At 70.6% G+C, this 57,671-nt stretch carries 51 protein-coding genes and 1 tRNA gene (1 of these 52 running past the window's edge); 28 read left to right on the forward strand and 24 right to left on the reverse strand.

Features of this window, described 5'->3' with window-relative positions:
• The first annotated feature begins 322 nt into the window (after positions 1-322).
• Positions 323-610, forward strand: coding sequence for a hypothetical protein (locus CEP50_RS10410; RefSeq protein WP_106113749.1), 288 nt, complete (start codon positions 323-325; stop codon positions 608-610).
• Positions 611-761: 151 nt separating this feature from the next.
• Positions 762-1,154 carry a hypothetical protein gene (locus CEP50_RS10415; protein ID WP_106113750.1) on the forward strand — a complete coding sequence of 131 codons (393 nt, stop codon included), beginning with the start codon at positions 762-764 and terminating at the stop codon, positions 1,152-1,154.
• Between the two features lie 108 nt (positions 1,155-1,262).
• Here CEP50_RS10415 and CEP50_RS10420 read toward each other — a convergent pair whose 3' ends face one another.
• On the reverse strand, positions 1,263-1,850 hold the full coding sequence (locus tag CEP50_RS10420; protein ID WP_106113751.1) for a nitroreductase family protein: 588 nt from the start codon (positions 1,848-1,850) through the stop codon (positions 1,263-1,265).
• A gap of 91 nt (positions 1,851-1,941) precedes the next feature.
• Positions 1,942-3,183 carry a hypothetical protein gene (locus CEP50_RS10425; RefSeq protein ID WP_258175142.1) on the reverse strand — a complete coding sequence of 414 codons (1,242 nt, stop codon included), beginning with the start codon at positions 3,181-3,183 and terminating at the stop codon, positions 1,942-1,944.
• A 278-nt stretch (positions 3,184-3,461) separates the two neighbouring features.
• On the opposite strand from CEP50_RS10425, the gene CEP50_RS10430 reads away from it, so the two are divergent.
• From CEP50_RS10430 to CEP50_RS10460, 7 genes are all read left to right on the forward strand, one after another.
• The gene (locus CEP50_RS10430; RefSeq protein ID WP_106113794.1) at positions 3,462-4,727 is read left to right on the forward strand and encodes an aspartate kinase; all 1,266 of its coding nucleotides are present in this window, start codon (positions 3,462-3,464) and stop codon (positions 4,725-4,727) included.
• Between the two features lies 1 nt (position 4,728).
• Positions 4,729-5,829, forward strand: a complete 1,101-nt coding sequence (locus tag CEP50_RS10435; protein ID WP_106113753.1) for an aspartate-semialdehyde dehydrogenase — start codon at positions 4,729-4,731, stop codon at positions 5,827-5,829.
• Positions 5,830-5,920: 91 nt separating this feature from the next.
• Positions 5,921-7,414 carry a gluconokinase gene (locus CEP50_RS10440; protein ID WP_106113754.1) on the forward strand — a complete coding sequence of 498 codons (1,494 nt, stop codon included), beginning with the start codon at positions 5,921-5,923 and terminating at the stop codon, positions 7,412-7,414.
• A gap of 216 nt (positions 7,415-7,630) precedes the next feature.
• A complete protein-coding gene (locus CEP50_RS10445; RefSeq protein WP_181188323.1) occupies positions 7,631-9,043 on the forward strand; it encodes a GntP family permease in 1,413 nt (470 codons plus the stop codon).
• A 115-nt stretch (positions 9,044-9,158) separates the two neighbouring features.
• Entirely contained in the window at positions 9,159-9,614 is a 456-nt protein-coding gene (locus tag CEP50_RS10450; RefSeq protein WP_106113755.1) for a Fur family transcriptional regulator, read from the forward strand.
• Positions 9,615-9,651: 37 nt separating this feature from the next.
• Positions 9,652-11,097 carry a catalase gene (locus CEP50_RS10455; RefSeq protein WP_106113756.1) on the forward strand — a complete coding sequence of 482 codons (1,446 nt, stop codon included), beginning with the start codon at positions 9,652-9,654 and terminating at the stop codon, positions 11,095-11,097.
• A gap of 166 nt (positions 11,098-11,263) precedes the next feature.
• Positions 11,264-12,580, forward strand: coding sequence for a glycosyltransferase family 87 protein (locus CEP50_RS10460; protein WP_106113757.1), 1,317 nt, complete (start codon positions 11,264-11,266; stop codon positions 12,578-12,580).
• Positions 12,581-12,602: 22 nt separating this feature from the next.
• Here the strand turns inward: CEP50_RS10460 and CEP50_RS10465 are convergent, their stop codons facing one another.
• From CEP50_RS10465 to CEP50_RS10475, 3 genes are all read right to left on the reverse strand, one after another.
• Complete coding sequence (locus tag CEP50_RS10465; protein WP_106113758.1) at positions 12,603-14,093, reverse strand: dynamin family protein; 1,491 nt, start codon at positions 14,091-14,093, stop codon at positions 12,603-12,605.
• Positions 14,090-15,901, reverse strand: coding sequence for a dynamin family protein (locus CEP50_RS10470; protein WP_106113796.1), 1,812 nt, complete (start codon positions 15,899-15,901; stop codon positions 14,090-14,092). The genes CEP50_RS10465 and CEP50_RS10470 overlap by 4 nt, the downstream gene beginning before the upstream one ends.
• Before the next feature lie 310 nt (positions 15,902-16,211).
• Positions 16,212-17,171 (reverse strand): hypothetical protein, encoded by a 960-nt coding sequence (locus CEP50_RS10475; protein ID WP_106113759.1) that lies wholly within the window; start codon positions 17,169-17,171, stop codon positions 16,212-16,214.
• A 302-nt stretch (positions 17,172-17,473) separates the two neighbouring features.
• Between CEP50_RS10475 and CEP50_RS10480 the strand changes: the two genes are divergently transcribed.
• Both CEP50_RS10480 and CEP50_RS10485 read left to right on the forward strand, forming a co-directional pair.
• Positions 17,474-18,955: an Hsp70 family protein gene (locus tag CEP50_RS10480; protein WP_219905426.1), complete on the forward strand. Its 1,482-nt coding sequence runs from the start codon at positions 17,474-17,476 to the stop codon at positions 18,953-18,955.
• A 66-nt stretch (positions 18,956-19,021) separates the two neighbouring features.
• Positions 19,022-21,592 (forward strand): helix-turn-helix transcriptional regulator, encoded by a 2,571-nt coding sequence (locus tag CEP50_RS10485; protein ID WP_258175143.1) that lies wholly within the window; start codon positions 19,022-19,024, stop codon positions 21,590-21,592.
• A gap of 56 nt (positions 21,593-21,648) precedes the next feature.
• On the opposite strand, the gene CEP50_RS10490 is transcribed toward CEP50_RS10485, so the two are convergent.
• Positions 21,649-22,728, reverse strand: a complete 1,080-nt coding sequence (locus CEP50_RS10490) for an alpha/beta hydrolase (RefSeq protein ID WP_181188325.1) — start codon at positions 22,726-22,728, stop codon at positions 21,649-21,651.
• Positions 22,729-23,113: 385 nt separating this feature from the next.
• Between CEP50_RS10490 and CEP50_RS10495 the strand changes: the two genes are divergently transcribed.
• Positions 23,114-23,668 (forward strand): NADPH-dependent FMN reductase, encoded by a 555-nt coding sequence (locus CEP50_RS10495; RefSeq protein WP_106113800.1) that lies wholly within the window; start codon positions 23,114-23,116, stop codon positions 23,666-23,668.
• 135 nt (positions 23,669-23,803) lie between these two features.
• On the forward strand, positions 23,804-24,289 hold the full coding sequence (locus CEP50_RS10500; protein WP_106113760.1) for a Dps family protein: 486 nt from the start codon (positions 23,804-23,806) through the stop codon (positions 24,287-24,289).
• A gap of 117 nt (positions 24,290-24,406) precedes the next feature.
• Here CEP50_RS10500 and CEP50_RS10505 read toward each other — a convergent pair whose 3' ends face one another.
• From CEP50_RS10505 to CEP50_RS10515, 3 genes are all read right to left on the reverse strand, one after another.
• Positions 24,407-25,471, reverse strand: a complete 1,065-nt coding sequence (locus tag CEP50_RS10505) for an NADH:flavin oxidoreductase/NADH oxidase (protein WP_106113761.1) — start codon at positions 25,469-25,471, stop codon at positions 24,407-24,409.
• 178 nt (positions 25,472-25,649) lie between these two features.
• Positions 25,650-26,591, reverse strand: a complete 942-nt coding sequence (locus CEP50_RS10510) for a nucleoside hydrolase (RefSeq protein WP_106113762.1) — start codon at positions 26,589-26,591, stop codon at positions 25,650-25,652.
• Between the two features lie 55 nt (positions 26,592-26,646).
• On the reverse strand, positions 26,647-27,408 hold the full coding sequence (locus CEP50_RS10515; protein WP_106113763.1) for an oxidoreductase: 762 nt from the start codon (positions 27,406-27,408) through the stop codon (positions 26,647-26,649).
• A 249-nt stretch (positions 27,409-27,657) separates the two neighbouring features.
• Between CEP50_RS10515 and acs the strand changes: the two genes are divergently transcribed.
• The 3 genes from acs to CEP50_RS10530 all read left to right on the forward strand — a co-directional run bounded on the left by acs (position 27,658) and on the right by CEP50_RS10530 (position 31,915).
• Positions 27,658-29,631 (forward strand): acetate--CoA ligase, encoded by a 1,974-nt coding sequence (gene acs, locus CEP50_RS10520; RefSeq protein WP_106113764.1) that lies wholly within the window; start codon positions 27,658-27,660, stop codon positions 29,629-29,631.
• Between the two features lie 340 nt (positions 29,632-29,971).
• Complete coding sequence (gene nhaA, locus CEP50_RS10525; protein WP_106113765.1) at positions 29,972-31,222, forward strand: Na+/H+ antiporter NhaA; 1,251 nt, start codon at positions 29,972-29,974, stop codon at positions 31,220-31,222.
• Positions 31,223-31,411: 189 nt separating this feature from the next.
• Entirely contained in the window at positions 31,412-31,915 is a 504-nt protein-coding gene (locus tag CEP50_RS10530; RefSeq protein WP_106113766.1) for a phage holin family protein, read from the forward strand.
• Between the two features lie 10 nt (positions 31,916-31,925).
• Here the strand turns inward: CEP50_RS10530 and CEP50_RS10535 are convergent, their stop codons facing one another.
• The 4 genes from CEP50_RS10535 to nth form a co-directional block, all read right to left on the reverse strand.
• Entirely contained in the window at positions 31,926-33,113 is a 1,188-nt protein-coding gene (locus CEP50_RS10535; RefSeq protein WP_106113767.1) for a MarP family serine protease, read from the reverse strand.
• A 169-nt stretch (positions 33,114-33,282) separates the two neighbouring features.
• A complete protein-coding gene (locus CEP50_RS10540; protein WP_106113768.1) occupies positions 33,283-33,990 on the reverse strand; it encodes an NUDIX hydrolase in 708 nt (235 codons plus the stop codon).
• Positions 33,987-34,640, reverse strand: a complete 654-nt coding sequence (locus CEP50_RS10545) for a TlpA family protein disulfide reductase (RefSeq protein ID WP_106113769.1) — start codon at positions 34,638-34,640, stop codon at positions 33,987-33,989. The genes CEP50_RS10540 and CEP50_RS10545 overlap by 4 nt, the downstream gene beginning before the upstream one ends.
• Positions 34,637-35,470: an endonuclease III gene (nth, locus tag CEP50_RS10550; protein ID WP_106113770.1), complete on the reverse strand. Its 834-nt coding sequence runs from the start codon at positions 35,468-35,470 to the stop codon at positions 34,637-34,639. Before nth ends, CEP50_RS10545 begins: the two co-directional genes overlap by 4 nt.
• A gap of 209 nt (positions 35,471-35,679) precedes the next feature.
• Here nth and CEP50_RS10555 point away from each other — a divergent pair, with 209 nt between their 5' ends.
• The 3 genes from CEP50_RS10555 to CEP50_RS10565 all read left to right on the forward strand — a co-directional run bounded on the left by CEP50_RS10555 (position 35,680) and on the right by CEP50_RS10565 (position 38,785).
• Positions 35,680-35,934 carry a hypothetical protein gene (locus tag CEP50_RS10555; protein WP_019855884.1) on the forward strand — a complete coding sequence of 85 codons (255 nt, stop codon included), beginning with the start codon at positions 35,680-35,682 and terminating at the stop codon, positions 35,932-35,934.
• Positions 35,935-36,030: 96 nt separating this feature from the next.
• The gene (locus CEP50_RS10560) at positions 36,031-36,705 is read left to right on the forward strand and encodes a Crp/Fnr family transcriptional regulator (protein ID WP_019855883.1); all 675 of its coding nucleotides are present in this window, start codon (positions 36,031-36,033) and stop codon (positions 36,703-36,705) included.
• An 820-nt stretch (positions 36,706-37,525) separates the two neighbouring features.
• Positions 37,526-38,785 carry an MFS transporter gene (locus CEP50_RS10565; RefSeq protein WP_106113771.1) on the forward strand — a complete coding sequence of 420 codons (1,260 nt, stop codon included), beginning with the start codon at positions 37,526-37,528 and terminating at the stop codon, positions 38,783-38,785.
• 97 nt (positions 38,786-38,882) lie between these two features.
• Here the strand turns inward: CEP50_RS10565 and CEP50_RS10570 are convergent, their stop codons facing one another.
• The 7 genes from CEP50_RS10570 to CEP50_RS10600 form a co-directional block, all read right to left on the reverse strand.
• A complete protein-coding gene (locus CEP50_RS10570; protein ID WP_258175144.1) occupies positions 38,883-39,359 on the reverse strand; it encodes an Hsp20/alpha crystallin family protein in 477 nt (158 codons plus the stop codon).
• Between the two features lie 81 nt (positions 39,360-39,440).
• Positions 39,441-40,280, reverse strand: coding sequence for an MBL fold metallo-hydrolase (locus tag CEP50_RS10575; protein WP_106113772.1), 840 nt, complete (start codon positions 40,278-40,280; stop codon positions 39,441-39,443).
• 54 nt (positions 40,281-40,334) lie between these two features.
• Positions 40,335-41,153 (reverse strand): NUDIX hydrolase, encoded by an 819-nt coding sequence (locus tag CEP50_RS10580; protein WP_106113773.1) that lies wholly within the window; start codon positions 41,151-41,153, stop codon positions 40,335-40,337.
• Between the two features lie 60 nt (positions 41,154-41,213).
• The gene (locus CEP50_RS10585; protein ID WP_219905427.1) at positions 41,214-42,584 is read right to left on the reverse strand and encodes a hypothetical protein; all 1,371 of its coding nucleotides are present in this window, start codon (positions 42,582-42,584) and stop codon (positions 41,214-41,216) included.
• Positions 42,585-42,627: 43 nt separating this feature from the next.
• A complete protein-coding gene (locus tag CEP50_RS10590) occupies positions 42,628-43,239 on the reverse strand; it encodes a hypothetical protein (RefSeq protein WP_106113774.1) in 612 nt (203 codons plus the stop codon).
• A 207-nt stretch (positions 43,240-43,446) separates the two neighbouring features.
• Positions 43,447-43,914 (reverse strand): RidA family protein, encoded by a 468-nt coding sequence (locus CEP50_RS10595; RefSeq protein WP_106113775.1) that lies wholly within the window; start codon positions 43,912-43,914, stop codon positions 43,447-43,449.
• 148 nt (positions 43,915-44,062) lie between these two features.
• Positions 44,063-44,218, reverse strand: coding sequence for a DUF4177 domain-containing protein (locus tag CEP50_RS10600; RefSeq protein WP_019855875.1), 156 nt, complete (start codon positions 44,216-44,218; stop codon positions 44,063-44,065).
• A 155-nt stretch (positions 44,219-44,373) separates the two neighbouring features.
• On the opposite strand from CEP50_RS10600, the gene CEP50_RS10605 reads away from it, so the two are divergent.
• Positions 44,374-45,378: an ArsA-related P-loop ATPase gene (locus CEP50_RS10605; RefSeq protein ID WP_106113776.1), complete on the forward strand. Its 1,005-nt coding sequence runs from the start codon at positions 44,374-44,376 to the stop codon at positions 45,376-45,378.
• Positions 45,375-46,508, forward strand: coding sequence for an ArsA family ATPase (locus CEP50_RS10610; RefSeq protein ID WP_106113777.1), 1,134 nt, complete (start codon positions 45,375-45,377; stop codon positions 46,506-46,508). Before CEP50_RS10605 ends, CEP50_RS10610 begins: the two co-directional genes overlap by 4 nt.
• 266 nt (positions 46,509-46,774) lie before the next feature.
• Here the strand turns inward: CEP50_RS10610 and CEP50_RS10615 are convergent, their stop codons facing one another.
• Positions 46,775-47,074, reverse strand: a complete 300-nt coding sequence (locus CEP50_RS10615; protein ID WP_106113778.1) for a WhiB family transcriptional regulator — start codon at positions 47,072-47,074, stop codon at positions 46,775-46,777.
• Between the two features lie 243 nt (positions 47,075-47,317).
• Here CEP50_RS10615 and CEP50_RS10620 point away from each other — a divergent pair, with 243 nt between their 5' ends.
• Complete coding sequence (locus tag CEP50_RS10620; protein WP_258175145.1) at positions 47,318-49,702, forward strand: penicillin-binding protein; 2,385 nt, start codon at positions 47,318-47,320, stop codon at positions 49,700-49,702.
• Between the two features lie 52 nt (positions 49,703-49,754).
• Entirely contained in the window at positions 49,755-50,540 is a 786-nt protein-coding gene (locus CEP50_RS10625; protein ID WP_258175146.1) for a siderophore-interacting protein, read from the forward strand.
• A gap of 49 nt (positions 50,541-50,589) precedes the next feature.
• Here the strand turns inward: CEP50_RS10625 and CEP50_RS10630 are convergent, their stop codons facing one another.
• A complete protein-coding gene (locus tag CEP50_RS10630) occupies positions 50,590-51,060 on the reverse strand; it encodes a GatB/YqeY domain-containing protein (RefSeq protein ID WP_106113781.1) in 471 nt (156 codons plus the stop codon).
• 104 nt (positions 51,061-51,164) lie between these two features.
• Here CEP50_RS10630 and CEP50_RS10635 point away from each other — a divergent pair, with 104 nt between their 5' ends.
• Positions 51,165-52,127: a metallophosphoesterase gene (locus CEP50_RS10635; protein WP_106113782.1), complete on the forward strand. Its 963-nt coding sequence runs from the start codon at positions 51,165-51,167 to the stop codon at positions 52,125-52,127.
• Positions 52,128-52,184: 57 nt separating this feature from the next.
• A tRNA-Pro gene (locus CEP50_RS10640) sits at positions 52,185-52,258 on the forward strand.
• A gap of 66 nt (positions 52,259-52,324) precedes the next feature.
• On the opposite strand, the gene CEP50_RS10645 is transcribed toward CEP50_RS10640, so the two are convergent.
• Entirely contained in the window at positions 52,325-53,323 is a 999-nt protein-coding gene (locus CEP50_RS10645) for a glycoside hydrolase family 25 protein (protein WP_181188326.1), read from the reverse strand.
• A 292-nt stretch (positions 53,324-53,615) separates the two neighbouring features.
• Between CEP50_RS10645 and CEP50_RS10650 the strand changes: the two genes are divergently transcribed.
• The 3 genes from CEP50_RS10650 (at position 53,616) to CEP50_RS10660 (ending at position 57,222) form a co-directional block, all read left to right on the forward strand.
• Entirely contained in the window at positions 53,616-55,454 is a 1,839-nt protein-coding gene (locus CEP50_RS10650; RefSeq protein ID WP_106113803.1) for a S9 family peptidase, read from the forward strand.
• Positions 55,455-55,541: 87 nt separating this feature from the next.
• Complete coding sequence (locus tag CEP50_RS10655) at positions 55,542-56,450, forward strand: LysR family transcriptional regulator (protein ID WP_106113784.1); 909 nt, start codon at positions 55,542-55,544, stop codon at positions 56,448-56,450.
• Positions 56,451-56,655: 205 nt separating this feature from the next.
• Positions 56,656-57,222 carry a cysteine dioxygenase family protein gene (locus CEP50_RS10660; RefSeq protein WP_258175147.1) on the forward strand — a complete coding sequence of 189 codons (567 nt, stop codon included), beginning with the start codon at positions 56,656-56,658 and terminating at the stop codon, positions 57,220-57,222.
• Positions 57,223-57,250: 28 nt separating this feature from the next.
• Here CEP50_RS10660 and murQ read toward each other — a convergent pair whose 3' ends face one another.
• A protein-coding gene (murQ, locus tag CEP50_RS10665; RefSeq protein ID WP_106113805.1) for an N-acetylmuramic acid 6-phosphate etherase crosses the window boundary here: on the reverse strand, positions 57,251-57,671 show its 3' portion. It continues 497 nt past the right edge of the window; only the last 421 of its 918 coding nucleotides appear in the window; its start codon lies off the right edge, out of view — the gene reads right to left on this strand; the stop codon is at positions 57,251-57,253.

Here is a 57,671-nt window from a genome sequence, read left to right on the forward strand (position 1 = left end):
GGGGTGCGCAGCCTGCTCCTGACGTCCTCGTGACGGCCGGTCGTCTCCGTGGTGGGATGCTGCTCGTTCATGGTCCGGCTCGCTCCTGCTCGTGCGCGGTTGCTTTCGACTGATCGACCGGCACGTTCGACCTCCGCGACGAGGGGCCGGTCTAACTGACCCCGTCGCGGCGTCGAAGCAGGAGGCGGAAAGTCACGGCGCCAGCCTAACCGCACCCCGTGTCCGACACGCAACCGGCTGTTCCGAATGCTGGAACCTGCCTGTGGGGATTCGGTGGGTGGAGTGATCGTCCTCGCCCCGGTTCTGCGGCAGGCTGGAGGGCATGGCGTCGAACAAGACCAACTCCGGATCGGCCGTGGCCACCCTCTTCCAGGGGGTGGGGTTCCTGCTGGCCGTGCTGCTGGTGGCCCACACGGTGTTCGTGCTCTTCGACTTCCAGCCGGAGGGGCGGTTGGCGCAGTCGGTGCGGCAGGCGGCGGAACCGTTGGCGTTGTTCTTCCCCGGTCTGGTCGACGCGCCCACACCGGAGTTGCAGATCCTGCTGGACTACGGGCTGGCCGCGCTGTTCTGGATGCTGCTCGGGGGGTTGTTGGCCCGTATCTTCGGGTGAGCCCCCGCAAGGACCCGCTCGGCCGCTCGTGCGCCGGGTTCGGGTTCCGTGTGAGCCCCATCGTCCACGCTGCCGACCCGGCGTTCCGGGAGTGCGTTCGAACCCGGCTACCTGCTGGTAATCGTGGGGTGTGTCGTGGCACACTTCCGGCATGTCCGACGAGGTGGCGGGTTCGGCGCGTACGGGACGGGCCGGACGTTCCGGGGGACACCGCCTGCGTGGCGGGTTCGAGTTCGCCGTGTTCCGCGCGCGGCTGTTCGGGACACTGGCCACGATCGTGCGGTGGGTGTGCACAGTGGCCGCCGCGTTGCTGGCCGTGCACGTGCTGTTGACGGTGGCCGGAGCCAACCCGGCCAACGCCCTGGTCCGGTTCGTCGCCGACTGGGCCGAGACCCTGGCGTTCGGTTTCCGGGATCTCTTCGTCAAACCACGGGCGCCGAAGTTGCAGGTGTTGCTCAACCACGGCTCGGCCGCCGTGTGCTGGCTGCTGGTCTCCGCGGTGGCCGGTCGCCTGCTGCGCCTGTTCGGGGGTCGCGCCGGATGAGCGCTCCCCGCCGCGCCCGGCGTGCTCGGCGGGAAGTCGTCCGAGCGGAGGTCCGCCCCCGCTGACCCGGCGGGGCCACGGGGACGGTTCCTTCGGTCCTCGTCGGACTCAGAAGGCGGAGCTGTTCCAGCCCTCGCCGAACACGAGTTCCTCCAGGGCCACGCGTTGCCGCGGGGCGTTCTCCTTCTCCCGCAGACGCTCGGGCAGCTCGTCGCCGTCCCCCTGGGCTCCGACGGCGATCACCACCAGCGGTTCGTAGTCTGCGGGGATGCCGAAGGCCTGTCGGGCCGCGTCCCGGTCGAAACCGGCCATCTGGTGGGCGACCAGCCCTTCGGCCACTGCCTGCAGGACGAGGTTCTCCACGGCCAGCCCCAGGCCGTACTCCCCGTAGGGGAAGGGCTCGCCCTCCTCGTCGAGTTTCCGGGCCACGCCGAGCACGAGGGCTCCGGCGTTGCCCGCCCAACCGTGGTTGCCCCGGGAGAGCGTGGCGTGCAGCTTGTCGAAGGTGGTCTCGCCGCGGCGGCCCGCCACGAAACGCGCGGGTTGGGTGTTGCCCCAGGAGGGGGCCCAGCGCGCGGCTTCGAACAGTGCCGTGAACTGCTTGTCGGTCACCGCCGGGTCGGGGCTCAGTGCTCGCGGGCTCCAGCGTTCGGCGAGCAGGGGGTGCAGCGGTACGGAGGAGTCAGCCGGTTTCACAGTTCCTCCAGGGTCGTCGCATCGTGGGGACTTCGGTCGTCCTCGCTGTCCGACTGAACCTTCCGGCGTGGGTGGTCGTCGGCAGTGCGCCTCAGATCGCGTACGGCCACACGGCCAGCGCGTAGGCGCTGAACCACGAGCCGAAACAGACGAACAGCGTGGTCGAGACTATCGCCGTGAGCCCGCCCCGTCGGGCGAGACCGAGCGCGGGCGGAAGCAGCAGCGGGAAGGCGGGCAGCATCAGGCGCACCTTGGAGAACATCAGTCCGTCCGAACCGAGGGCGAGGGCCAGCACCAGGGCCGCGAACATCACGAGCGGCCACGGCAGCCTCCCGTGCAGACACAGCACCAACAGCACCACGGCGCACAGCACCAGCCAGGCCGTCAGGGTCACGAAGGTGTCCTTGTCGGTGGTCAGCGTTTCGAGCACGAACCGCGCCGTGCTGACTCCCCCGTCGAAGGAGGAGGACCAGCCGCGCTGCTGGATCTCGAAGTAACCGTCCGGTTGGCCGGTGCGGACGGCCACCCACCCGAGGTAGGCGAGGGTGCCGAGGGGGGCGAGCAGGCAGGCCGCCCAGGGGCCTCGTCCGGATCGTCCCCGCGCGAGCGCCACCACGGCGGCCGTGACCACCACGGCGATCAGCACCACCCCGGTGGGGCGGATCAGCCCGGCGGCCAGGCAGCACAGCCCCGCCCGCGACCAGCGGTTCTCCAGCACACCGACCAGTGCCCACACGGACAGGGCGCAGAACAGCGCCTCGGTGTAGGGCATGACCAGCACGACCGACATCGGCGCCGCCGAGAACAGCACCACCAGCACCAGACCGACGCGTCGTGATCCGGTGACCAGTCGGGCCAGCCGGACCAACCCGTAGGCGCAGACCAGACCGGCGGCCAGGTTCACCAGCAGGGCTGCCCGCGGCGGGTCCAGCCCCGGCAGTAGCGCCACCGCACGGATCGCCAGCGGGAGGCCGGGGAAGAAGGCCATCGCCGTCCCCTGGTGGTGGTGGCCGTGTCCGTCCAACATCGTGGGAGAGACGCCGTCGTAGCCGTTGGCGGCGATCTGGAGGTACCAGTCGGAGTCCCACGAGAACAGGACGGGCGGAAACTGCTTGCCCTGGCTCGCGCAGAGGGCCGCCAACACCAGAATTCCCAGCATGTGGACGGTGAGATACAGCACCGCGGGAACCGGGTCGAGTCCGCGACGCCGGACGGTCGCCGTCGCCTCCCGCCGTCGGGGAAGGTGGGGTCCCACCAGGGCTGTCCGCTGGTCACCGGGGGTTTCTCCGGAAGTGGACGGCGTGGGGCCGAGCGTTTCTCCCGTCGCGGACAACCGTGGACCCTTCCCTCGTCGGTGGTGAACGGCCGTGCCTGACACGCGGAAACCAGGCTAGCCACGGCAAACGGGTGTCCCCTCCGGTGGTGTTCGTTCGGTAGGCTGGGCTGACAGCGGAGCGGCCCGGCGGAAGTGCTCGGTCGCCCGGCCGCGGAGTTCGTCGGCGCGTTCGTCGTTCGCGGGGTGTGTCGGGCCGGCGGCTTCCGTCATCCCGGTGTCAGTGTGGGGCGTCCCGCACGCGGGAGATCCGCGCGGCGCGAGGAGGTTTGTTCCAGGTGGCGCTCGTCGTCCAGAAATACGGTGGTTCCTCGCTCGAGAGTGCCGATCGAATCAAACGGGTCGCCGAGCGCATCGTCGAGACCCGGAAGGCGGGCAACGACGTCGTGGTGGTGTGCTCGGCCATGGGCGACACCACCGACGAGCTGCTGGACATGGCCAGGCAGGTCAATCCGGACCCGCCCGAGCGCGAACTCGACATGCTGCTGACGGCGGGCGAGCGGATATCCAACGCGCTCGTGGCGATGGCGATCGAGTCCCTCGGCGAGCAGGCCAGGTCGTTCTCCGGTTCCCAGGCCGGGGTGATCACCACCTCGGCGCACCAGAACGCGCGGATCATGGACGTGACTCCGGGCAGGGTCCGCGAGGCCCTGGACGAGGGGTGCGTGGTGATGGTCGCCGGGTTCCAGGGGGTCAGCCAGGACAGCAAGGACGTCACGACCCTCGGGCGCGGCGGTTCGGACACCACGGCCGTGGCGGTGGCAGCCGCGATGAACGCGGACGTCTGCGAGATCTACACCGACGTCGACGGGGTGTACACGGCGGACCCGCGCATCGCCACCGACGCCCGGCACCTCGACCGCATCACCTACGAGGAGATGCTCGAACTGGCCGCCACCGGGGCCAAGGTGCTGCACCTGCGCGCCGTGGAGTACGCGCGTCGGTACGCGGTGCCCCTGCACGTCCGTTCTTCGTACTCATCCAACCCTGGCACGATCGTGTCCGGCTCAGTGGAGGACCTTTCCGTGGAACAGGCCATGATTACCGGCGTGGCGCACGACCGGTCGGAAGCCAAGGTCACCGTGCGCGGCGTTCCGGACAGCAGAGGGGTGGCCGGCAGGATCTTCCGTGCCGTCGCCGATGCCGAGATCGACATCGACATGGTGCTGCAGAACGTCTCCGGGGTCGCCTCCGGGCGCACCGACCTGACGTTCACCGTGGCCAAGAGCAACGGCGCCAAGGCGGTGGCCGAGCTGGAGAAGGTCCGGGGCGAGGTCGGCTTCGAGGAGGTCGTCTACGACGACGACGTGGGCAAGGTGTCCCTGGTGGGCGCGGGAATGCGGTCGCACCCGGGAGTGACCGCCGTGTTCTGCGAGGCCCTGTCCGAGGCCGGGGTGAACATCGAGATCATCAACACCTCCGAGATCCGGATCTCGGTTCTGGTGCGGGAGGCCCAGCTGGAGGACGCGGTCGCGGCGCTGCATTCCGCGTTCGAACTCGGCGGGGAGGAAGAGGCCGTGGTCTACGCGGGGAGTGGTCGCTGACATGGGTGCGGGACAGTCGGACGGTCGGCCCACCGTCGCCGTCGTCGGAGCCACCGGCGCGGTGGGGTCGGTCATGATCGAGATCATGAACGCGCGGGAGTCCGTGCCGTGGGGCGAGATCAGGCTCATCGCCTCCCCACGCTCGGCGGGCCGCACGATCACGGTGCGCGGGGTCGAGCACACGGTTCGGGCGCTGTCGCCGGAGGCCTTCGACGACGTCGACATCGCCATGTTCGACGTGCCGGACGAGCTCTCCGCCGAGTGGGCCCCGGTGGCGGTCGAACGGGGCGCCACGGTGGTGGACAACTCCGGGGCGTTCCGGATGGACCCACAGGTTCCGCTGGTGGTGCCCGAGGTCAACGGCAGCCGGGTCACCCGGCGTCCGAAGGGGATCATCGCCAATCCCAACTGCACCACGTTGTCCATGATGGCCGCGCTCGGCCGGCTCCACGAGGAGTTCGGCCTGCGCGAGCTGGTGGTCTCCTCCTACCAGGCCGCCTCGGGCTCCGGCCAGGAGGGCGTCGACAGGCTGCGCGCCGAGATCGAGGCTGTCGCGGGCAAGCAGGTCGGGGACCGGGCCGGGGACGTGGCCGAGGCGCTGGCCGCCGCCGGACTGCCCGAGCAGTCCCCGTTCAGGGCCCCGCTGGCGTTGAACGCCGTGCCGTGGTGCGGCTCCCGCAAGGAGGACGGCTGGACCTCCGAGGAGCTGAAGGTGCGCAACGAGTCGCGCAAGATCCTGGATCTGCCGGAGCTGAAGGTCTCGGCCACCTGCGTGCGCGTTCCCGTGGTGACCACACACGCCCTGGCGGTGCACGCGACGTTCGGGCGCGAGGTCAGCGTGGAGCAGGCGCGCCGTTCCTTCGAGCAGGCCCCGTCGATCGTGCTGCGGGACGACCCGGACGCCCCGGAGGGACCGGACTTCCCGACCCCGGCCGACGTGGTCGGTGCCGAGCCCACCTATGTGGGGAGACTCCGACAGGCGATGGACTTCCCCAACACCCTGGACTTCTTCGTCTGCGGGGACAACCTGCGCAAGGGCGCCGCGCTGAACACCTACGAGATCGCCGAGACCCTGGTCAGCCACTCCTCCGTGGGTGAGTAGTCCCCTCCGCGCACCGCCCGTTCCTCCTCCGAGGGGTGGCGTGCGTCTCGTCCACCGGGAGGAGTTCCCGTGGGCTGGATAGGTTGGGGACATGAGCGTATCCGCAACCCAGGAGGTCCTGCTCGGGCTCGATATCGGATCGACGGCCACCAAGGTGGTGGCCGCCGACCGGCACGGGACGGTGCTGCACCTGGTCGAACGCGAGAACGGGATGCGCACCACGGAGCCGGGGGAGGCCGTCCAGGACGCCGAGGCGGTACGTGAGGCCGCGCTGGCCGCGCTGGCCGAGTGCGCGGACCGCGTGCGGCGGTCCGGTTGTTCCGTGCGGGCGTTGTCGTTCAGCACCGCCATGCACTCGCTGGTCGGACTGGACGAGCGGGGCGTTCCGGTCACGCCAGCCTTCCACCTCTCCGACAGCCGCTGCGCCGAGGTGGCGCGGAAACTGCGCGGGGACCGCCAGGGCGCGGCGGCCTTGCACCGGGCGACCGGAACGCCGGTGCATCCGCAGTCGGTGATGGTCAAGCTCGCCTGGCTGGGCGAGCAGCGTCCCGAGCTCGCCTCCGGGGTGGTCCGATGGTGTGCCCTGAAGGACGTGGTGTTCACGGCGTTGACCGGCGAGTTCGTCACGGACCAGTCGTTGGCCTCGGGCAGCGGTCTGCAACGCATGTCCACCTTGGACTGGGATGAGGAGGCCCTGGCGGTCGCCGGGGTGAGCCGGGATCGGCTGCCCACGGTCAGGGCGCCCACCGACACGCTGCCGTTGACGCCGGAGGCCGCCCGGAGGACGGGGCTGCCGGCGGGACTGCCGGTGGTGCTCGGTGCCGGGGACGGCCCGCTGGGCAACCTCGGGGTCGGCGCGGTGAGCACCGGGGTGGCCGGACTCTCCCTCGGCACCAGCGGTGCGTTGCGTGTGATGCGGGAGCAGCCCGGGGTGGACGAGCGTTGCCGCACCTTCTGCTACTACCTGGCCGAAGGACTGTGGGTCTCCGGCGGAGCGGTGAGCAACGGCGCCGTCGTCGGGCAGTGGGCGGCCGAGACCTTCGGCGTGGAGCTGGGGGAGCTGATGGACGAGGCGCTGCGGGTGCCCACGGGGGCTCGGGGACTGGTCGCGTTGCCCTACCTGATGGGGGAACGCGCTCCCTGGTGGGAGCCCGGGCTGACCGGTTCGCTGGTCGGGTTGCGTCGGGTGCACGGCCGGGCCGAGATAACCCGGGCGCTGGTGGAGGGGGTGGCCCAGCAGCTCGCTCTGGTGCGGGACGCCGTGGTCGACACCGGCGCGGAGGTGCGCGCGGTGCGGGCCACGGGTGGTGGTTTCCGCAGCCGGGTGTGGGCCGAGGTCATCGCCGCCGCCCTCGGGAAGGAACTGGAACTGGCGGAGAACAGCGGAGGTTCGGCCCTGGGAGCGGTGTTCCTCGGTTGGCGGGCCCTGGGGGAGCTGGAGTCCCTGGAGGAGACGGTCGATCTGGTGCACCCGAGCCGCACGGTGCCCGCCGATCCGGAGGCGGTCCGGTTGTTGCGGGAGCAGCGCGGTGGGATCGAGCGGTTGCACGAGGCGGTGCGGGACCTGGTTCCCGGTGCCGAGTGAGCCCGCTCGTGCGCCGTGGTCCTCGGTTCGTCCCGGGCCCGTGACCACGGACCGCTACCAACTGGTGGAGCGCCGTGTCAACGGAGTGAACGGCGTCGAAAAAAAGTATGACTGAAGCGATCCAGAGCCCTGGCGAGGTGTAGGCACGCCTTGTGAGGATCTGCCCTGTTCGGCATCCGTTCGGGTGATGCCCGGTGGTGACAAAGGGGCAGATTCGTGCAAGGAGCGCTCGCCGCGGCCGAGCAGGCCGCCAACGACTCCGCGTGGGGGGCGACGGGCACCCTGGCAGTGGCCGCGGGGTCCGTCGCGGTGCTGCTGGTGCTGGTGGTCTTCGTCAAGCTCCAGCCGATGATCGCGCTGTTGGCGGTCAGCCTGGCGACGGCCCTGGTGCTGGGCATCCCGCTCGACCGGGTGATGGACACCCTCAACGAGGGGCTCGGTGGGACCCTCGCCGAAGTCGCACTGATCGTCGGTTTCGGTGCCATGTTGGGCAGGATGCTGGAGATCTCCGGCGGCGCCGCCGTGCTGGCCGACTCGTTGGTGCGTCGTTTCGGGGAACGCCGTGCGCCGCTCGCCCTCGGAGTGGCGGGGCTGTTGTTCGGCTTCCCGATCTTCCTGGACGCGGGAGTGATCATCTTCCTGCCGATCGTGTTCACGGTGGCCCGCAGACTCGGCGGTTCGGTCCTGCGTTACGCGCTGCCCGTGGCCGGAGCCTTCGCCGTCATGCACGCCTTCGTCCCCCCGCACCCGGGGCCGGTGTCCGCGGCCGGGCTCATCGGGGCGAACACGGGGTTGTTGCTGCTGGTCGGCCTGGTGGTGGGAATCCCGACCTGGTTCGTGGCGGCCTACGGCTTCGGTCTGTGGAGCGGTGCGCGCAACTTCCTGGAGGTTCCCGACAACTCCACCGCCACCGGAGAGGGGACCGCTCCGGAGGGGCGTGCGCCGGGCACGGGTTCGGTGCTCGGGCTGCTGTTGCTGCCGTTGCTGCTGATCTTCATGAACACCGGGCTGAGCGCGTTGGCCGAGGAGGGTGTGGTCGACTCCGAGGCGCGGGCGGTGCAGGTGGCCATGCTCGTCGGACAGAGTCCGATCGCCTTGGCCGTGGCCGTGCTGGTCTCCTCGGTGGCCCTGGGGCTGCGGCGCGGGATGACGGGTGAGCAGATCGAGCGGGAGCTCACCTCCAGCCTGAGCACCATCGCCGCGGTCATCCTGATCACCGGCGCCGGTGGCATGTTCGGGGCGGTGCTCGCCGAGGCCGGGGTCGGCAGGGCGCTGGCCGCCGCGCTCAACGGTGCGGGAATCCCGATCATCGTGGCGGCCTTCCTGATCGCCGTCGTGATGCGCGTGGCGCAGGGCTCGGCGACCGTGGCGCTGACCACGGCTGCCGGTTTCATCGCCCCCGCGGTGTCGGCGGCCTCCGGGCTGTCGGCGGTCGACCTCTGCCTGATCGTCATCGCGATCGCCTCGGGGTCGACGGTGCTCTCGCACGTCAACGACTCGGGATTCTGGTTGATCGGCCGGTTGCTGGGCATGGACGTGCCCACCACCCTCCGGACCTGGACGGTGATGGAGACGTTGATCGGCGTGGTCGGTTTCCTCATCTCGTGGGGGCTCTACCTCGTGCTGTGAGCCCGCCGACGGTCCGCCGCGAGGTCCGTCGGGGGATTCCTCGTCACACGTGTCGGGGAAGACCGGCGTGTTTTCTTGACTTATTCCAATCTGTGCGTGGCATACTGTCCGTGTTATGGCATCCAGGACGACATCCGGCGGTCAGGTCGCGGAAGGCGGCACGCGGGAACGGCTGCGCGCGGTGGGGCTCCGGGCCACCGCCCCCCGCGTGGCCGTGCTCGACTGGCTGTCGAGCAATCCGCACTCGACCGCCGAGCAGGTGGCTGGTGCCGTACGGAGGGACATCGGCTCGGTGTCCACCCAAGCCGTCTACGACGTGCTGCACGCGTGCACCGCGGCCGGGTTGTTACGCAGGATCGAACCCGCCGGTCATCCGGCCCGGTTCGAGTCCCGTACGGCGGACAACCACCACCACCTGGTGTGTCGCGACTGCGGACGGACCGAGGACGTGGACTGTGTCCACGGTTCGGCACCGTGCCTGACTCCTTCGACCACGGCAGGATACTCCGTGGACGAAGCCGAGATCGTTTTTTGGGGATACTGCCCCGACTGTAGGTCCGCCGAACAGTGATCGACGGACATCTCAACCACCACGAGGAGGGACGATCGTGAGTTCGCCACGGCCCACGACGACCAACGCCGGCATCCCGGTGGCCAGCGACGACCACTCGCTGACCGCGGGAAGCAACGGTCCGATCCTGCTGCAGGACCACTACCTGATCGAGAAGAACGCACAGTTCAACCGCGAGCGGGTGCCCGAACGCGTGGTGCACGCCAAGGGCGGTGGCGCTTTCGGCTTCTTCGAGACCACCGAGGACGTCAGCCAGTACACCAAGGCCGCGCTGTTCCAGCCCGGCGCCAAGACCGAGGCGCTGATCCGCTTCTCCTCGGTCGCCGGTGAGCTGGGTTCCCCCGACACCTGGCGCGACCCGCGCGGCACGGCCATCAAGTTCTACACCTCCGAGGGCAACTACGACCTCGTCGGTAACAACACCCCGGTGTTCTTCATCCGGGACGCGATCAAGTTCCCCGACTTCATCCGTTCCCAGAAGCGCCGGGCGGACAACCACCTGCGGGACCACGACATGCAGTGGGACTTCTGGACCCACTGCCCCGAGTCGGCCCACCAGGTGACCTGGCTGATGGGTGACCGGGGTATCCCGAAGACCTGGCGGAACATGAACCTCTACGGTTCGCACACCTTCATGTGGGAAAACGCCAAGGGCGAGAAGTTCTGGGTGAAGTACCACTTCAAGACCGACCAGGGCCACGACTTCCTCACCCAGGAGGAGGCCGACCGGCTGGCCGGTGAGGACAGCGACGCCCACATCCGTGACCTGTGGACGAGCATCAAGTCCGGCAACAACCCGAGCTGGACGCTGTACGTGCAGGTCATGCCGATCGAGGAGGCCCCGGACTACCGGTTCAACCCGTTCGACCTGACCAAGGTGTGGCCGCACGGCGACTACCCGCTGATCAAGGTCGGCCGGTTCGTGCTGAACCGCAACCCGGAGAACTACTTCGCCCAGATCGAGCAGGCCGCCTTCGAGCCGTCCAACATGGTTCCCGGCATCGGCCCGTCGCCGGACAAGATGCTGCAGGGCAGGCTGTTCTCCTACCCGGACGCCCACCGCTACCGCATCGGTCCGAACTACATGGACCTGCCGGTCAACCGGCCCACCGCCCAGGTGAACTCCTACGCCAAGGACGGCCCGATGCGCTACAGCTACGGGCAGGACCCGGTGTACGCGCCGAACTCCTACGGCGGCCCGCACGCCGACACCACCCAGGGCACCGAGCACTCCCCGCAGGGCATCGAGGAGGAGGTCGTCCGCTCGGCCTACCAGCTGCACGCCGAGGACGACGACTTCGGACAGGCCGGAACCCTGGTCCGCGAGGTCTTCAGCGACGAGGAGCGGCAGCGCTTCGTGAACAACGTCGCCGGGCACCTCTCCAAGGGCGTCAGCCAGCCCATCCTGGAGCGTGCGCTGCAGTACTGGCGCAACGTGGACAAGGACACCGGCGACAAGATCGCCGAGAAGGTTCAGAACTGAGCCTTGCCCGGTGCGGCCACTTGGTGGCCGCGGGCTGACTGTGGTTCCCACCACTGACCGGGTCCGACGGTGCCCCACCGTCGGACCCGGTTTTTTCGTCCCGAAGATCGTGTCGAATTCGTGATGTTGTCGTAGTCTTTCGTTATCTTCGGTAGAGTAGCGCCGGATGAGGGAAGAGCTCGCTGATCCCGGCAGTCCCACGGTGTCCCGGACCACCGGCGGGATCGGCGCGAGATCCCCGCTCATCCGAACTCGGGGTGTCCGCCCCCTCCTGTGGCTGCTCGTACTGCTGATCTCCCTCGCGCTGGTACGGCAGCTGTGGACGGCGGTCGCGACCCAGGAGGTCTGGTCGGACCACGAGGTCTACCGCAGGGCGGTCTCCGCCTGGTTGAACGGGGACAGCGTGCTGCCCGCCGAAGGGCCCCTGACGAACCGGGAAGAGCTGCCGTGGGTGTACCCACCCTTCGCGTTGCTCCCGCTCGCCCCCCTGGCCGTGCTGCCGCTCACGGTGGACATCACCGTGCTGTACCTGCTGAACGTGGTGGCCCTGACCGGAACCTGTTGGTTGCTGCTGCGGCGTAGCCTGCCCCTCGACCGGCTGACCTGCCTGGTGCTCGCACTCCTCGCCGTGCAGGCGAGCGTGGTGCTCGTCCCCGTCTCCGGCTGTTTCGCCCAGGGGCAGATCAACATTCTGCTCATGGGGGCCGTGGTCGCCGACTGCCTGACGCGTTCCCCACGGTGGCCCCGGGGAACGCTGATCGGTCTGGCCGCGGCGGTCAAGATCGTTCCCGCCCTGTTCGCCCTGCTGTTCCTGGTGCGCCGCGATCTCCGCTCCTTCGGGGTGGCCGCGGGTACCGCCGTGGCCGCCACCCTCGTGGGTTTCCTGGTCGCCTTCCCCGACTCGGTGGCGTACTGGTTCACCGAGGGACCGGCGGCCTCCGCCTTCGGCTCCCCGTTGCGGGGAAACCAGAGCGTGCTGGCGGTGCTGAACCGCACCGACCTCCCCCAGGTGGCGCAGACGGGGCTCTGGCTGGTGGCGTGCGCGGTGCTCGGGGCGATGGCCCTGTACTGCGTGCACCACTCCACCGACGCCGCGGCGGTGGTCGTGCTCGGACTGACCATGCTGCTGCTCTCGCCGACCTCCTGGAGCAACCACTGGGTGTGGATCCTCCCGGCGATCGTGCTCACGGGTAGCTACTTCCTCGGGGGCCACGGACTCCGGTGGCTGCTGCCGGCCGGGTGCGCGGCGCTGGTCACGCATTCGGTGACGTTGCTGGACCTGCCGTTGGACCACGCGGCCATGACGAACCTGACGCCGGCCGACCAGCTGCGCGCGGCCTCCTACGTGCTGCTCGGCGTGGGGCTGTTGCTGGTGTTCGCGCTGGACGCGACACGACGTTCCCGGAGCCGGGACACGACACCCACCTCCGGGGGCGGAGGGGAGGCGGAACTTCCCGGCACCGCCGTCCCGGCAGGACGGTGAGGACCCGCACGGCCGGCGACGCTCATCCGCCGCCGGTCAGGGTGAGCAGCAGCCGTTCACACCTGCGCTGGACGGTCCGCGCGGCCTGCCGGTGCGCACGGTCGAAGAGCGGGTCGGCCGCCAACGCGCGCCAGCGCCGGGCGAGGGCACCGGCACGTTCGACCAGCTCCCGGGGCTGGGCCTGGGGCGGTGCTCCCAGCCGGACACCAGGGTGGGGACCGCGCGCGCCCAGCACCTGTTCGGCCTCCTGGCGCAGCGGGTGCGGCAGCCGTAGCTGCCCCGACCACAGCCCGGACAGCACCCGCAGCTCGTCCCACTCGTGGGCGTTGGCCAGCAGCCGGTCCAACTCCCCCCGCAGCTGCCTGCTGCCCGGACGGGGATGGGCCCGCAACACCATGTCCACGGCCATCAGCACCGAGCGGGCCCGCAACGCCTCCTGCCGTTCCACGAACTGCAGGTGCACCGCCTCCTGCAGCACGCCGATGCGACTCTCCTCCAGCAGCGCGTCCCGCAGCCTGGTGGGTTCGCCGACCCCCTGGGCGAGCAGGTCCAGGGCGCGCCGCAGCCCGAACAGACCGAGCTCGTTCAGCAGGGTCTGTCTGGTGCCGGCGTCCACGCCCTCCGGTTCGGTGGCCTTGGTGAACCTCTCGGCCGAGAGCAGCTGGTCCTCGATCCGTGTTCCGTCGAGCGCGGCCAGCGCGCGCAGCGCCTCGAAACGCTGTCGGTCCAGGGTGCTCGCCCCCTGCGCGCACAGCCCCGCGACGGGGATGACGTGTTGGGTGAAGGAGCGGATCTTGGGGTCCTCCAGGTGGCGCGCCGCCCTCCGCTCGGCGGTCTCCAGGGCGTCCTCGTCCCCGGCGGCCACCTCGTCAGCCCGGGACAGCGCGAGCACCGTGTTGATCGGGGCCCGTCGCGCGACGCGCAGCTCGTGCACCGAGTGCAGGAACTGCACGTCCGTCTGCTGGGGCTGGCGCGTCAGGTAGAGCACCGCGTCGGCCTCGGACAGAATCTGCGCCAGCGCCGACCTGCCGGTCTCCTGCACCGCCGTGGACGCCACCCCCGGCGTCTCGATGAGCGTGATCGCCTGGAGACCGGGCGAGGGGGTCTCGATCACCAGCCGGGCGACCTCGTCCGGTCGCCAGCGTTGCAGGTCGCGGATGGTAGCCGGGTCCAGCTTGCCCCGCGAGACGTGCTGCTGGGTCCCGTGCGGGGTGTGCACCGTGATCCGGGGTTCGTCCCCGTAGCGGAACACGGTGTTGACCTGGGTGCGCTCCTCGGTGTCGCTGGGGGCGATCTCGGTGCCGACCAGCGCGTTGACCAGGGTGGACTTGCCCGACTTCACCCTTCCGGTCACGGCCATGCGTAGCGGTTCGGAGAGCCGTTCCAGGCGGGTGCGCAACCAGCCGGCGGTACGGGGGTCGTCGCGGTAGAAGGTCATCGTACGGAGCAGCAGCGCCCTGGCCTGCCCCAGCAGGCCCGCAGGCGGTGGCTCGGCGTCACTCGGTGCGTTCATGCGGCTGTGATGCGGTTGGAGGTCAACGTGGCGGCCTTCTTGCGCAGCGCGTTGAGTTCCTCGAGCTTCTTCTTGATCTCCCTGGCGCGGGCGTCCCGGTCCACGGCGCTCTGCTCGGCCGAGCGCTTGGTGTCCTGGATGGACCGGCTGATGCTGATCTGGGCCTGTTCGGTGATGCGGTTGCAGTGGTCGTGCAGCGTCTGGTGCATGTGGCGGATGGCGTCCCTGGCCTCCTTGTTGACCTGGAAGACCACGTGTTCGACATAGCGCTGCACGGAGGTGCGGGCCTCGGCCTGCCTGCGTTTCAGCCGGGCGTCCTTCTCCTCGTTCAGGCTCTTGCTGCCCAGCAGCAGCCCCGCCGAGATGGAGACCACGTTCATCAACGGCAGCCCCGCCATGCTCGTCATCAGCCCGAACATCAGCACGCCGCCGTAGGAGCCGCGCAGCCCGGTCAGGAACTGGTCCTTGCGCGGGTAGTCGGCGTTCTTCGGGGGTTTGGGGTCGGGAACCCGGGGCAGCGGGTCGGGCACGGGGATGGGGTCGCTGGCGGGCAGGGTGCGCACGTGCTCGCGCAGCAGTTCGTCGCAGACCTGCTCGGTGATCCGTTCCCGGCGCCGGTCGAGCCACTCGAAGGTCTCCGCGATCGCCCGGGAGAGGTTCTGCCGCAGCCAGTCCTCGAAGTCCTCCCAGGTGGTGCCGGGGTCCACCTCGTCCAGCGTCTCGTTGGCCCGGTGCAGCACGGCCCAGCTGCGTTCCCGGAAGTCGTACTCGATGTCGGAGTACAACTCCTGGACGGCGTCGGAGAGCGTCTTCTGCCAGCGCCCGGAGAGTCGTTTCAGGTCCTCGGCGCGGCGTTGGGCCGCCTCCAGTTCGAGCAGGGTCTCGGTGGCCGTGCGCGGGCTCTGGTTGTTCAGCTCCTCGCGCAGGGAGGTGGTGATCCGGTCGATGGCCTCGGTGACGTTGTGGGCCACCAGCCTGCGGGTGAGTTGTTCGTGCGCGCTGGCCATCTCCTTGCGGAGGTAGTCCAGCAGTGGGGGAAAGCCCGACTCGGTGTTGAGCTCCTGGCTCTTCTCCCGCATGGCCCGGGCCCGGATCCGGGAGGAGACGGGGAAGATCTTGCCCGCCACACCCGCGTTGGCCATGTGTTTGCGGTTGATCTCGACGATGCGTCGCCAGTCCGGGACGAAGTCGATCTTGGGTTGGACCAGCGCGACGTTCGGGCACATCGAGGTGACCCGGCGCAGGAAGTTCAGCTCGTTGGTGGTCAGTTCCTGGGTGGCGTCGGAGACCATGAGCAGGGCGTCGGCCTCGGCCACGGCTTCCTCGGTGACGGCACCCAGGGAGCTGACCACGCCGCCGACGGCGGGGGTGTCCATGAGGGCCAGTCCGTTCTCCAGCAGCGCACGAGGCAGTCCCACCTCGGCGCGGCTGAGGGGCCGCCCCTGCCGCAGCGCGTCGTCCAGCTCCTCGTGCAGGCGCTCGATCGGCACGGGCCAGCGGTCCCCGCCCACGGCACTCTGGGGGGTCTCCTGGCCGACGAGCTGTGCCGAGGGCTCGGAGGAGTGTCGTACGACAGTGGGAACCGTGGTGCTCACGTGCTCGCCCGTGGCGCAGACCGGCGCGTTGACGAGCGAGTTGACGAGCTCGCTCTTGCCCTGTTCGGGCTCGCCGACGACGAGGACGAGCTGGGCCGGATCGAGTACTCTGCTGCGGATCTGGCGCAACCGGTTGCTCAGGTCCGTCCGTTGTGCCTCGACGCACTCGGCCTCCGCGCGGTCGATGAGTTCCACGAGTGCCGTTTCGATCACGGTGGGATTGTGCACGGCTACACGATCGGAGGAAAAATCGGACAGGGTCGGACACGGAGAGTCCGAAATCCGTCCGTGCGCACCGTACCGACATCGGACGCGTGGGGGAAGTGACTGCTCCGGGTGGAGGAGGCCGGGGAAAAGAGTTCGACGCCGCGAGGCTGCCTCTCGCGGCGTCGAACCGATCGCCGGGTTCCGCGGAGAGAGGGGCACACGGAACCCGGCGATCCGAACCGGCTCAGGTCAGAGCGCATGGGGAAGTGCCGAACTCCCCGGAAACCGTTCCGAGCGGGTCAGGCGGTTCCGGGAGTCAGAGCAGGTCCAGCGGCAGGTCGCCGGTCACGTCGCCGACCAGACCGCTGTCGGCCGAGCCCTCGGCGGAGCTCTCGCCGCTCAGACCGGCGTGCAGGTCGCCGGTCACGTCGCCGGCGACCGGGACGTCGGCGGTGACGTTGCTGACCGCGCCGGTCACGTCGCCGACCGTGTCGTCGAGGCCGCCGGTCACGTCACCCGCGGCGTTCAGCGTGGTGCCCACGCTGCCGACGGCCACGTCCACACCGGTGTCCACGGTGCCGTTGACGGTGCCCAGCGCGCCGTCCACCGTGTTGTTGACGGTGTCGCCCACGGTGTCCACGGAGTTGTCGACCGTGTTGCCGGCGACGTCGACGGAGTTGCCCACCACGCCGACGGCGTTGTTGGCGGCGTTCACCTCGTTGCCGCTGAGCACGTCGTGCACGTTGAGCAGGTTGTGCGAGTCGGTGTGCTCGACGCTGCCGTCCACGTCGACGTTGGTCTCCTGGCTCTGCTGCTGGTTCTGCTCCAGCTGGTTGTCGACGTCGCCCTCGGAGGAGTACTCGGCGGAGGGGGAGTTGTCCACGCTCATGGTTTCCGTCGCTTCCTGTTGCTCGTTGTTCTGTCCGGGATCGAGCTGGCTGATCGCGACGTGTTGGGTGCTCGCCGTGAACGTGTCGATGCTGGGCTGGGCCGTTCGTGCGTGCTCCGTCACGAACTCGGCCGGGGCGTAGTCCAGCATGAACGAGGAGGCGTAGAGCATCTGCGCCGCGTTCAGTCCCCCCAGTCCGGCGCCTTCCAGCGTGCCCTGCGGGTCGGCGTCGAACGCCGACCGCGTCTCCGGGTTGCCGACGAGTCGGGTCAGGAACTCCTGAAGCGTCGGCTGGCCCGGGGCCGCTGTCTGCTGAACGACCGGTTCCGGGGTCGGGAACTCGGAGTCACCCCGCCCGTGACCCTGATCCGGCTGTGTGTTCGGCATCACTGACGTTCTCCTGAACTCAAGCCGTGGGTGGTCCTTCTCCCGGGCGAGGTGATCGATCCCCGCGTTCCTTGTTCATCAAGGTACGGCGGGGGAGGCGCTTGCCCATCGGGAGCCACTCCTAGTTATTGCTGAACCTATTAGGGGACTCTGATTTGTCACCCTTTAGGGGATCAATGGGACGGGTCACATCTTTGCGTAATTGAGTTCACGCTAGGTTGGAACGGCGGGCTTTCCGGACGAACCCCGCTAGGCCGCTTGGCGGTATGACAAGTGTGGACGGCTGATCCGGAAGGGATGGCATGCCTTACGTTCTCGGGGTTCATCTGGGTACCACCACGACCTCGGCCGCTGTGATGGGCAGGAACGGTGGTCGATGGACCACCCCGGTGCCGTTCCCGCTCGGGACGACGCGTCCCGAGGTGCCGAGTCTCGTCCGCCGATTACCGGATGGTGGGTACCTGGTGGGCGAGGCCGCCGCCCAGCGGGCGGAGGCCCCGGAATGGACGTGCTCCCACTTCGTCACCAGCCTGGGTGAGGACGCTCCGTTGCTGCTGGGAGGCGAGTTCGTCCCCGCCCAGCGCCTGGTGGCCACGGTGGTCGAATGGGTGGCCGACCAGGTGACCCACCGCCACGGGTATCCCCCCGAACACATCGCCGTCGCGCACAACTGCTGGTGGGGGCCGCACCGTACCCACCTGGTGCACCGGGCACTGGCCGAACTGGGGATCACCGACGTCACCCTGCTGCCGGAGACCCTGGCGGTGGCCGTGGACTACGTGTCGAAGCAGACGGTCGCCGACGGCGGCACCATCGTGGTCGGCAACACGGGGGGAAGCGGTTCCGGCGTCGCCGTGCTGCGCAAACACGAACAGTCGAGCTCGGCGGACCTGTCGGCGCGCGGCCCGGGATCCGGGCTCGAACCGCTGGGGCCCACCGTGGAGTCGGAGACTCCCGCCGGCGCGGAACTGGACGAGCTGGTCCTCGAACGGGTGCGTACCGAGTTCGCCGACTCCTTCGCCCGCCTGGACCCGGCCGACCCCGGACACCGCGCCGCGGCCTCGCGCCTGCGGGCCGAGTGCACCAGGGCGCGGGAGGAGCTCTCCCACCGTGAACTCGCCCGGTTCAGTGTCCCTCTTCCGGATGAGCCGGGTGAGTTCGAACTGAGCCGGGGCGGCTACGAGCGGATGGCGCGGGCCCGACTGGAATGGCTGCCGGAGATGCTGGTCCAGACGGTACAGTCCGTCTCGTTGGCCCCGGAGGACCTGGAGGCGGTGGTCCTGGCCGGCGGACCCGCGCGTACGCCGCTGCTGCGCGAACTGGTCCGGCAACGCCTCCACGAACGGGTGCCGGCTCCGGACGCCTCCGGCCCACCGGTCAGAGTGGACGGATCTCCCGAACTGGTGGCCGCGCGGGGGGCGGCCTTCCGGGCCGCCGAGGTGCTGTCCGCGGCCACCGACAGGGCCGCTGCCGGGGCGGAGACGAGTGTGCTGATGCGGGTGCGGGACCCGGGCGAGGACAACCCGGTCACGGAAAATGAGTACGGTGTGGACAGTACGGAGGCGGTGATCGAGAATGCCTCGGCCGATCCCACCGTGCCCCCACCACGTCCCCCGGTGGAGGTCGAACCCATGTCCGTCGAACCGACGCCGACCAAGAAGTCCTTCAAGATCCTGAAACTCACGCTCGCGGCGTTACTGATCGCTTTCGGACTCGTCATGACGTTCGTGCAGGGTTTCGGTGGCCAGTCCGCGGGCCCCGGAATCGTGCAGCAGGCCAAGTGATCCTTTCGCCCGAGCCGCCGGTACCGGCACCGTCCACCGAACACCGCACACCGATTGGGACCGCTCGTGAACCACCCCAGCGCCACACGGCCCGCACCGGAGGCGGGGTCCGCACCACAACCCTGGCAGGTCGTCCAACCGCGCGCGGCGACGGGAATACGGGAGGAGATCGCGGCCAGCCCGTCCAAACCGGTGGTCGCCGTGATACGTGGCCCGGGCGGCTACGGCAAGACCGCGCTGCTGGCCGAACTCGCCCGGATCTACCGCGAGGCCGGCCTGACGGTGCACCACGAGGTCGACGCCCTCCGGCACTCCGGGGAAGGACAGCCGAGCGCGCTGCTGGTCGACGACGCCCACCTGTTGGACGAGGCGAGCCTGCGCGAACTCGCGGAGCTGGTCGACGGCGGTGCGCCCCGCGTGGTGCTGGCCTGCCGTCCCTGGCCGTGCCCCGAACCACTGGCCGAGCTGGTCGCGCTGGTGGGGCGGCGGCGCCCGGTGGTCTCACTGGAGGAACTGAACCTCGACGAGGTCGCCGCGCGGCTGCGCGAGGTCTCCGGAACACCCCACGATCCCGACACCGCCGAACGGGTACGGGCGTTCACCGGGGGGGTTCCCGCACTCGTGAGTCGGCTGCTGGAGTCCGTCTCCCCCGAGGAACTCCTCCGCCCGGAGGGGATCCGGCTGCCGCAGCGGGCGCTGGACCGTTTCGAGGAGGAACTGCGGGGACTGGGGGAGCTGGCCCGGCGGTGTCTGACCGTGCTGGCGCTCGGCGGCCCCACCCATCCGGTACTGCTGGGAACCGTCCTCGACGTGGAGTCCACGGTGGTCTCCCGCGCCACGGAGGAACTGCGTGCCGCCGGTCTGGTGGACACCGGCGACGCGGCGCATCCGTTCGTCCGGGAGGCGGTGCTGGCGCTCACCTCCTGGCAGCGACGACTGGAGGTGCTGCGTGTGCTGGTGCGTATCCAACTCGACAGGGGGGCGGAGGTGGCCGGGCTGCTGCGTCCGCTGCTCGAAGCCGGCTCGGCCCTGCCCACCGATCCCGTGCTCGCCTCCGGGTTCGAGGCCGCGGGGGAGGAGTCGCTTCCGGAGTCCCCGGAGCTGGCCGTGCGGATGTTCGACGCGGCCGTGGGGGCCGGTTCCCCGGCGCTGTCGGTGGCCGCGCGGCGAGCCCGGGCCGCGGCGATGACCGGAAGGCTGGACGAGGCGGTGCGCACCGCGGACCGGGTCATCGTGGACGAGTCGGCCCCGGACCGGGACACGGCGATCCGGGTCTCGGCCACCGTGCTCGCCCACCGGGGGCTGCCGGAACGTTCCGCGGAACTGTGCCGGTGGTCGGCGCGGCATCTCCCGTGGGCCGGGGACGCGGCCCACGCCGTGGTGGGACTGGTGGACACCGGCAGGATCTCCGAGGCCGAACAGCTGCTGGCCTCGGCCGCGGAGGGACCACCCACCTCGGTCTCGGGTGCGGGCGAGCAGCTGGCCCGGGGGATCCACGAGTCGGTGACGGGCTCCGCCCCGGAGGCCCTCTCCACACTGGTCCGTGCCGCCTCGCTGGCCGAACCGGTGGGCGCGGAGCTGCTGGTGCCGGACACCCCGGCGGCGGTGGCGGCCACGGTGGCCCTGCACTGCGGCGAGTTCGACGTGGCCGAGTCCGTGTTGGAGCGGGCGGTGCGTGCCGACGTGGGCGGGCCGCTGGCCCGCACCCGGCACCGGCTGTTGGCGGTCTGGGTGCCGCTGCTCAGGGGGGACACGATCGCGGCGAGGAACACGCTGGGCGGGGCCGTGGAGGATCCGGCTGAGCTGCCCGCCCGGGACAGGCTGACGGCCACCGCGCTGGACGCGGGTATCGCCAGCAGGGACAACGACATGGAAGCACTGCGCCGGGCCGTGGCCGGGGCACGCCGGGCCGTGGCCGAGCACCCCGCCGACCTGTTCGCCCTGCTCCCGCTGAGCGAACTGGTGGTGGCCGGGGCGCGGTTGGGAGACCGGGAGTGGCTGGGACCGCCGCTGCGGGAGGCACGTGAGCTGCTGGCCGCCCTGGGAGAGCCCGCCCTCTGGGCCGCCCCGCTGTCCTGGCGCCGCCTCCAGGCCGCCGTGGTGGTGGGGGACCGGGAGAACGCGGCGGAGCACGCCACGGCCCTGCGCGCTCTGGCCGGGAGCGAGCAGCTGGCCGCCGTGTTGTCCACGGCCGCCGAGGTGTGGCTGCGGCTGCTCGACGGCGAGGTCGACGAGCGGTCCGTCCGACAGGCGGCCCACGCGCTGCACGGAGCCGGCCTGGTCTGGGACGGGGCGGGGCTGGCCGGGCAGGCCGCGATCCGCACCAAGGATCGCGGCACCATGCTGGCGCTGCTGGAGTGCGCCCGCTCGTTACAGGGCAAGACCCCGCGTCCTTACCGGCACCCGGCGGACACCGGTGGGGTGGGGCCCTCGGGTCAGGAGCGGGAGCTGCTCAGTGAGCGGGAGCGCGAGGTGGCCGAACTGGTGCTCGGCGGGATGACCTACAAACAGGTGGGACAGCGGCTGTTCATCTCGGCCAAGACCGTGGAGCACCATATCGGCAGGATCAAGCAGCGGCTGGACTGTTCCACCCGGGAGGAACTGCTCGCCCGGCTGCGTTCGCTGCTGGTCGACTGACCGGCCCGCCGGAGCCGGGAACGCGCGGATGCCCCGCCGCCGACGGGCCGTGTTCCTCAGGAGGAGTGCAGTGCCAGTCCCGCGCGCAGGTGACCCACGGTCTCGAACATGGCCTCCCGCAACCGGGGGCTCGCCCCGAACAGGTTGGCAAACCCGTGGATCAGGTCCGGGAAACGCCGGGACACCACCGGCACCCCGGCCTCGGCCAGCCGCCGGCCGTACTCCTCACCCTCGTCCCGCAGCGGGTCGAACCCGGCGGTGACCAGCACGGTCGGGGCCAGCCCCTCCAGTTCCCCGTTCAACAGCACCGACAGCCGCGGGTCGGTGCGGGCGTCCCGGTCCGGCTGGTACATGTCCATGAACCAGTCCATGTCCTCGTCGGTGAGCAGGAGCCCGTTGCCGAACAGGTCGCGGGAGCGCCTGCGGGTGCTGGCGTCCACGGCCGGGTAGAGCAGGAACTGCAACACCGGACTCTTGAGCCCGTTGGCGAGCGCGTGCTGGGCGACCACGGCGGCCAGGTTGCCGCCCGCGCTGTCCCCGCCGACCGCGACGGAGTCGGGACTGGATCCCAGGTCCTCGGCGTTGTCCAGCACGTACTCGTAGGCGTCCACGGCGTCCTCGACCGCCGCGGGGAAGGGGTGTTCCGGCGCCAGCCGGTAGTCCACCGACAGCACCCTGATGTCGGCGTGCTTGGCCAGGAAGCGGCACAGCTCGTCGTGGGTGTCGAGATCACCGACCACCCAACCGCCCCCGTGGTAGAACACCAGCAGCGTGCTGGGGTCGGTGAGGTTCGTGGGACGGTACAGCCGGGCGTCACGCTCGCCGGAGCGTGCCCGGACGCAGCGCCTGCTCACCTGGACACCGGGAAGGGGAGCGCCGCGCACCACCTCCAGCCCGCCGGACATGGCGGTGCGTGCCTTCTCGGGGGTGTCGGCGGACATGCGTTCCTGGCCGGCGAGCGCCTGCAGCCGCAGCAGCGCCTGGACCTCCACGGCGAGTTCCTGGCCGTCCACCCGGACGGGTTCCCCCGCCACCAGCCGCAGCAGGGGGCGGGGCAGGCGCATCGAGCCGTGCAGCACGGCGGACTGGACACGTGTCTGCACCGAGTGTGGGATGGCGTCGAGAAGTGGGGACACGGATGAACCTTTCCACGGTCGAGGGTGGGCGGTGCGGAGTCCCACGCTCCCGCCGCGCGTTCCGGGGCTCACGGACCGTGGCGACCGGGGGTGCCCGGCCGGGCGAACCGGCCCCGCGCAGGGGTTCCCCGGAGAAGGTCCGCCCCGGGCGGGTGGAGGGGCTGTGATCCGCACTACTCGGAGGCTACCGCTTGGTAGTGCGTGGTGCGAGACACGTGGTGGGCAATTGACCTCGAGTGCGGTCCAACCCATACCGTGTCCCGGTCGGTCGCTCGGGAACCCGGACGGGCGGCGGCGCCAGCGGGGGTCGGTCGCTCACCGTGACCGGGTCGCGGTTCGCCGACGGGTTCACGGGCAACACCTGTGACGAGGAAGGACAGTGTCGATGGCGGTGACCGTAGTGGGCATCGGGGGGTCGGTGCGGGCCGACTCGCAGTCCGAACGCGCCCTGCACGCGGTACTGGCCGGCGCGCGGGACAGCGGGGCCAAGGTCCGCGTGATAGCCGGAAGCGGACTGGTCATGCCGTTCTACGATCCGGCGGTCACCGAACGCGTGTCGAACGCGCGGGAGCTCGTGGAGGCGCTGCGCGAGGCCGACGGTGTGGTGCTGGCCTCGCCCGGCTATCACGGCACGATCTCCGGTCTGGTGAAGAACGCGCTGGACTACGCCGAGGACCTGCGGGAGGACTCCCGCCCCTATCTGCACGGCAGGGCCGTGGGGTGCGTGGGCATCGCCTACGGCTGGCAGGCGACCGTGACCACCCTGCAGGCGCTGCGCTCGGTGACCCACGCCCTGCGCGGCTGGCCGACCCCACTGGGAGCGGCGGTCAACTCGGCCGACACCCGCCTGGGACCGGGAGGGGAGTGCTCCGACGAGAAGGTCGCCGCGACCCTGCACACCATCGGCAGCCAGGTGGTCGAGTTCGCCTCCGAACGCTGAGGGGCTCCTCCCCGCCGGGCGTTTCGACCCCGCGACCGTGCGTGTCGGCGGGTTTCGGGGTGTGATCGGTCGGGTACTTCCCCCACGCCCCCGGTTTTCGGTGCCGTCGCGGGGGCGGCGAGGAGGTACGAGGAAATGGCCGAGAAGAGTCCGATCACCAGCCCGCTGGGTGACGCCGAACGGGATATCACGGCCAAGTCGCTACAGAGCACCCTGGTCGATCTCGTCGACCTGCACCTGGTCGCCAAGCAGGCCCACTGGAACGTGGTGGGCGGCGACTTCCGCAGTGTCCACCTGCAGTTGGACGAACTGGTCAACAGCGCACGCCAGTTCGCCGACAGCGTCGCCGAGCGCGCGGCCGCCCTCGGAGTGCCTCCGGACGCGCGGGCGAGCACGGTCGCCGAGAGCTCCGGCGTGCCCGACTTCGACTCCGGTTGGCGGCAGGACACCGAGGTCATCCGGGCGATCGTGGAGACGCTGAGCAGACTGATCCGCCGCCTGCGGGCACGCATCGACGAGACGGACAAGACCGACCTGGTCACCCAGGACCTGCTCATCTCCATCGCGGCCAAGCTGGAGGAGGCGCACTGGATGTGGCAGGCCAAGCTCGCCGGAAGCTGACGGCTCCGAGTTCTCCGAGGACGCGGGCGCGGGGAAGCGTCCCCACCCCCTGAGGGGCAGCGGCCGTGCGTCCGGAGAGGGCGGTGCGTCAACCGGCCCTTCCGGACGCGGTCACGGTCAGCGCGCGGCGGCTCGTTCGTACTGACGGGGCCACAGCGAGTCGGCCCGCAGCCGGTCGGCCGCGTGCAGCGGCCAATGCGGCTCGCGCAGCAGCTGGCGGGCCAGCAGAACCGCGTCGGCCGAGCCGGAGGCGACGATCTCCTCGGCCTGCTCCGGGGAGGTGATCATCCCGACCGCCCCGGCGGGAACCCCCGCCTCCTGCCTGATCTGTCGGGCGTAGGGCACCTGGTAGCCCGGCCCGACGGGTACGGAGACCCCGGCCACCGCTCCGCCCGTGGAGGCGTCCACGAGGTCCACCCCGCGTTCGGCCAACAGCGCGGCCAGGCGTACCGAGTCCGCTCCGGTCCAACCCCGCTCACTCCAGTCTGTGGCCGAGATCCGGGCGAACAGCGGTTTGCCGGCCGGCCACACCCCGCGCACGGCTTCGGTGATCTCCAGCAGCAGCCGTACCCGGCCCGCGAAGTCACCCCCGTACTTGTCGGTGCGGTCGTTGACCAGCGGGGAGTAGAACTGGTGGGCCAGGTACCCGTGGGCGAAGTGCAGTTCCACCACGTCGAAGCCGGCCTCCTCGGCGCGCCGGGCCGCCTCGGCGAAACGGTCGGGCAGGGCAGCCACCTCGGCGGTGTCCAGCGCGCGCGGAGCGTTCAACTGCCCGAAGGGCTGGTCGGTGGAACTCACCGTCGGCCACCCTCCCGACTCCTCGGGGAGGCTGTGCCCTCCTTCCCACGGGGCCGAGGTGGAGGCCTTGCGACCGGCGTGGGCGAGTTGCACACCGGCGGCGGCCCCCTGTGCGCGGACGAAGTCGGTGATCCGACGCCAGGCCGCCACCTGCTCCTCGTCGTACAGGCCGGTGTCGCCGGGGCTGATCCGTCCCTCGGGGGCCACCGCCGTGGCCTCGCTGATCACCAGTCCGGCTCCCCCGGTGGCGAACTGACCCAGGTGCACCAAGTGCCAGTCGTCGGGGACTCCGTCGACGGCCGAGTACTGGCACATGGGCGCGACCCAGGCGCGGTTGCGGATCTCGACGTCCCGGAACTTCACGGGTTCGAAAAGTCGACTCATACCGGGGGAGACCATCGAACGGAGCGGAGTATTCCGCTACGTCCGATGTCTCACACGGCGGAACGAGACCGGCGTGCGGGCGCGGGCTGCGCCGCGGGACCACCGTCACCACGTCTGTCGAGGTCCGCCGCGGAGCACCACCGCAGGCCGTTCACCAGCGGTTCCGTCCGAGTGGTCCCTAGGCCGAGGGGGCTGCGGGCATCGTCCGGGCCACCCGTTCGAAGGCGTCGGTGACCAGGTCCCAGAAGCCCCGTTGGTCCAGTGCCGTGGCCACCACGGCGTTGTTCGTCTCCTCCGAGGCGAAGTCGGTCACGGTCATGCCCGAGGTGAACCGCCCGGAGGTCTCCACGTCGATCCTGGCCTCCTGCAGGGTGAACAGCTCGGGCGAGATCACGTAGGCCACCGCGCAGGCGTCGTGGATGGCCGGTCCCAACTCGCGGTACTGCCTGTTGCTGCCGTAGAAGTCCAGGCAGGGGGCGAGCAGCTCGTGCTGCAACCGGCCCAGCCCGGTGAAGCGTTCCCGCACCTCGGCACTGGCCCTGGCCTGGTGGGTCAGGTCCAGGCCGAACACGACGGTGCGCCAGGGCGCCTCGAAGACCACGCTGGCGGCCTCCGGGTCGGCGCCGATGTTGAACTCCGCCGCGGGGGTGACGTTCCCCCGGGTGTAGGAGCCGCCCATGATCACGAACTCGCGGACCCACTCGGTGATGCGCGGTTCCTTGCGCAACGCCAGGGCGATGTTGGTCAGCGGCCCCACCGCGACCAGGCTGATCTCGCCGGGGGAGGCGGAGACGGTGTCCACGATGTAGTCCACCGCGTGCTCGGGGTGCGGTTGCCGCTTCGCCTCGGGCAGGACGACGTCGCCGAGGCCGGTGCTGCCGTGCACGGTGGAGGCGGTGTGTCGCGGGCGCACCAGCGGACGCTGCGCCCCGGCCGCCACCGGCACGTCCATGCCGTAGAACTCGGCCAACCTCAGCGCGTTGGGGGTGGTGTGTTCGAGGCCGACGTTGCCCGCGACGGTGGTGAGGCCGACCACCTCCAGCTCCGGGGAGCCGTGGGCCAGTGCGATCGCGAGCGCGTCGTCGATTCCCGGGTCGCAGTCGAGCAGGATTCGTTTCACGGTGTCGCCTTACGTCTCGTCCTGATTCTTCTCGTGGCGGAGCCGAGGGGCGCCGTCAGCTCCGCACGGAGTCCGCGATCGACCTCGCCTCGCGGGCTCCGGCCTCCAGGGAACGGCAGCAGTAGGTGATCCACGCGGCCACCCCCTCCGTGGAGCCGGAGGAGAACCTCCGCGCGGTGGAGGCGTACTCGTCCTGGCGGCGGAAGTGGGCCACTTCGGGGACGACGAGTCCCTTGGGATCCAGTCCGCTGGCGATCACCGTCAGCCGTGCGGCCGCCCGGGCGATGATCCCGTCGACCTCGCCGAAGGGGGCCAGCGCGAGCAGTTCCCCGTGCACCACGGCGGCCTGCACTGGCCCCGGGATCGCCGCCTGGGCCTGTCCACCGAGTTCGGTGACCGTCCGGGCCAGCAGCTCCAGCCGGGAGGACACCTCCTCGTCGGCTCGGGGGCGTCCCAGCCGTTCCTGCTCGTCCGCTCCGACGAGGTCGGCGGCGGCCAGCACGTGCAGTCGGGCCAGGGCCTGTAGCGGGGCGCGTTGCCAGGTGGGCAGCAGTGGCCCGAGGGCCTCGGCGACCCGCAGGGATCCGGCCAGCAGCGGGTCGGTCACCGTGCCCTCCTCGGGGATCTCGACGGCGCCTCCCGCGACCGCCGCCGAGGCACGGGCCGCCCGGACCGAGGCCTCGGCCGCGGTGGTGGCCCACCCCCGTCGGTTCGCCGGGTGCTCGTGCACCTCGTCGATCGCCTTGCGCGCGGTCTCAACCGCCTCGGGCACGCCCGGAAGGTGGACCAGCGGGCGTAGCGACTCCTGCGCGTTCACATCGCAGACGCTACCCGGTGCCTAGCACAGCATGCTGGCCTGTCCTCCGAAGGAGGCAAACAGGATCCTTCGGGTGGGCAGTTTCGGGTGAGAAGTCTTACACTCACTGTGACTTGTCGGTCATAAGCAGCACCGATCAGGGGAATTGGTCTCAACCTTTTCAGGTTTCACCTCTATCGAAGTGAGTCGTATCGCACTACGGTTCGTCACGGACAGAGCTGTGCCAGCAGCGACGGAGGTTCGACAGCGATGAGTCAGCCCGACGGGCAGAGCAACACCTTGGACAATCTCCTCGAGGAGAACAGGACGTTCCCGCCCACGGCGGAATTCGCGGCCGAGGCGAACGCGACCGCCGAGCTGTACGACAGCGCCGCCGAGGACCGCCTGGGCTTCTGGTCCCAGCAGGCGCGCCGCTTAACCTGGCGGACCGAGTGGAACCAGGTTCTCGACTGGTCGAACCCCCCGTTCGCGAAGTGGTTCGTCGGCGGGGAACTCAACGTCGCCCACAACTGCGTGGACCGGCACGTCGAGGCCGGCAACGGCGACCGGGTGGCCATCTACTGGGAGGGCGAGCCCGGAGACTCCCGTCGGATCACCTACTCCGACCTCCAACGCGAGGTGTCCAAGACCGCCAACGCGCTGAGCGAACTCGGTGTCGGATCCGGCGACCGGGTGGCCATCTACCTGCCGATGCTGCCCGAGGCGGTCTTCGCGATGCTGGCCTGCGCGCGGCTGGGAGCCCTGCACAGCGTCGTCTTCGGCGGATTCTCCTCCGAGGCCCTGCGCAACCGGATCAACGACGCCGAGGCCACGGTGGTCATCACCTGCGACGGCCAGTTCCGTCGCGGCCAGGCCATGCCGCTGAAGGCGAACGTGGACGAGGCCGTCGCGGGCACCCCCAGCGTCGAACACGTGGTGGTGGTGCGCCGCACCGGCACCGAGGTCGCCTGGAACCCGGACCGCGACACGTGGTGGCACGAGCTCGTCGACCGTCAGTCCGAACAGCACACCCCCGAGGCGTTCGACTCCGAACACCCGCTGTTCATCCTCTACACCTCCGGCACCACCGGCAAACCCAAGGGAATCCTGCACACCTCGGGCGGCTACCTCACCCAGGCCGCCTACACGCACAGCACGGTGTTCGACCTCAAACCCGAGTCCGACGTGTACTGGTGCACGGCCGACATCGGCTGGGTGACCGGGCACACCTACATCGTCTACGGCCCGCTGGCCAACGGTGCGAGCCAGGTCATCTACGAGGGCACCCCGAACACCCCGCACCAGGGGCGGCACTGGGAGATCGTGCAGAAGTACGGGGTCACCCTGTACTACACGGCCCCCACCACGATCCGCACCTTCATGAAGTGGGGCTCGGAGATCCCGGCCCGGTACGACCTGTCCACGCTGCGGGTGCTCGGAACCGTGGGGGAACCCATCAACCCCGAGGCCTGGATGTGGTACCGCGAGCACATCGGCGGCGGAACCGCCCCCATCGTGGACACCTGGTGGCAGACCGAGACCGGCGCCATCATGATCTCCCCGCTGCCCGGCGTCACGGCCACCAAACCCGGTTCGGCCCAGCGGCCGGTACCCGGGGTGTCGGTGGGCGTCGTCGACGAGAACGGCAACCGGGTCGGCAACGGCGAGGGCGGCCTGCTGGTGCTCGACAAGCCGTGGCCGTCCATGCTGCGCGGCATCTGGGGCGACCAGCAGCGTTTCGTGGACACCTACTGGTCCCGCTTCGCCGAGCAGGGCTACTACTTCGCCGGTGACGGGGCCAAGTACGACAACGACGGCGACATCTGGCTGCTCGGCCGCGTGGACGACGTCATGAACGTCTCCGGGCACCGGATCTCCACCACCGAGGTCGAGTCGGCGCTGGTCTCACACCCCAGTGTGGCCGAGGCCGCCGTGGTGGGAGCCTCCGACCCCACGACGGGGCAGGGCATCGTCGCCTTCGTCATCCCGCGCGGGGACTCGGCGGGGGAGACGACGATGGCCACCCTGCGCGAGCACGTCTCCCACGAGATCGGTCCCATCGCCAAACCACGGCAGATCATGGTGGTCTCCGAGCTGCCCAAGACCCGCAGCGGCAAGATCATGCGCAGGCTGCTCCGCGACGTCGCGGAGAACCGCGAGGTCGGTGACGTGTCCACGCTGGCCGACTCCAGCGTGATGGAGCAGATCACCGCGGGCATGAAATCCGGAAGCGGGGACGACTGAACGTGTTCGCGTGACCGCTGAACGGTGGGGTGCGACCGGGTCGTGCCCCACCGTCGATTTTTCTCACACCCGGCTGCGTCGGTCCGCCCGTACCGTGGGTGCGTGTTTTCGCCACACCGGCCGTTTCGAGCTGTTTTCGCAGTTCACCGCGTTCGGTCGATGCTTTTAGCAATTCCTGATCGCGTTGACAAGTCCCGTCGGTGCGTGCGGGCGGCGACGTGCCCGACGCGGCTCGCGAAGCAGGGTGCGGTGGGTTTCCTCGTGTTAGGCTCGCCTCCGGGGCGATCCGGACACCGGTCATTGTGGAGTACGTGGCGTCATCAATCTCGGGAGCAACTCCGTGGCGAAGTCGCAGCGCAACCGAAGGAAACGGTCCGCCGCCCCGGAGGAGGCCCGCACCTTCGACTTCGGTTCGTACCTGCGCAACGAGACCGTCGGCGGAATGCTCATGCTCGCCGCCACCGTGGTGGCGCTGCTGGCGGCCAATTCCCCCGCCTCCGGTGTCTACGAGACCGTCCGGGACTTCACCCTCGGTCCGCACGCGCTGCACCTGGACCTGACCGTCGGTGAGTGGGCCAAGGACGGGCTGCTGGCCATCTTCTTCTTCGTCGCCGGCTTGGAGCTCAAACGGGAGCTGACCCTCGGGGACCTCTCCGACCGCAAGACCGCGACCCTGCCCGTGCTGGCCGCGCTCGGCGGCATGGTCGTGCCCGCCGTGCTGGCCGTGGCCATCAGCTTCGGCGCTCCCGGTTCCGCGCAGGCCTGGGCGATCCCCGTGGCCACCGACATCGCCTTCGCGCTGGGCGTGCTCTCGCTGACGGCCTCGGCGATGCCCACCACGGCCAGAGTGTTCCTGCTCAGCCTGGCCGTGGTCGACGACCTCGGCGCGATCATCGTCATCGCGGTGCTGTTCACCTCGGGAATGAACCTGGTCGCACTGCTCGTCGCGGTGCTGCTGTGCGTCGGCTACTGGTACGCCCAGCGCAAGCGGATCCGCACCTCGTGGCTGTACGTCCCCCTGGCCGTGGCCACGTGGGTGGCGGTGCACAGCAGCGGGGTCCACGCCACCATCGCCGGTGTCGCGCTCGGACTGCTGACCAGGGTGCGCCCGGACCCCTACGAACGGGCCTCGCCGTCCATGAGGCTGGAGCACCGGCTGCAACCCTGGTCGGCCGGACTGGTGGTCCCGGTGTTCGCCCTGTTCGCCGCCGGGGTTCCCGTGGGAGCCGAGGCCCTGGGCGCGGTCTTCCACGACCGGATCGCCATCGCGGTGATGGTCGGTCTGGTGTTCGGCAAGATGCTGGGGATCTTCGGCACCTCCTTCGTGGCGATCAAGCTCGGCTTCGGAACACCCCCCAAGGGGGTGGCCTGGCGTGACCTGTTCGCCCTGGCGATGCTCGGTGGGGTCGGGTTCACGGTCAGCCTGTTGATCGCCGACCTGTCGCTTTCCGGAGCCGCGGCCGACCAGGCCAAGGCCGCCGTGCTCATCGCCTCCGCCGTGGCCTCCGTCGGCGCCACCCTGCTGTTGATGCTGCGCAGGAAGCACGACCGTTCCCGCACGGAGGTCCAGGCACAGGGCGAGCCGGGGTGACCCGTCCGGCCGGGTCCAGCGGACTGGTCGATGCGCTCGTGCTGTGGCGGAGGTGTTTCGCACCGACCCACAGGGGGATGATCACCGGGGGTGGCCTCCGACGGTTGAGCTGATCCGAGCGAGGCGGGAGGGAAGTGACGAAATCGCCTCTGGCGCGTCACTGAGTCACGGCCGGGGGTTCGTGGCACGATGACGATCGTGAACAGTGCCCAGAACGAACAACACGGAACCTCCGACAGCGCCGCCACGGCCACCTCCGTCCCCCTGTCCGAGGAAGGCACCGGTGCGGGCGCGGAGCAGTCGATCGGAACGCTCGCCCGGGACGTGGCCACTCACCTGTCCGCGCTGGTGCGGGGGGAGCTGGAACTCGCCAAGGCGGAAGTCGCCGGAGAGGCGCGCAAGGCACTGAAGGGCAGTGTCTTCTTCGTGCTGGCGCTGACCGTGCTCGCCTTCAGCAGCTTCTTCCTGTTCTTCACCCTCGCCGAGGGACTGGCGGCGGTCGGACTGTGGCGGTGGGCCGCGTTCGGGATCGTGTTCCTGCTGATGCTGGTGGTGGCGGTCCTGCTGGCCCTGGTCGGCTATCTGCGCGTCCGTCGGGTCCGAGCTCCCCGGAGGACGATCGACTCCCTGAAGGAGACGGCCCAGCTCCGGCACCGCCACACCGAGGACGGTCACCAGCCGACGCGGGAGTGAGCCGGCGAGCTCACTCGGTGCAGGCCCCGGTGGGAACCTCCTCGGACAGTCCCGGTGCGGCGGCCACCTCGTCGGCCATCTCCTCGGCCGTGAGCGCGAACCCGGTGTTGCGGTTGTCCACGGCGGCCCCGAAGACCAGCCCGACCACCCGGCCGTTCTCGTCGACCAGCGGACCGCCCGAGTTCCCGCTGCGTACCTGGGCCCGCACCGTGTACACGTCGCGGACCACGGTCGAGTCACCGTAGATGTCCGGTCCCCGCAGGTCGATCCGTTCCCGGACCCTGCCGGCGGAAGCCGTGTAGGGCCCGTCCAGCGGGTAGCCGAGCACGATCACGTCGGTGCCGGAGTTCACGGGCTCCGGGGACACGTCCAGGGGCTGGGCCCGCAGGGAGGGCACGGACAGCACCGCCACGTCCTCGTCCGGGTCGAAGGAGACCACCTTCGCCGCGAACTGACCACGTCCCACTTCGACGAAGACCCGGTCGGTTCCCGCCACCACGTGCGCGTTGGTGATCACCCTGTTGTCGGCCACGACGAAGCCGGTCCCCTCCAGGGCACGACCGCAGTCCGGGGCCCTGCCCCGCACCTTGACCACGCTGGGGCGCAGCTGTCGGACGACCTCGCTGCGGGCCAGCTCCGGGTCGGGGGGCTCGATGCTGGCCACCGGGGTCCGGGAGAACGGCTCCAGCGCCTCGGGGAAGCCGCTGACGCCCAGCATCCGTCGCAGTTCGGACGGCAGGGAGCGCGCCGACTCGGGCATGATCGAGTCGACGGTGCGCAGCACGCGGGAGTCACTGACGGCCGAAGCCAGCCCCGGCAGCGCCGAGGCCGAGGTGAACGGAAGCGCCACCAGCCACGCCACCACGAAGACCGCCGTGCCCTGCACCACCGCGCCGAGTGCGTTGTCCATCCCGACCAGTCGGCGGTGTCCGGTGAACCGGTCACGCAGCTCGCGCCCGGCCCACATCCCGAGGGTTTCGCCGAGCGCGACGAGCAGCACGACGATCCCCACGCCGAAACCGATGCGCGCGCCGGCGCTGTCCACCCGTTCGAGCAGCAGCGGGGCCAGCCGCACTCCCACGATCGCCCCGGCGACCACCCCCACGAAGGAGAGCAGCGCGGTGACCAGCCCGTGGCGTCCCCCGGACAGGGCAGCCAGCAGCGCCAGCAGCACCACCAGCACGTCGACCCAGTTCACCGGTCACCTCGGCTTCTGCTGAGAACATGAGGGCATCGCCCGTTCCGTCGGGTGCCGCTCGCGGCGGGCCGGTGGTCCTGCCGGCCCGGGGCGGTGGCGGGTGTACAGCGCCCGAAGGTGATCACCTCCCGTGTTGATCCTCTACGGGTTATTTCACCCGACCGGCCCTTCAGCGTTCGGAACCGGGATCCTCTGTGGCCACCGCGGCCCGCCACGCCTCGTCCAGTTCCCGTACGTCCCCACGGTTCCACGGACGTGACCACCCCGCGAGGTCCAGCAGCCCGGAGAGCAGCCCTCCGGTGAAGCCCCAGACCAGCATCCCGGGAACGAGGAAGGCAGGGGAGGTCCGTCCCGCGAACCGCACCATGAACCTGTTGTCCGGATCGGCCAGTCGTACCACGGGCACCCGGGCCACGGCAGCGGTCTCCCCGGGGTCCACCGGTCGCACCGGGGCGGGTTCGTGCCAGTGTGCGATCACCGGGGTGACCCGGAAGGCGCTGTGGGCGAGGTGCAGCTCCGGCAGCGTGGCCACCGGGGTGATCCCGGTCGAACGCACCCCCACCTCCTCGGCGGCCTCCCGCAGCGCCGCTCCCACGGGCCCCGTGTCGTCGGCGTCGACGGCTCCGCCGGGGAAGGCGACCTGGCCGGGGTGGGAGTTCAGGCCGTCGGCACGACGCAACAGCAGCACGTCGGGACCGGAGCGGGTGTCCTCGGCGCCGAGCAGGATCAGCACGGCGGCGGGGCGCACGTCGCTCTCGCAGGGTGCCCGGGGCAGACCGAGGTCGCGCGGGGAGATCTCGGCGGACCGCCGCGCCAGTGGGCGCAGCCAGTCGGGGAGCGTGCGCGGGTCGACCAGCGGGCCGTGTTCCTCGTTCACCGGGCCTCCAACTCACTGTGCACCGCCTGGCGGACCTGGGTGGCCGAGTCGAACACCTCGGGAGGCATCCGCCGCACCTCTCCCTCGGGGGTGACGAGGTAGCTCACGGGAAGCGTCGTGGGCACCCGCAGCCGTTCGGCCACGCGTCCGCCGGAGTCGTGCACCACGGGCAGCCGCACGTCCAGGCTGTCCAGCAGTTCGAGGCCCCCGGCCGCGTCGCTGCGGACCTGCACCCCGATCACCCGCACCGAGTCCGGTTGTTCGGAGTAGCTCTGCAGGGCGGGCAGTTCCCTGCGGCAGGGTGGGCACCAGGATGCCCACACGTTGATCAGCGTGCCCCTCTCGCCGAGCATGTCCGCCAGCTCGACGGGGGAGCCGTCGCCCAGGCAGGTTCCGCTCGCCCCCTCCAGCTCGGCCACGGAGGGGCCGGAGCGGGGGGCGGGGGAGCACTCCGCCAGCGCGGCCCGGGCACGCAGCTCGCCGAGGTCGGCCCCGGCCCGTCCGGAGTTCGCCGGGGTTTCCGGTGTGGACGGCGTGTCGTCCTCCCTCGGCCACAGGGCCACGACGCCGAGCACGGCGACCACCAGCACCGTCAGGGTCCAGCGGATCTCGCGGCCGAAACCGCGCCACCGGGGGGTTTTCGAGCTCATCCCGCCGAGGCCTCCGGGGTGACGGAGGGGGCGGCCTCGCCGTCCGTTCCGCGCAGCCCGGCGAGTTCGAGCAGTCTCTCGGCCTCGGGGCCGCGCACCAGCTCGGCGGCCGTGGCCGGGTCGGTGGGGCCGTGTCCGTAGGAGGGGCAGTCCCTGGCCAGGGGACAGGCACCGCAGGCGGGTCTGCGGGCGTGACAGACCCTGCGTCCGTGGAAGATCACGCGGTGCGAGAGCATCGTCCACTCCTTGCGCGGGATGAGCTCACCGACGGCCTTCTCGATCTTCACGGGATCCTCGGCCTCGGTCCAGCCCCACCGGCGGACCAGGCGCCCGAAATGGGTGTCCACGGTCAGGCCGGGAACGTCGAAGGCGTTGCCCAGGATCACGTTCGCGGTCTTGCGGCCGATCCCCGGCAGCCGGACCAGCTCCTCCAGGGTCGAGGGCACCTGCCCGCCGTGCCGTTCCACGAGGGCGGCTCCCAGCCCCATCAGCGAGTTCGCCTTGTTCCGGTAGAACCCTGTGGGGCGGATCAGCTCCTCCAGCTCGGCGCGGTCGGCCCCCGCGTAGTCGGCCGCCGTGGGGTAGCGGGCGAACAGCTTCGGGGTCACCTCGTTGACGCGTTTGTCGGTGCACTGGGCGGACAGGATCGTCGCCACCGTCAGTTGCAGCGGGTCGTCGAAATTCAGCTCGCAGTGCGCGTCGGGGTAGGCCGCGGCCAGTGTGCGCATGATCCGACGCGCGCGCCGCACCAGAGCGAGTCTGCTCTCGGAGTTCGGTGTGCGGTTGCCCGTGGTGGCGCGGTTCGGGGTGCTCGGAACTGGGTCGGACACCCCACTAGCCTACGGATTCGGGTCGAGGGACGGGCGACCGTGTATGAGACCGACCACTCCTGTGCGGGGCGGTGGGAGGCGTTCGTCCGAGCCGATCCGAGTGATTTTCGCCATTTTTGCCGGTCACGGGGGTTCGGTCCGACTGTGGAAGCGCTCCCAAATACCCCGGTTGCGAGTCCCACCGGGGTATGAGCGAGGATGGAGTAACAATGACTGCCTGGTTCGTTATCGTCGTACCGCTCGTGATCATGTTTTTCACGCTCTTCATGGAGCGTGTGGAGGCGCGGCTCCGACACGTGGCGGTACAGGAGAACGAGGTGGAGGAGCTGCTGGAGAACGCCCGTCCGGACGAGGTCCGGGCGCTGTTCCGGCAGGGAATTGGACGTGCGCTGGAGCTGTTCCAGCTTCGCAGGGTGGGACGCGCCGGCAGACTACGTACCCGCCGTTCACGTGACCGGTCGTAGACTGGGTTGTGGTGATAGGCGGCACACGCCGGTCGCCGCCCACGGGCGGTGGCCGGTGTCGAGAGCAGCCGCCGCGTCTCAACATGGAGGGACGAGGTGGACGAGACCCTGTCGCGGGCCGGTATCTTCCAGGGAGTGGAGCCGGCTGCCGCGGAGGCACTGACGCAATCGCTGGAACCGGTCGAGTTCCCGCGTGGCCACGTGATTTTCGCCGAGGGTGAGCCGGGGGATCGCCTCTACATCATCCAGTCCGGCAAGGTCAAGCTCGGGCGGAAGTCTCCCGACGGCAGGGAGAACCTGCTGGCGATCATGGGCCCTTCGGACATGTTCGGCGAACTGTCGATCTTCGATCCGGGGCCGCGTACGTCGACCGCCACCACGGTGACGGACGTGCGTGCGCTGACCATGGACCGGAGCGCGCTACGGCAGTGGATCGGCACGCGCCCGGAGATCGCCGAACAGCTGCTCCGGGTGGTTGCCCGCAGGCTGCGCAGGACGAACGGGATGCTGGCCGACCTGATCTTCACGGATGTCCCGGGTCGGGTGGCCAAGGCGCTGTTGCAGCTCGCGCAGCGTTTCGGCAGCCAGGAGTCGGGTCTGTTGCGTGTGACGCACGACCTGACCCAGGAGGAGATCGCACAGTACGTGGGTGCTTCACGGGAGACCGTGAACAAGGCCCTCGCCGACTTCGCACACCGTGGTTGGCTCCGACTCGAGGGCAAGAGCGTGCTGATTCTCGATCCCGAGCGGCTGGCTCGCCGGGCTCGCTGATCCGCGTTCTGCACGGCACGCCACTTCCGAGCTTTCCCGAGCGTGGTCGCAGCGCGCCGACCGCTCATTCGGATCGGGATCCGGTGAGGGGGACGGTGCGGTTTTTCGTGTCCGCGTGCGGTTCGCCGGGTTAGGTTCGCCTTCCGGAGATCTCGCGGGCGTCCCCGGGTTCGCATCCGGCCGGAAGGGGTGATCCCCTTCCGCCGGGCGGGCACCCCGTGTTGCGGAGGAGCGCGTGTCGGAGGCGCTCGCCGGTGCGCGGGTGTTCCCGCCGACGGGGCCGGGCCGTGGAGCGGCTCGGGAGTCCGGGGGCGGACGCCGGTCGTGGGCTCGCCCGGAGCGGTTGACGACGAAACGAGAAAGGACCGGGCGCCACCCCCGACGCGGCGCTCCGGTCCTTTCTCGTCGCGTGGCTCGTCCCCCGACCAACCACGCTTCCCCGATCCCTCGATGCGTCGGCCCCGAACCACCACATCGAAGGCTGTCTCCGGTTCTCCGCCGCCGAACCCCCGTACGGCGACGGGAAAGGTCCTGGCGTCGGTCCAGCTCCCTGGAAAACCGGTGGCCACGCGGGTGGTCCTGGGACCGTTCCCGCGTTGCTCACCTTCAGCGTGCGCCTCGGGGAGCCACCTTGCCAAGCCTTTTCACCCGTGAAGACGTACCGGAGCGCGTGTGGGTTGCGTGCTCCGGCAGATTTTTTCCGCCCGGTTTCGGCGGGCGGGGCAGTCCCGGGTGCGCTGCGGTTTCCGTGTTCCCAGGGGGAGGGTGGTGAGGCGGATAACCCGAAAACCGATGGTACTGCCGTACTGTTTTCGTAATAATGGTACGCGTGTCCCATTCCGTGAGTCTCGCCGACTACCGACAGGCCCTGAGCACGCGTGGTGCCGGGGCGCCGGTGCTGACCTCGATCCTGGCGCGGCTGCCCGTGGCCATGATCGGGCTGTCCCTGCTGCTGTACGTGCAACGGGCCACCGGATCCTTCGGCGTCGCCGGTCTCGTCTCGGCCGGCAACCTCGTGGGAGTGGCCTGCGGCTCCGTGGTGCAGGGACGGATCATGGACCGCCTCGGCCCCACCCGCCCGCTGCTGGTGGTCTCCACCCTGTTCGCCGGTTTCGTGGTGGCCGAGATCGGGATGATCGAGGCGGACGGCCCCGGAGTCGCCATGGTGCTGCTGGCGGTGGCCGTGGGAACGAGCGAACCCATGACGGGTCCCGCCTCCCGCGCGCTGTGGACCCTGCTGTTGCCGGCGGGCAGAGTCCGGGACGCCGCCTACTCCTACGAGGCCATCAGCATGGAGGTCTTCTTCATCCTGGGACCGGGCATCGCGGGCCTGCTCGTGACCACGCCCTGGCCGGGAACCGCCCTGGTCGTGGGAGCGAGCTGCATGATCCTCGGAAGCGTCGGCTTCGCCGTCACCCCGGCCGCCCGTAGGCAGCGCCCGGTGGACGACCCGCCGTCCGGCTCGCTGCTCGGAGCGCTGGCCACCTCGGGGATGCGGACACTCGCCCTGGCCGCCTTCGGTTTCGGCCTGCTGCTGGGCATGGTCGAGGTGGCGGTTCCCGCCGCTGCCGAACGCGCCGGACACGCCGCCGTGGGCGGGCTGCTGCTCAGCGCGTTGTCGGTGAGCTCGGTGGTGTTCGGCGTGCTGTACGGCACCCGTCCCTGGCCCAGGCCGATGTACCTGCGGCTGCCCACCCTGCTCACCGTGTTCGCCGTGCTGGTGGCGCTGCTCGCCCTGCCGGGAACACTCGCGGGGCTCACGGTGGCGCTGCTGGTGGCGGGCAGCCTGGTCACGCCCCAGTCCACCGCCCACTCGGTGGCCCTGGAGGCGGTGGCCCCGGAGGGGACCGCCACGGAGGCCTTCGCCTGGGTGATCACCGCCGTGACCCTCGGAGCCGCGGCGGGCCAGTCCCTGAGCGGACAGCTCGTGGAGTGGAGGACCTCCGCGACGGCCTTCCTCGTCGCCGGCGGACTCGGACTCGTGCTCGGTGGGCTGCTCTGGCTGCGGCGTCGCACCCTCCTGCCCACGCCGCGGAACCCGGAGGACCGGTGGGCGACGGTGGGCACGACCACGGGCTGATCCCGGGGCCACCGGCGTGGCCCGTCGCGGGCGGGGACACGTCCCGCACGCGGCGGGGACCCCGCAGGAGGCGTGCCCTCCGTGGCGCTCGGCACCGTCAATGGATCTCCACGCGCCGGGGCTTGGTCTCCTCGCTCTTCCGCACCCGGATGCTCAGCACCCCGTTCTCCAGCTTCGCCTCCACGTTCTGGCTGTCCACCTCGGAGGGAAGCGTGGTGCGGTAGGAGAAGCTTCCGGTGCGTCGGGTCTTCCGGTGCAGCGTCCCCGTGCGTTCCCGTTCCTCGGTGCGTCCGCTGACCCACAGCTCGTGGTCGCGGACCTCCACGGTGAGGTCGTCCCTGTTGACCCCGGGTACCTCCAGCTCGAACAGGTAGGCGTCCTCGGTCTCCTCCACGTCGACCATCGGCTGCCACGCCTCGGTGGGGCGGGTGGTCCGCCACCCGGGGTCGAGCATCCGCTCCATGCGGTCCCAGATGTCCTCCAGCTCCCGGAACGGCTCCTGCCAGAACGCGGGAACCGGACGGCTGCCCAACGAACCGTGTTCTCCACGGTGCACCGGCACGGGTTGGCTCATGGTCCTCGCCTCCTTTCCCCTCTCGTCACTCACCAGGGCGATACCCGCCGGGCACGGGGAGACAAACGGAAACGGGCCGCTTCAGAGCTCGCCCAGCTCCCTGAGGTGCTCCAGCTGTGCCAGCACGGTGCTCTCGGCGGCGGGACGCACGGCGGGATCGATGTCGGTGTAGACCACGTCGACCACCCTCGCGGCGTCGATCTCGCCCACCATCCCGCGTACCGCGGTCCGCACCTGGTCGAGCCGCTGCCTCCGGTGCGCGAGGTAGTGTTCCGCCACGGCGGGGGCACCGGGGAGTTCGGGACCGTGGCCGGGCAGCAGCCAGGTGCCCTCGGGAAGTTCCGTCAGACGACGCAGCGACTCCAGGTACGAACCGAGATGGCCGTCCTCGGCCATGACCACCGTGGTCCCGCGTCCGAGCAGGCTGTCCCCCGCGAAGACCGCCGGGACGCCCCCGTGCTCGGTGTGCAGACACACCGAGTCGGCGGTGTGCCCGGGGGTGGCCAGCACACGCAGCCGCAGCCCGGCCGCCGTGACGACCTCGCCGTCCCGCAGCTGTCCCGTCCCGAATCCCGAGTCCCGTCCGGCCGGGGAGTCCGTGCACCACTCCGGGTCGGCGGCGCGCACCGGTGCGCCGGTGCGCCGGGCGAGTTCCGTGACCGCCTCGGTGTGGTCCGGGTGGTGGTGGGTGAGCAGGATCCCGGCCACCGGCCGTGTCCCGCCCACGGCACGCAGGTGCTCCTCCTCGGCCGGACCCGGGTCGATCACCACGCACTCCTCGGCCTCGGGAGCGCCCACGATCCAGGTGTTGGTTCCGTCCAGTGTCATCGGCCCGGGGTTGGAGGCCAGGCGCACGGTGGCGTAGTCGAGCACCGGCCGGGAGACCGCGTAGGCGGGGTGCTGCCGGGTGTGTGAGCTCACTGGTTCTTCGTTCCCTTCCGGACGTGGTTTCGCTCGCGGTGGGGAGCACCCCGGTCAGGGCCGGTCGTGGTCGTCGGCGAGCACCACCCGCCACGCGCCGTCCCGGTGGACGATCCGGGGAATCGTCTTGTCGATCTCCCGGTCCGAGTTCAGGACCTCCGTGACGTCGGAGCAGGCCGCGAGTTCGGTCAGTGTCACCCAGGTGGGTGGGAGAAGTCCGCATTCGCCGGAACGCCAGGTCTCCAGGACCGTGGTCGGGCGGCTCCAGTAGGCCTCGGCGGCCTCCCCGGTGAACCCGTCCGCCCGTTGTCCCTCCGGCACGGCCGTCACGAAGAAACGCGTGTCGTACCTGCGGGGTTCGAGGGCCGGAGTCACCCAGTTCGACCAGGGGCGCAGCAGGTCCGCGCGCAGGACGAGCTCGTGCTCGTCGAGCATCTCCGCCAGGGAGATCTCCTTGGCGACCAGGGCCTGTCGCTCCGCCGCGTACCGGTCCGTCTCCGTGACCACGGCGTCCGGGGCCGTACCGGCGAGCAGCACCCCGGCCTCCTCGAAGGTCTCCCGCACGGCGGCGCACACCAACGCGCGGGCCACCTCCTCGCCGCACCCGAAGCGGGTGGCCCACCACGACGGGGGAGGGCCCGCCCAGGCGATCCGGGCCTCCTCGTCGCGTTCGTCCACACCCCCGCCGGGGAAGGCGGTCATCCCCCCGGCGAAGGGCATTCCCCGCACGCGTCGCTGGAGGAAGACCTCCGGGCCGTGCGGACCGTTGCGCAGCAGCACGACGGTGGCCGCGTCCCGGGGGGTGGCGGGAGGATCCGGCGGTTCGGCGGGAACCATGCTGTCCGGCAGGGTCAGCTCCGGAGGAAGGCGCATGAGCTCAGCCTAGGACTCCGTGCCGGGTGCGGGGTACGACATGGCCGGTTGTCGCCTCGCTCACGGGGAGTGCGGTCCGACCGAGCCGATGGGGGGAAAGTTCCCCGTTCCCGGGACGGTGGTGGTTCGCGGGTCCTGGGAGGACTCGGAACCACGGGTCACGGACTCCCCGGCTTCGGGGGAGTGGTCCGGTTCCCGGTCCTGTTCACGCTGGGCCAGCTCCTCGTGGAGCTTGCGCAGCAGGTTGCGCTCCCGGTTGGTGAGCTTCGCGTCCACGGCGGCGGGCACGTTCGGGTTGGAGGTGGTGTCGCCGGCCCCGGACTCCTCTCCGGCGGGTGAGGCTTCGGGACCGGTCTGCTCGGCGGGATCGAGCGGTTCCTCCGTGAACGCCCACGAGCTCTCCGAGCGGGGGAACTCCGCCACCGAGCCCTGCTCGCCGGGAGCGGGGAACTCCTGCTCCGGTGCCGTCCGGGCCGGCCCCGGGGACGAGGGGCCGTCGGCGAGGAGAGCGGTCTCCTCACCGGTGGTGTCCTCCTGCCGGTGCCGCACCGGGGAGGGGAAGTCCTCGATCGGCGGAAGCCCCCCGGAGGGGGACTCCTGGCGCGGGGGCTCGCCGAGTTCCGCGGCCGGCCATTCGGCGGTGGGATGTTCCTCGTCCGGTACCGGCGTGTCCTCCTCCGGGCCCGGAGGGCCGAGCGGGGCGGGGAATCCCTGGGTGGCGGGTTCGGCGGGCTCCGCGTTCGGACCGTGGCCCGCCGCGCGTGCGGAGGCGCGGCGGGCCCGGCGTGCGGTGTGGCGTGCTCCGGCGGGCGGCTCGGAGGGGGCCTGCCGGAGGGGGACCTCGTGGGCGACCGCGAGCGCGTTCCGGTGGTACTCGGGCAGCTCGCCGTCGGAGGGAAAGCTCTCCACCGAACAGGCGAGACCGGCCCGCCGCAGGGCCTGGGTGAGCTGGTAACCGGTCGGTCCCACGGCGGTGTGTCCGTCCACTTCGGCCAGCAGCACTCTCCGGGGAACCGTTCCCGCGGCGACCCCGGCGGGCGTGATGCGTGTCGCGCACCACACGGAGCGCAGCTCCGGCAGGCGAGCGGTCGCGGAGCGCAGCGCTGTGGCCAGGTCGTCCACCCGTTCCGGGGCGGTGAACCTGTGTGGTTCGGAGGTCTCCGGCGTGCCGGTGGCCAGCCGGTCGGCCAGCTCGGCCCGCGAGGCACTCCGGTCGAGCACGGCCGCGAGCTCGCGCTGTTCCCGGTCGGTCACCACGATGCCTCCGGCCACGAGTGAGCCGGTGACGAGTTCCGCGGCGAGGTCGCTGCGTCCCGCCCCGGCGAACTCGCGTGCCGTGTTGAGCGCGTCGTCGTCCAGCCTGCCGGTGAGGGCCAGCAAAAGCTCGTGCAGCCGCTCGGCGGGCGATCCGTTGTCCGCCAGGTCCACCACGGGTTCTCCTTGGTTCTGCTCGCTCCGGTCCTGGGCCGCGCGGTCAGTTCCGCACCGGGGACGCGCCGTTGCCCGTGCAGATCAGGTTCGACGCGGTACGCGCGCGGCCGTGGTAGTCGGTGGGTTCGACCTCCTCGGGCAGCACCTCGACGAGGGGGGTGTGGTTGCCGAGGGCACGCAGGACGCGCTGGATCTCGCCCGTGAGCTCCACGGGGTCGCCGGAGGTGTCGACCAGCACCACCCTGGTGGGCACGGTGGTCGCGGAGTCGTGCCGCCAGCTGCCGCGTACCTCGTGGACACCGGCACGACCGCGCAGTGCCGCCCCGAGCACCAGCGCCTCGGAGTCCGCCGTGTCGTCGGTGGGCCCCGAGGCGGTGAAGGAGTATCCGTCCGATCCGGACTCCGGGGGCAGCACCGCACTCACGGCGGCCGGGTCGGCCCCGAGCGGCAGCAGGGCCTCGGAGAGCAGGCGGTGTTCGGTGTCGGTCAGCCCGATGCGTTCGCGCAGCAACTGCTTGGGCAGGGAAACGGCGAGGACCTCCTCGGCTCCGCTGGCCAACCAGTCGCGGTAGCGCCAGAGCGACTCGGCCGGGATCCGGTCGGCGAGCCGCAGCAGCAGCTCGTGACACAACAGTCCGGTCTCGCGGTCGGTCACCTCTCGCCGTCCCTTCCTGGGATCCTTCCCAACACGCTGCGTCGAAGCATTCTCGTCGAATACGTCCGTACGGGTGATTTTCCTCCGCGAAACCGTACGATCAACCCGCCGGGGGCGCGGACTTCGTCACTCGTGGTTCCCGTAGGCAGCGCTCGTGGAGAGGGGCGTCCTCCGGAAGACGGGCCCGTGTTGCCGCACCACGCCTCCTCAGGAGTGCGTGGAGACCTCGGCGACCAGCTCCACCTCCACCGGCGCCCCCAGCGGGAGCTCGGCCACCCCGACGGCGGAACGCGCGTGGGTACCCGCCGAACCGAAGACCTCCCCCAGCAGCTCCGAGGCACCGTTGAGCACGGTGGGCTGGGCGGTGAACCCCGGCGCGGAGGCCACGAAACCCACCACCTTCACCACACCGGACACCGCGTCGAGACCGACCACACCGTCCACGGCCGCCAGCGCGTTCAACACGCAGACCCTGGCCAACCGCTGGCCCTCCTCCACCGTCACCTCGGCCCCGAGCTTGCCCGTCGCCGCCAGCGCTCCCTCCACGAAGGGCAGCTGACCAGCGGTGTGCACGTGGTCACCGCTGCGCACGGCGGGGGCGTAGGAGGCGACGGGGCGCGCCACCTCGGGCAGTCGCAGACCGAGCTCGGCGAGCCGCTGTGTCCAGGTGGTCATCGGGTATCTCCCGTTCGTCGGTTCCGGGGGGATCACCGTCGTTTCCCGCCGGGAAACACGGGTGGGGACGCGTCACTCCTCCGGGACGGACGCGTCACAGCGGGTCGTTCGCCGGAGCACACGGCGAGCGGACCCGCCGTGTGCGGCCTCATTCCTTCGGACGCTTCATGTAGGCGACCATCTGTTCGCCGGTCGGCCCCGGCAGGACGGCGACGAGCTCCCAGCCGTCCTCGCCCCACTGGTCGAGGATCTGCTTCGTGGCGTGGCTGAGCAGCGGCACTGTCGAGTACTCCCATTTGGTCATGCCGCCACCCTACTAAGACCTCCGCCCCCGACGGCCCGGTCGGGTGGTCGCCGGAACCGGTGATTCACGGGTTCCGGAGCCGGGGGCGGGCGACACGACGACCGTTCCCCGCTCGCGGGCGGACACGACCCCCACAGTCCACCTACGCTGATCGTGTGAGTTCTGGATGGGACCGTCAGCTGGACCGGGCCAGGCTGCACTTCGTCAGCGGCAAGGGAGGGGCGGGCAAGACGACCGCGGCCGCCTCCCTGGCACTGGCCCTGGCCACCGGGGGACGTCGGGTGCTGCTGGTCGAGGTGGAGGGCAGACAGGGACTGGCCCAGCTGTTCGACACCCCGCCGCTGGAGTACGCCGAACGCAGACTGGCCGCGGCCCCCGGAGGGGGCGAGGTACGGGCGCTCGCGGTGGAGGCGGAGGCGGCGCTGCTCGAATACCTCGCCATGTACTACAACCTCGGTTTCGCGGGACGCACCCTGCGCAGGATGGGAGCCATCGAGTTCGCGACCACCCTGGCCCCCGGCCTGCGGGACGTCCTGTTCACCGGCAAGATCAAGGAGTGCGTGCGCCGCACCGACCCCAACGGCCGCCACAGCTACGACGCCGTGGTGGTCGACGCCCCTCCCACCGGGAGGATAGTCCGGTTCCTCGACGTCACCCGGGCCATGGCCGACCTGGCCCGCACGGGACCGATCCACGGACAGAGCGAGGACGTGGTCGGCCTGCTGCACTCCGCCGACACCGTGGTGCACCTGGTGACGCTGCCGGAGCAGCTGCCGGTGCGGGAGACCCTGGAAACCGTGGAGGAACTGGACGCGGCCGCACTGCGCCCGGGGGCCGTGCTGCTCAACAGGGTGCGCCCCCCGCGCCTGGCCACCCGCTCGGTGACGGCCGCCGCCGACGGCAGGGTGGACGCGAACCGGATCAGGAGCGGACTGGAGTCGGCGGGGTTGGACTGGAACGACGAGGTGCTCGACGGGCTGGTCGCCGAGACCGTCGAGCACGCCACCAGGGCCAGCGCCGAACTGGCCGCGCGCGAACGACTGCACGGCACCGACCTCGCCGCGCTCGACCTGCCCGAGTACGTGGACGGGATCGACGTGGCCGCACTGTACGAGATGGCCGAGAAACTCGTCGCCCACGGCGTCGGAGGACAAGGATGAACGAGCGCTCCCGTCCGGAACGGCTCGACGTGGACGCACTGCTGCGGGACCCCGCCAACCGGATCGTGGTGTGCTGCGGCTCCGGGGGCGTCGGCAAGACCACCACCGCGGCCGCGCTGGGACTGCGGGCGGCGCACCAGGGCCGCAGGACGGTGGTGCTCACGATCGACCCGGCCCGCAGACTCGCCCAGGCCCTCGGACTGGCCGAACTGGACAACAAACCGGGGCGGGTGGAGCTGGACCCCTCGGTTCCGGGGGAACTGTACGCCATGATGCTCGACATGCGCCGGACCTTCGACGACATGGTCCTGGCGCACGCCGGCCGTGAGCGGGCGCGGCAGATCCTGGACAACCCCTTCTACCGCACCGTGTCCACGTCCTTCTCCGGGACCCAGGAGTACATGGCGATGGAGAAGCTCGGGCAACTGGCCGCGGAGGGGAGCTGGGACCTCATCGTCGTGGACACCCCGCCCAGCAGGTCGGCCCTGGACTTCCTGGACGCCCCGCAGCGACTGTCCACGATCCTGGACGGCAGGCTGATCCGGATGCTGGCCAGCCCGGCACGCGCCGGGGGGAAGGGACTCCGCAAGCTGGTCGGGGCGGGCTTCGGCGTGTTCGCCCGGACCGTCTCCACGATCGTCGGTCACCAGCTGCTGTCGGACGCCGCCGCCTTCGTCCAGGCCTTCGACTCGACGTTCGGGGGGTTCCGGGAACGCGCCGAGCACACCTACCGGATGCTGCGTTCGGAGGGAACCCGGTTCCTCGTGGTGGCCACTCCCGAGGCGGACGCGCTGCGCGAGGCCTCCTACTTCGTCGAGCGGCTCTCCTCCGAGGGGATGCCGTTGTCCGGGCTGGTCGTCAACCGCACCCACCCGGTGCTGGCGGACCTGCCCGCCGCCCGGGCCGTCGCTGCCGCCGAGGAACTGGAGGAGGCCGGGGGCTCCCCCCTGGCGGCCTCGGTGCTCCGGCTGCACGCGGACCGCGTGGCGGTGGCCGAGCGGGAGAAGAGACTGCTGGCCCGGTTCACCCGGGCGCATCCGGAGGTGGGGCTGGTCGGGGTTCCGGCCCTGCCCGGCGACGTGCACGACCTGGACGGACTCGACGAGGTCGGAACACGGCTGGCGGGCTGAGGACTCCTTCCGGGACGGCCGCCGCGCTGCTCACGCACCCGAACCCCCCACGGCCGGGGAGTCGGCCGCGCCGCGGGCCGGCGACCGTGCCACCAGGATCACGGGGACCGGACGGGCGAAAGGCGCCGTCCGGCCGTACGCGCGGGGCCGGGGGGCCGTTGTCGACGTTGGTTGTTCCTCCCGCCCGCCGAGCCGTCGGCGTCCGGGCGTGCCGGTGTTCGTGCCCCGGCGATCCGCTTGTTCGGCCTCGGTTCAGCTCGTCGTCGTCATCCCACCTGGTAGGCGTCGGGACTGCTGTACTCCGCGCGGGCCGTTTCGAGCAGTTCCCGCCAGTTGCGGACGTCCGGACGCCTGCGCAGCAGGGCCCGTCGTTCGCGTTCCGTCATGCCACCCCAGACTCCGAACTCGATCTTCTTGTCCAGTGCCTCGGCGAGGCACTCGGTGCGTACGGGGCACCCGAAGCAGATCGTGCGCGCTTTGCGCTGTTCGGCTCCCCGTACGAAAAGCTGGTCCGGGTTCGTGTCGCGGCACGCCGCGTGAACCCGCCAGTCCCCCTGTTCGAGCATCAAGGCCCCCAGCTCCTCACTGGATCGTCGGCGACCTGCAATCTCCGGGCCCCCCGGCACCGGCTGTCGTGACGCACCGAGGACGCGTCACGAACTCCCGTCGCTGGACGTGGACGCACCATAGAAGATCTCGGTTCCACGGCCAACCGACTTTCGTGGGATTTTTCTTTTGCGGTCATCACATCGGGGGGTATTGACGACGACAGCGAGTGATCTCACGCGAGGCGACTTACCGTGAGCGGTGTGCGGCTTCGTAACGGCGTGATCAAGCTGTTCGGTCTGTGTGTGCTGGCAGGCGTCCTGGTGGCGGGCATGCTGTTCCCCGCCGTGGGATCACTCGGCGTGGTCTCGAACCGGGCCAGCGACGCGGTGAACAGGATCTCCTCGGAGATGCTCGCCGAACAACCACCCTTGGTGACGACCGTCACCGACCGGGCGGACAATCCGATCGCCTACCTGTACGAGCAGTACCGCACCCCGGCGAGTTCCGACCAGATCGCCGACACCATGAAGGCCGCCATGGTCGCCATCGAGGACCAGCGCTTCTACGAACACCAGGGAGTGGACTGGCCGGGCACGGTGCGCGCCTTCGTGAGCAACCAGGTCGCCGGGGAGATCACCCAGGGCGCCTCGACCATCACGCAGCAGTACGTGAAGAACTACCTGATGCACGTGGCGGCCCGGGGAGATCCGGTCAAGCAGGCCGAGGCCTCCGAGCAGACCGTGGCGCGCAAGCTCAGGGAGATCCGCATCGCCCTGCAACTGGAGAAGCGCCTGAGCAAGGAGGAGATCCTCACCCGCTATCTGAACGTGGTCCCCTACGGCAACCGGATCTACGGGGTGGCCGCGGCGGCCCAGGCCTACTTCGGCACCACACCGGACCAGCTCACGGTTCCCCAGGCGGCGCTGCTCGCGGGAGTGGTCAACCGGCCGGGATCGTTGAACCCGGTCACCCAGCCCAAGGAGGCCCTGTTCCGCCGTGGACTGGTGATCGACGCGATGGCCCGGCAGAACCGGATCACCGAGGAGGTCGCCCGCGAGGCCAAGCAGGCACCGCTGGGAGTCCGGAAACCACTGGGCAAACTTCCCAACGGCTGCGTCGGTGCCGGTGGGGAGAACGGTTTCTTCTGCAAGTACGTGGAGAACTACCTGCAACGGGCCGGACTCTCGGCGGAGGAGTTGCGATCCGGGGGATACACCATACGCACCACCCTGGACCAGCGGGTGACGGCGGCGGCCAAGAAGTCCGCCGAGGAGGGGGTTCCCCAGGACAGCCCCAGGGTGGCCAACGTGCTGTCCGTGGTGGAGCCCGGCACGGACAAGCACCGGGTGCGGGCGTTGGCGGCGAACCGGAACTTCGGGTTCGACAAGGAGAAGGGTGAGAGCGCCTACGCCCTGCCCACCACGATGGTGCAGAAGGGGGCCGGCTCGGTGTACAAGGTGTTCACCGCCGCGGCCGCCCTGGAGGAGGGGATGGGGATCGACAACGTGGTCCCGGGACCCTCCTCCTACACCTCGGTGAAGTTCAGCAACGGCACCAACCCGTACACGGTGGGCAACGCCGAGGGGGTCGGTGCGGGGGCCCGTTCCATCCGCAAGGCACTGGCCACCTCCCCGAACACCTCCTTCGTGATCCTGGAGGAACGCGCCGGGCTGGACGACACGGTGGACATGGCCGCGCGGCTGGGGATGCGCCGCACGCTCAACCACCACGACCTCGCCGGCATCCCCATGGCCTCCGAACGGGCCCGCGAGCGAACCCAGGCCGAGGAGATCAAACAGCGCAGGATCGGTGCCTTCACCCTCGGGTTCAGCCCCACCAGTCCGCTGGAGCTGTCCAACGTGGCCGCGACGCTGATGAGCGGCGGGGTGTGGTGCCCGCCCACTCCGATCAAGGAGATCCGGGACCGGCACGGCAACCGTGTGTCCATCACCGAGCCGCCCTGTGAGCAGGCTGTCGACCGGGAGCTCGCCGACGCGATGGTGGTCGGCATGTCGGACGACACCACCTCCGGCACGGCGGCCCGGGCGGCCAGCGCGACGGGATGGGACCGCCCCACCGCGGCCAAGACCGGAACCACCGAGACCTTCGCCTCCGCCGCGTTCATCGGGGCCACACCACAGTTCGCCGGGGCCGCGCTCACCTTCATCGACCGCCCGCCCTCCTGGCGCGGAGCCGGTATCTGCCTCGGCGGAACCCCGTCGGTGTGCGGCAGCGGGAACATATACGGCGGCACCGTGCCGGCCAAGACCTGGATGCGGGCCATGAAGCAGGCCCACGAGGGAATGCCCGTGGAACAGCTGCCCACCACCACCGAGCGCTACCACAGCGGCGGTTCGGGCAAGCAGATTCCCGAGGTCGTGAGCATGAGGGCCGAGCAGGCGAAGCGGAAGCTGCGGGAGGCGGGCTACGAGGTCGACAGCCGCACCGTGAACAGCAAGGAGCCGCACGGGACGGTGATCGGCCAGTCCCCCCGTGGCGTCGCCCCGGAGGGCACCAGCATCCGGATCTCGGTCAGCACCGGCTACATCCCCCCGCCTCAGACGCACACGCGAGAGCCCGAACCCGCCGAGAACGATCGGGGCAACGGGCAGCGGGGATCCGGTTCCGGGGACTCGGGCGGCTGACCGGCGGCCTGCGGCCGGGCAGCGGGGCGGCGCGGTCCTACACTGGTCGGCCGTGGGAAGTACACATCCAGGCAAAGCACCGGTGCGGTCCCGCTACAGACAGCTGGAGGTCGCCAGGGTCGAGCGCATCACACCCCTGATGAAACGCGTGGTGCTGACCGGGGAGGAGCTCGCCGACTTCGTCAGCAGCGGCACCGACCAGCGCATCAAACTGTGCCTGCCGCGCCCCGGTCTTCCCACTCCCCTCGGCAACAGCAGGGCCGAGGTGTTCGCCGCTCCACGGCACCAGCAGCCCAGGCAGCGCACCTACACGGTCCGCTGGTTCGACCCGCGCAGCCGCGAGCTGGCCGTCGACCTGGTGCTGCACGCCCACGAGGCCCCCGGAGCCACCTGGGCGGCGAACGTGCGTGCCGGTGACCGGGTGGTCACGGTGGGGCCCAGCCCCTCCTACACCCCGTCCCCGGAGGCCGACCCGTTGGTACTCGTCGGTGACGAGACGGCCCTGCCCGCCGTGTGCGCGATCCTGGAGGAACTGCCCACCGGCGTTCCGGCCAGGGTCTTCGTGGAGGCGGACACGGCCGCCGAGCGGGACTACGTGCCGAGCACGCTCCCGGGGGAGTGGACCTGGTTGTTCCGGGAGGGAGAGCCCCCCGGAAGGTCCGAGGCGCTGCCGGAGGCGGTCCGCTCGGCGGAACTGGGCGAACACCCGCACCTGTGGGTGGGGGCCGAGGCGAGCGTGGTGGAACGCATCAGGGAGTTCGGCGAGAAAACCCTCGGGTTGGGACGGTCCCGGATGTACGCGCTGGCCTACTGGAGGGTAGGCAGGGGCGAACGCTGAAACGCGGGCGCGTCCACCCCGCCGGGTCGTCCCACGGCTGCGGGACCGGTCAGATCCCCAGTTCGGCCTTCACCGCCGCGGCCACCCGGCCTCCCTCGGCCCGGCCGTCGACCTTGGCGTTCGCGAGTTTCATGACCCGGCCCATCTGTTTCGGTCCCGGGGTTTCGCCGAGTTCGGCGGCGACCTCGGAGACGGCCTGCCTGGCCAGCTCGGCGAGTTCCGCGTCGTCGAGCTGCGCGGGCAGGTACTCCCGCAGGATCTCGCCCTCGGCGCGTTCGGAGGCGGCCTGTTCGGTCCTGCCCGCGGAGTCGAAGGCGGCGGCGGACTCGTCGCGTTTCTTGACCTCCTTGGCCAGGACGGAACGGACCTCCTCGTCGGACAGCTGTCGGGCCTGCTTGCCCGACACCTCCTCCGCCCCGATGGCGGACAGGGCCATGCGCAGCACCCCGGTGCGCGTGGTTTCCCGCTGTTTGATCGCCGCGGTCAGGTCGTTCCGCAGCCGTTCTTTCAACTCGGACATGGCCTCGATTATCCCGGCCACCGCCGAACGCCGGCACGGCACGCCGGGTGAAGGATCGTTCGGGCCGTCGTACGAGACGGGCGTGTGCCCCGTAGGCTGGTGGTGTGAACACGTTCGGTCGGATTCTGCTCACCGCCGGGGCGTTCGGCGGCTCGGTGCTCGGCTACGCGGCGGGAATCGAACGCAGGAGCTGGACGCTGCGCACGGCCACCCTGCCGGTGCTGGCCGAGGGCAGCCCGCGGGTTCGGGTGCTGCACGTGTCCGACCTGCACATGACCCCCCGGCAGTTCTCCAAGCAGCGCTGGGTGGCCGCGCTGGACGAGCTGGAGCCGGACCTGGTGGTCAACACCGGGGACAACCTGGCCCACCCTCAGGCGGTGCCCGCCGTGCTGCGTGCCCTGGGGCCGTTGTTGGACCGACCCGGGGTGTTCGTCTTCGGCAGCAACGACTACTACGCGCCGAAACCGAAGAACCCGGCGCGCTACCTGATCCCGGCGGCCAGGCAGAAGCGCATTCGCGGCAGGCCGCTTCCGTGGCGGGACCTGCGGGCGGCGATGACCGAACGCGGTTGGATGGACCTGACACACCGGAGGGGTGAGCTGACCGTCGGCGGGGTGCGGATCCACGTCGCGGGGCTGGACGACCCGCATCTCAAGCGGGACCGCTACGCGGAGATCGCGGGAGCTCCGGTGGAGGGCAGCCAGTTGGGGCTGGGGGTCACGCACTCCCCGGAGCCGAGGGTGCTGGACTCCTTCGCCGCCGACGGCTACGACCTGGTGCTCGCCGGGCACACCCACGGCGGCCAGCTGCGCCTTCCCGGCTACGGGGCGATCGTCACCAACTGCCAGCTCGACCGGGGGCGGGCCCGGGGGAGTTCCACCTGGGGTGAGCACACGTGGCTGCACGTCTCGGCGGGACTGGGGACCTCTCCCTACGCGCCGGTGCGGTTCGCCTGCCCGCCCGAGGCCTCCCTGTTGACGCTGGTCCCGCGTTCGGAGGGCGGTTCCGTCGGTGCGGCGCGTGACGAGTCGGGGGCCCCTGTCGAGTCCCGGATCGGTGTCCGATAGACTCTGGGGCGTCGTTCGGTGGCGATCAGCTTCCGGCGACGATCCCGCCGGGAGATCCGGGGTGTAGCGCAGTTTGGGAGCGCGCCTCGTTCGGGTCGAGGAGGTCGTGGGTTCAAATCCCGCCACCCCGACGTGGAATCCGGTTGTCGGACCGCAGGGTCCGGCAACCGGATTTTTTCGTGTTCTCCCCGGTGGGATCACTCGGAGCCGCGGCTCTGGCCGTCCTCCTCCCGCACCGCGTGGTGCGGACGGGCCGAGGTGGTGAGCCGTGCGGTGACCGCGTCGACCACCTCCTCGCGCTTCGGGTCGTCGGCCTCCAACACGGTGTCCACGGCCTCGGCGACCACGCTGCGCAGGGCCCGTTCCCGCCCGCCTTCCGCCGTCACCTCGGCGGCGAAACGCTTGTGCAGGTCGAAGGTGTGCTTGTCGATCCAGCGGGTGAAGTCCACGAGGGTGAACGTCTTCGATCCGTCCACATAGGATGGCCATCCGGGGAACTGCCCCGGGGAGCGGCTGCCGGTGAGCTGTTGGAGGATGTCGAACAGGGCCTGTCGTTCGTCGGCGCGCATGTCCTCTCCCTGGGGGGTGAGCAGGTTGTCCAGGTCCCGGCGGGTGCCGAGATGGGCGTTGGCGTCCACGGGAGTGTTTCCGGCGACGGTGGCCTGGCTGGTGAACTGCAACACGGCCACGTGGTTGCCGCCGTAGCCGTTCCAGAAGTGCTCGGGAACCCGTTGGTAGATCTCGCTGGCGTAGCCGCCCCGGTTGTCCGGGTACCGGGACTTCCACAGCGGGGGGAACCCGGACAGGTCGGGTTCGCCGATCCGTCGCCAGTACCACTCCGGCAGGTAGATCAGTGGTGTGTGGAAACCCCGCCGGTGCAGCTGCGCGGTCAACGCGTGGGCCAGTTCGGCGTGACCACCTCCCTCCTCCACGTCGAGGATCACGGGAACGTCGGTGGGCACGATGCGGGCGATGTGCTCGGCCTGGGCGGCGGCGGAGGCCCCTGCCCGCTGGTAGTGGTAGGCGGCCACCAGCAGGCCCGCCGAGCGGGCGTTGGCGAGGTTCTCGGCGAAGCGGTGGTCGACGAAACCGTCGCCCTCGGTGGCCTTGAGGAACGCGAACTCGAAGTCCTCCGCCCGGGCGCGGTGCATGTCGAACGGTCCCTGGTGATGTGAGACGTCGATCCCGTAGATCATGGTTACCCCACCCGTGCTCGCGGCGCGGACTCGTGACGTCCTCCCCGGCCCGGGTGCCGGAGAGGGTGGGCACCCGGGGTTCCGGGGCGCCCGCGCGAACCCGGGATCCGCCCCCGGCCCGTGACTCGGGTGCGTCTCCCGTGGTGGGTCCGCGCGAACGGAAGTCGTTCGATCGTCTCCCGATCCGGGCATTCGGGACAATCAACCGACAGGCTTGTACTCCTTCGTCTGGTCGAGCGACACCGCCTACCCAGTGCTCACACCGTTGCTCCGATCGGGCAGGATCGGTGACGTGAGCACGTATCCAGGCGCCAAGATCCCGGAAACCCTGTTCGACGACCCGGACAAGGAGGCGCGCTGGCGCGCCCGCTTCAGCGCTCCCCGTGTGTCACTGCCGGACTGGGCGCGGGACGCTCCCCACCGGAGTCTGTACGTCTCGAACGTGAGCGGCACCTGGGAGCTCTACGCCTGGGACCGCGCCACGGACACCCACCGTCAGGTCACCGCGCGCCCGAACGGCACCTTCCACGGGACGCTCTCCGCGGACGGGAACCGGATCTGGTGGTTCGACGACACCGACGGCGACGAGTTCGGAAGCTGGGTGAGCGAACCGTTCGACCCCACCGGGGAGTCCCCCGGGAATCCGCTGCCCACCACCCACGCGGGCTATCCCGCCGGGTTGGAACTGGGGCAACGGGTGATCGCCCTCGGGATGTCCACCGACGAGGGGGTCACCGTGTGGGTCTCCGAGGACGGGGACACCCGAGTGATCTACCAGCACGAGCAGGACGGCGGGCTGGCCGCCGCGTCCAGGGACGAGACGCTGCTGGTGCTGTCGCACTCCGAGCACGGCGACAGCAGGCACCCCGCGCTGCGGGTGCTGCGCACGGACGGCTCGACGCTCGCCGAGAAGTGGGACGGCCCCGGACTCGGGCTGGGCGCGCTGGACTTCGCCCCGGTGCCCGGCGACACCCGGCTGCTGGTCTCGCACGAGCGGCGCGGACGCGAGGAACTGCTTCTCTGGGACGTGGCCACCGACACCGAGACCGAGCTCGACCTGGACCTGCCCGGCGAGCTCTCCGCCGACTGGTATCCGGACGGTTCGGCACTGCTGATCGCGCACACGCACCGGGCGCGCACCACCCTGCACCGCTACGACATCGCGGCGGGAACCCTCACCCCGTTGCCCACCTCCCGGGGGACCGTCGGAGCGGCCTCGGTGCGCCCGGACCACTCGGTGGAGTACACGTGGTCCTCGGCCGCCGTGCCGGGGCGGGTACGGGTGCTCTCCCCGGAGGGGGAGGACAGCGTGCTGCTGACCCCCGGAGGGGACCGCGCCCCGGAGTCCAGGCCCGTCGAGGACGTCTTCGTGGAGGTTCCCTACGGTCCCAACGACACGGTGCACGCCCTGCTCGCCCGCCCGGACGACACGAGCGACGGGCCGCTGCCCACGGTGTTCAACCTGCACGGCGGTCCGCACGCCGCCGACGAGGACCGCTTCTCCTCCTACCGCGCGGCCTGGCTGGAGGCCGGGTTCGCGGTCGTCGAGGTCAACTACCGCGGATCGACCGGCTACGGCTCGGCGTGGCGGGACGCGATCGAGGGACGACCGGGCCTGACCGAGCTGGAGGACGTCGCCCGGGTGCAGGACTGGGCGATCAAGGAGGGGCTGACCACCCCCGAGCTCAGCGTCGTCGCGGGAGCCTCCTGGGGCGGGTACCTGACCCTGCTCGCCCTGGGCACCCAACCCGACAGGTGGGCCGGCGGGGTCGCCGGTGTCCCGGTCGCCGACTACGTCTCCGCGTTCGCCGACGAGATGGAACCGCTGCGCGCCTACGACCGGGCGCTGTTCGGGGGATCCCCGGATGAGCTGCCGGAGCTGTACCACGAGTGCTCCCCGCTCACCTACGTGGACGAGGTGCGTGCCCCGGTGCTGGTGCTGGCCGGGGACAACGATCCGCGGTGCCCCATCCGGCAGGTGCTCAACTACCTGGACCGGCTGCTCCAGCGGGAGGTGCCCTTCGAGTTCTACCGCTACGACGCCGGGCACGGCTCCCTGGTGATCGCCGAGACGTTGCGCCAGGTCGCCACCGAGATCCACTTCGCCCGCCGGGCGGTGGGAACGGCCTGAGCCGAGGCGACGAGCCCGGCCGCCACGAGGCCGAGGTTTCCGCACCGGCGGGTACCCACCCGCCGGTGCGGTTCGTATGCTGCGGGAATGGTCGATCCCCGCTACATCGGCGTGTTCCACACCGTGGTGCGCACCGGCTCCTACACGGCGGCCGCGCGCAGCCTCGGCTACAGCCAGCCCGCCGTCAGCCAGCAGATGCGGGCGTTGGAACGGAGCCTGGGCACCGCGCTGTTCCTCCGTGTCGGCGGGGGGCTGGAGCTCACCGAGGCGGGAAGAATACTGGCCACGCACGCCGAGTCGGTCGTCGACGACCTGACCGCCGCGGAGAACAAGATCTCGGCGGTGCGGGAACTGCGCAGCGGCAGCATCCGGGTCTGCGCCTTCCCCAGTGCGAGCGCGACCCTGGTTCCCCGGGCGGTGGCCCGTGCCACCGAGGAGCACCCCGAGCTGCGGGTCCGGCTCAGCGAGGCCGAACCACCGGACTCGCTGGAGGCGCTCCGCCGGGGTGAGTGCGACATCGCCCTGGCGTTCAGCTACCCGGACACCGAGGAACTGCCCGGCGAGGAGGTGACGGGGACCGACGTGCTGGACGACCCGCTGGTGGCGGTGCTTCCCGGCGAGCACGAGCTCGCCGGGCGGGACTCGGTCGGGCTGGGCGAACTGGCCGGGCAACGCTGGATAGCGGGGTGCCCCCGGTGCAGGGAGTACTTCACCAGGGCCTGTTCCGAGGCCGGTTTCGAACCGGAGATCGCCTTCACCACCGACGACAACCTGGCGGTGCAGGGGCTGGTCGCCGCCGGGGTGGGGATCGCGCTGATGCCCGCCCTGGTGCTGTCGTTCCTGCGGCACCCGAACGTGGTGGGAGTGCGGGTGGCCGGTCTCGAACAGCGCCGCGTGACCGCCTACGCGCTGCGGGAGCAGCGCCGGATTCCCGCCACCGCGCTGATGCTGGACACCTTCGGTCGGGTGGGTGCGCAGATGCGGGCCGAGGACTGAGTTCGACGGGACCTCCGGGGCACGTACCCGAGTCGCACGGCCCGTGTCAGGCGGGTTCCCCGGCGATCTACGACACTTCCGGAAGAACCCCGGGCAGGAGCGGACACCGGGCTCGCGGGCACACGGTGCGTTCATAAGCCGGAGTTGGCCCTCCCCCAACAATCCGGTGGTCGACCGGACGTCCGTGACCGGGCATGGTTCGGGTATGACCACGATGCGGACCGAACACCAGAATCCGCGACTGACCGAGCTCACCGACGCGATCCGCGAGTGCGTGCGCGCCGGACGCTCCCAGGCGCACACCGCCGATCTGGTCAGGGACGCGTTGCGTCCGTTCCTCGACGTCCCGGGCCTGCTCCGGGAGGACCAGCGGGTCGGGGACCCGGAGCACTACCTCCAGCACGTGTTGCACGTGGAACCGGACGCGAGTTTCTCCGTGGTGGCGCTGGTGTGGCTGCCCGGGCAGCAGACACCGATCCACGACCACGTCGCCTGGTGCGTGACGGGGGTCTACCAGGGCACCGAGAGCGAGCAGCACTACCAGCTGCGGCAGTCCCCGGCGGGGGACTACCTCGTTCCCGCCGGACTCGTGACCAACCAGCGCGGACAGAGCTGCGGATTCGCCCCTCCCGGGGACATCCACCTGGTGCGCAACTGCGGAACCGAGACGGCGATCTCCCTGCACGTCTACGGCGCCGACATCGGCCGGTTGGGTACCAGTGTGCGCAGGGTCTACGAGCTTCCGGTGCACTCGGAGCCGGGTTCGGCGTGACCTTCGGCCGGTGCCTCGCCGAGGCCGGTCAGGACTCCAGGGCGCGCAGCGCGTCGCGGACGTGGCCGTGGGTCCGGGCCAGCGCCTCGGCCGCGCGGGCGGCGTCCACGCCGCCGAGCAGGTGCACCAGCGCGGTCTTGAGCTGGCCCCGCGTCGTGCGCAGCGCGGCGAGGCACTCGGACTCCGAGGCACCGGTGGCCTCCCGCAGGATGCGCACGGTACGTTCGCGCAGCTTCGTGTTGGTGGCCACCATGTCGACCATGAGGTTGGAGTAGGTGCGTCCCAACCGGACCATCACCGCCGTGGAGAAGGAGTTCAGCACCAGCTTCTGCGCCGTGCCCGCTTTCATCCTGGTCGAGCCCGTGATCGGTTCCGGTCCGGTCTCCACGACCACCTCCACGTCGACCGGGGGCCCCTCGGCGCGGTGCGGATTGGCCGAGACCAGCACC

Source organism: Actinopolyspora mortivallis, from assembly GCF_003001495.1.
Lineage (GTDB): Bacteria > Actinomycetota > Actinomycetes > Mycobacteriales > Pseudonocardiaceae > Actinopolyspora > Actinopolyspora mortivallis_A.

Excerpts from the sequence above, each read along its gene's own strand:
- CEP50_RS10495 (WP_106113800.1), top strand. The coding sequence starts at position 23,114 with ATGGCGGTGACCGTAGTGGGCATCGGGGGGTCGGTGCGGGCCGACTCG.
- CEP50_RS10610 (WP_106113777.1), top strand. The coding sequence starts at position 45,375 with ATGAACGAGCGCTCCCGTCCGGAACGGCTCGACGTGGACGCACTGCTG.
- CEP50_RS10480 (WP_219905426.1), top strand. The coding sequence starts at position 17,474 with ATGCCTTACGTTCTCGGGGTTCATCTGGGTACCACCACGACCTCGGCC.
- CEP50_RS10505 (WP_106113761.1), bottom strand. The coding sequence starts at position 25,471 with ATGAGTCGACTTTTCGAACCCGTGAAGTTCCGGGACGTCGAGATCCGC.
- CEP50_RS10595 (WP_106113775.1), bottom strand. The coding sequence starts at position 43,914 with ATGACCACCTGGACACAGCGGCTCGCCGAGCTCGGTCTGCGACTGCCC.
- CEP50_RS10460 (WP_106113757.1), top strand. The coding sequence starts at position 11,264 with ATGAGGGAAGAGCTCGCTGATCCCGGCAGTCCCACGGTGTCCCGGACC.
- CEP50_RS10580 (WP_106113773.1), bottom strand. The coding sequence starts at position 41,153 with ATGCGCCTTCCTCCGGAGCTGACCCTGCCGGACAGCATGGTTCCCGCC.
- CEP50_RS10545 (WP_106113769.1), bottom strand. The coding sequence starts at position 34,640 with ATGAGCTCGAAAACCCCCCGGTGGCGCGGTTTCGGCCGCGAGATCCGC.
- CEP50_RS10660 (WP_258175147.1), top strand. The coding sequence starts at position 56,656 with ATGACCACGATGCGGACCGAACACCAGAATCCGCGACTGACCGAGCTC.
- CEP50_RS10555 (WP_019855884.1), top strand. The coding sequence starts at position 35,680 with ATGACTGCCTGGTTCGTTATCGTCGTACCGCTCGTGATCATGTTTTTC.
- CEP50_RS10530 (WP_106113766.1), top strand. The coding sequence starts at position 31,412 with ATGACGATCGTGAACAGTGCCCAGAACGAACAACACGGAACCTCCGAC.
- CEP50_RS10600 (WP_019855875.1), bottom strand. The coding sequence starts at position 44,218 with ATGACCAAATGGGAGTACTCGACAGTGCCGCTGCTCAGCCACGCCACG.
- CEP50_RS10500 (WP_106113760.1), top strand. The coding sequence starts at position 23,804 with ATGGCCGAGAAGAGTCCGATCACCAGCCCGCTGGGTGACGCCGAACGG.
- CEP50_RS10450 (WP_106113755.1), top strand. The coding sequence starts at position 9,159 with ATGGCATCCAGGACGACATCCGGCGGTCAGGTCGCGGAAGGCGGCACG.
- CEP50_RS10655 (WP_106113784.1), top strand. The coding sequence starts at position 55,542 with ATGGTCGATCCCCGCTACATCGGCGTGTTCCACACCGTGGTGCGCACC.
- CEP50_RS10475 (WP_106113759.1), bottom strand. The coding sequence starts at position 17,171 with ATGCCGAACACACAGCCGGATCAGGGTCACGGGCGGGGTGACTCCGAG.
- CEP50_RS10440 (WP_106113754.1), top strand. The coding sequence starts at position 5,921 with ATGAGCGTATCCGCAACCCAGGAGGTCCTGCTCGGGCTCGATATCGGA.
- CEP50_RS10410 (WP_106113749.1), top strand. The coding sequence starts at position 323 with ATGGCGTCGAACAAGACCAACTCCGGATCGGCCGTGGCCACCCTCTTC.
- CEP50_RS10565 (WP_106113771.1), top strand. The coding sequence starts at position 37,526 with ATGGTACGCGTGTCCCATTCCGTGAGTCTCGCCGACTACCGACAGGCC.
- CEP50_RS10435 (WP_106113753.1), top strand. The coding sequence starts at position 4,729 with ATGGGTGCGGGACAGTCGGACGGTCGGCCCACCGTCGCCGTCGTCGGA.
- CEP50_RS10645 (WP_181188326.1), bottom strand. The coding sequence starts at position 53,323 with ATGATCTACGGGATCGACGTCTCACATCACCAGGGACCGTTCGACATG.
- CEP50_RS10630 (WP_106113781.1), bottom strand. The coding sequence starts at position 51,060 with ATGTCCGAGTTGAAAGAACGGCTGCGGAACGACCTGACCGCGGCGATC.
- CEP50_RS10415 (WP_106113750.1), top strand. The coding sequence starts at position 762 with ATGTCCGACGAGGTGGCGGGTTCGGCGCGTACGGGACGGGCCGGACGT.
- CEP50_RS10570 (WP_258175144.1), bottom strand. The coding sequence starts at position 39,359 with ATGAGCCAACCCGTGCCGGTGCACCGTGGAGAACACGGTTCGTTGGGC.
- CEP50_RS10615 (WP_106113778.1), bottom strand. The coding sequence starts at position 47,074 with ATGCTCGAACAGGGGGACTGGCGGGTTCACGCGGCGTGCCGCGACACG.
- acs (WP_106113764.1), top strand. The coding sequence starts at position 27,658 with ATGAGTCAGCCCGACGGGCAGAGCAACACCTTGGACAATCTCCTCGAG.
- CEP50_RS10465 (WP_106113758.1), bottom strand. The coding sequence starts at position 14,093 with ATGAACGCACCGAGTGACGCCGAGCCACCGCCTGCGGGCCTGCTGGGG.